38 protein-coding genes and 1 pseudogene (1 of these 39 cut by a window edge) are annotated in these 55,704 nt (G+C 70.7%); 16 read left to right on the forward strand and 23 right to left on the reverse strand.

Going from position 1 to position 55,704, the window contains the following annotated elements:
- Positions 1-603 carry the 5' portion of a serine/threonine protein kinase gene (locus tag E4P42_RS01325; protein ID WP_135122541.1) on the reverse strand. It extends 663 nt beyond the left edge of the window, so 603 of the gene's 1,266 nt are visible here — the first part of the coding sequence; the start codon lies at positions 601-603; its stop codon lies off the left edge, out of view.
- 9 nt (positions 604-612) lie between these two features.
- Entirely contained in the window at positions 613-2,109 is a 1,497-nt protein-coding gene (locus E4P42_RS01330) for a S8 family peptidase (protein ID WP_135122542.1), read from the reverse strand.
- 395 nt (positions 2,110-2,504) lie between these two features.
- Between E4P42_RS01330 and E4P42_RS01335 the strand changes: the two genes are divergently transcribed.
- The 7 genes from E4P42_RS01335 to E4P42_RS01365 are packed head-to-tail and all read left to right on the forward strand — an operon-like array spanning position 2,505 to position 17,586.
- Positions 2,505-3,875: a hemopexin repeat-containing protein gene (locus E4P42_RS01335; protein ID WP_135122543.1), complete on the forward strand. Its 1,371-nt coding sequence runs from the start codon at positions 2,505-2,507 to the stop codon at positions 3,873-3,875.
- 9 nt (positions 3,876-3,884) lie between these two features.
- Positions 3,885-4,427 carry a peptidoglycan DD-metalloendopeptidase family protein gene (locus tag E4P42_RS01340; RefSeq protein ID WP_135122544.1) on the forward strand — a complete coding sequence of 181 codons (543 nt, stop codon included), beginning with the start codon at positions 3,885-3,887 and terminating at the stop codon, positions 4,425-4,427.
- Between the two features lie 45 nt (positions 4,428-4,472).
- Positions 4,473-7,418: a DUF6603 domain-containing protein gene (locus E4P42_RS01345; protein ID WP_135122545.1), complete on the forward strand. Its 2,946-nt coding sequence runs from the start codon at positions 4,473-4,475 to the stop codon at positions 7,416-7,418.
- A complete protein-coding gene (locus E4P42_RS01350) occupies positions 7,415-10,216 on the forward strand; it encodes a hypothetical protein (RefSeq protein WP_135122546.1) in 2,802 nt (933 codons plus the stop codon). Before E4P42_RS01345 ends, E4P42_RS01350 begins: the two co-directional genes overlap by 4 nt.
- A complete protein-coding gene (locus E4P42_RS01355) occupies positions 10,216-14,463 on the forward strand; it encodes a hypothetical protein (protein WP_135122547.1) in 4,248 nt (1,415 codons plus the stop codon). The genes E4P42_RS01350 and E4P42_RS01355 overlap by 1 nt, the downstream gene beginning before the upstream one ends.
- Positions 14,464-14,477: 14 nt before the next feature.
- The gene (locus E4P42_RS01360; RefSeq protein WP_135122548.1) at positions 14,478-16,157 is read left to right on the forward strand and encodes a hypothetical protein; all 1,680 of its coding nucleotides are present in this window, start codon (positions 14,478-14,480) and stop codon (positions 16,155-16,157) included.
- Between the two features lies 1 nt (position 16,158).
- Positions 16,159-17,586 carry a hypothetical protein gene (locus E4P42_RS01365; RefSeq protein WP_135122549.1) on the forward strand — a complete coding sequence of 476 codons (1,428 nt, stop codon included), beginning with the start codon at positions 16,159-16,161 and terminating at the stop codon, positions 17,584-17,586.
- A gap of 22 nt (positions 17,587-17,608) precedes the next feature.
- Here the strand turns inward: E4P42_RS01365 and E4P42_RS01370 are convergent, their stop codons facing one another.
- From E4P42_RS01370 to E4P42_RS01410, 9 genes are all read right to left on the reverse strand, one after another.
- A complete protein-coding gene (locus E4P42_RS01370; RefSeq protein ID WP_135122550.1) occupies positions 17,609-19,972 on the reverse strand; it encodes a lysylphosphatidylglycerol synthase transmembrane domain-containing protein in 2,364 nt (787 codons plus the stop codon).
- Between the two features lie 2 nt (positions 19,973-19,974).
- Positions 19,975-21,792, reverse strand: coding sequence for a sulfatase-like hydrolase/transferase (locus E4P42_RS01375; protein ID WP_135122551.1), 1,818 nt, complete (start codon positions 21,790-21,792; stop codon positions 19,975-19,977).
- Positions 21,785-22,240, reverse strand: coding sequence for an SRPBCC family protein (locus tag E4P42_RS01380; RefSeq protein ID WP_135122552.1), 456 nt, complete (start codon positions 22,238-22,240; stop codon positions 21,785-21,787). The genes E4P42_RS01375 and E4P42_RS01380 overlap by 8 nt, the downstream gene beginning before the upstream one ends.
- Before the next feature lie 52 nt (positions 22,241-22,292).
- Positions 22,293-23,996 (reverse strand): exodeoxyribonuclease V subunit alpha, encoded by a 1,704-nt coding sequence (recD, locus tag E4P42_RS01385; protein ID WP_209305665.1) that lies wholly within the window; start codon positions 23,994-23,996, stop codon positions 22,293-22,295.
- Positions 23,993-24,886: an NYN domain-containing protein gene (locus tag E4P42_RS01390; RefSeq protein ID WP_135122553.1), complete on the reverse strand. Its 894-nt coding sequence runs from the start codon at positions 24,884-24,886 to the stop codon at positions 23,993-23,995. Before E4P42_RS01390 ends, recD begins: the two co-directional genes overlap by 4 nt.
- Positions 24,887-24,899: 13 nt before the next feature.
- Positions 24,900-25,223, reverse strand: a complete 324-nt coding sequence (locus E4P42_RS01395) for an STAS domain-containing protein (protein WP_135122554.1) — start codon at positions 25,221-25,223, stop codon at positions 24,900-24,902.
- Positions 25,224-25,421: 198 nt separating this feature from the next.
- Positions 25,422-28,724, reverse strand: coding sequence for an exodeoxyribonuclease V subunit beta (recB, locus tag E4P42_RS01400; protein WP_135122555.1), 3,303 nt, complete (start codon positions 28,722-28,724; stop codon positions 25,422-25,424).
- Entirely contained in the window at positions 28,724-31,987 is a 3,264-nt protein-coding gene (gene recC / locus E4P42_RS01405) for an exodeoxyribonuclease V subunit gamma (protein ID WP_135122556.1), read from the reverse strand. Before recC ends, recB begins: the two co-directional genes overlap by 1 nt.
- Before the next feature lie 73 nt (positions 31,988-32,060).
- Complete coding sequence (locus E4P42_RS01410; protein WP_135122557.1) at positions 32,061-32,327, reverse strand: helix-turn-helix transcriptional regulator; 267 nt, start codon at positions 32,325-32,327, stop codon at positions 32,061-32,063.
- A 94-nt stretch (positions 32,328-32,421) separates the two neighbouring features.
- Here E4P42_RS01410 and map point away from each other — a divergent pair, with 94 nt between their 5' ends.
- Positions 32,422-33,192, forward strand: coding sequence for a type I methionyl aminopeptidase (map, locus tag E4P42_RS01415; RefSeq protein WP_135122558.1), 771 nt, complete (start codon positions 32,422-32,424; stop codon positions 33,190-33,192).
- 3 nt (positions 33,193-33,195) lie between these two features.
- Here the strand turns inward: map and E4P42_RS01420 are convergent, their stop codons facing one another.
- Together E4P42_RS01420 and E4P42_RS01425 are read right to left on the reverse strand one after the other, a co-directional pair.
- The gene (locus E4P42_RS01420; RefSeq protein WP_135122559.1) at positions 33,196-34,434 is read right to left on the reverse strand and encodes an MFS transporter; all 1,239 of its coding nucleotides are present in this window, start codon (positions 34,432-34,434) and stop codon (positions 33,196-33,198) included.
- A complete protein-coding gene (locus E4P42_RS01425) occupies positions 34,431-34,913 on the reverse strand; it encodes a MarR family winged helix-turn-helix transcriptional regulator (RefSeq protein ID WP_135122560.1) in 483 nt (160 codons plus the stop codon). Before E4P42_RS01425 ends, E4P42_RS01420 begins: the two co-directional genes overlap by 4 nt.
- Before the next feature lie 81 nt (positions 34,914-34,994).
- On the opposite strand from E4P42_RS01425, the gene E4P42_RS01430 reads away from it, so the two are divergent.
- From E4P42_RS01430 to E4P42_RS01455, 6 genes are all read left to right on the forward strand, one after another.
- Positions 34,995-36,137 carry an NAD(P)/FAD-dependent oxidoreductase gene (locus tag E4P42_RS01430; RefSeq protein WP_135122561.1) on the forward strand — a complete coding sequence of 381 codons (1,143 nt, stop codon included), beginning with the start codon at positions 34,995-34,997 and terminating at the stop codon, positions 36,135-36,137.
- Between the two features lie 87 nt (positions 36,138-36,224).
- Positions 36,225-36,536 carry a protein UsfY gene (gene usfY / locus E4P42_RS01435; protein WP_135122562.1) on the forward strand — a complete coding sequence of 104 codons (312 nt, stop codon included), beginning with the start codon at positions 36,225-36,227 and terminating at the stop codon, positions 36,534-36,536.
- A 194-nt stretch (positions 36,537-36,730) separates the two neighbouring features.
- Positions 36,731-38,239, forward strand: coding sequence for a sodium:solute symporter (locus E4P42_RS01440; RefSeq protein ID WP_209305666.1), 1,509 nt, complete (start codon positions 36,731-36,733; stop codon positions 38,237-38,239).
- Positions 38,236-38,565, forward strand: a complete 330-nt coding sequence (locus E4P42_RS01445) for a hypothetical protein (RefSeq protein WP_135122563.1) — start codon at positions 38,236-38,238, stop codon at positions 38,563-38,565. Before E4P42_RS01440 ends, E4P42_RS01445 begins: the two co-directional genes overlap by 4 nt.
- Positions 38,566-38,576: 11 nt before the next feature.
- Positions 38,577-39,881, forward strand: coding sequence for an LLM class flavin-dependent oxidoreductase (locus tag E4P42_RS01450; protein ID WP_135122600.1), 1,305 nt, complete (start codon positions 38,577-38,579; stop codon positions 39,879-39,881).
- A gap of 27 nt (positions 39,882-39,908) precedes the next feature.
- Positions 39,909-41,192, forward strand: a complete 1,284-nt coding sequence (locus E4P42_RS01455) for an LLM class flavin-dependent oxidoreductase (RefSeq protein WP_135122601.1) — start codon at positions 39,909-39,911, stop codon at positions 41,190-41,192.
- A 135-nt stretch (positions 41,193-41,327) separates the two neighbouring features.
- Here E4P42_RS01455 and E4P42_RS01460 read toward each other — a convergent pair whose 3' ends face one another.
- A complete protein-coding gene (locus E4P42_RS01460; RefSeq protein WP_135122564.1) occupies positions 41,328-41,918 on the reverse strand; it encodes a TetR/AcrR family transcriptional regulator in 591 nt (196 codons plus the stop codon).
- Between the two features lie 3 nt (positions 41,919-41,921).
- Positions 41,922-42,620, reverse strand: coding sequence for a crotonase/enoyl-CoA hydratase family protein (locus E4P42_RS01465; protein WP_135122565.1), 699 nt, complete (start codon positions 42,618-42,620; stop codon positions 41,922-41,924).
- Between the two features lie 197 nt (positions 42,621-42,817).
- On the opposite strand from E4P42_RS01465, the gene E4P42_RS01470 reads away from it, so the two are divergent.
- Together E4P42_RS01470 and E4P42_RS01475 are read left to right on the forward strand one after the other, a co-directional pair.
- Positions 42,818-45,433, forward strand: coding sequence for a LuxR family transcriptional regulator (locus tag E4P42_RS01470; RefSeq protein WP_135122566.1), 2,616 nt, complete (start codon positions 42,818-42,820; stop codon positions 45,431-45,433).
- 63 nt (positions 45,434-45,496) lie between these two features.
- Positions 45,497-48,145: a BTAD domain-containing putative transcriptional regulator gene (locus tag E4P42_RS01475; protein WP_135122567.1), complete on the forward strand. Its 2,649-nt coding sequence runs from the start codon at positions 45,497-45,499 to the stop codon at positions 48,143-48,145.
- Here E4P42_RS01475 and E4P42_RS01480 read toward each other — a convergent pair.
- The 8 genes and pseudogenes from E4P42_RS01480 to E4P42_RS26875 all read right to left on the reverse strand — a co-directional run.
- Entirely contained in the window at positions 48,118-48,666 is a 549-nt protein-coding gene (locus E4P42_RS01480; RefSeq protein ID WP_135122568.1) for a phage tail protein, read from the reverse strand. The two genes, E4P42_RS01475 and E4P42_RS01480, sit on opposite strands and share 28 nt — an antisense overlap.
- Positions 48,666-50,627 carry a putative baseplate assembly protein gene (locus tag E4P42_RS01485; protein WP_135122569.1) on the reverse strand — a complete coding sequence of 654 codons (1,962 nt, stop codon included), beginning with the start codon at positions 50,625-50,627 and terminating at the stop codon, positions 48,666-48,668. Before E4P42_RS01485 ends, E4P42_RS01480 begins: the two co-directional genes overlap by 1 nt.
- A 1-nt stretch (position 50,628) precedes the next feature.
- Entirely contained in the window at positions 50,629-51,069 is a 441-nt protein-coding gene (locus tag E4P42_RS01490) for a GPW/gp25 family protein (RefSeq protein ID WP_135122570.1), read from the reverse strand.
- A gap of 29 nt (positions 51,070-51,098) precedes the next feature.
- A complete protein-coding gene (locus E4P42_RS01495) occupies positions 51,099-51,386 on the reverse strand; it encodes a PAAR domain-containing protein (protein ID WP_135122571.1) in 288 nt (95 codons plus the stop codon).
- Between the two features lie 14 nt (positions 51,387-51,400).
- Entirely contained in the window at positions 51,401-53,095 is a 1,695-nt protein-coding gene (locus E4P42_RS01500) for a VgrG-related protein (protein ID WP_135122572.1), read from the reverse strand.
- 6 nt (positions 53,096-53,101) lie between these two features.
- A complete protein-coding gene (locus tag E4P42_RS01505; protein WP_135122573.1) occupies positions 53,102-53,866 on the reverse strand; it encodes a LysM peptidoglycan-binding domain-containing protein in 765 nt (254 codons plus the stop codon).
- Positions 53,863-54,318, reverse strand: coding sequence for a phage tail protein (locus E4P42_RS01510; protein WP_135122574.1), 456 nt, complete (start codon positions 54,316-54,318; stop codon positions 53,863-53,865). The genes E4P42_RS01505 and E4P42_RS01510 overlap by 4 nt, the downstream gene beginning before the upstream one ends.
- A 13-nt stretch (positions 54,319-54,331) precedes the next feature.
- Positions 54,332-55,704, reverse strand: a pseudogene (locus tag E4P42_RS26875) (hypothetical protein); the annotation flags it as partial.

The following is a 55,704-nucleotide window of genomic DNA, read 5'->3' on the forward strand; positions in this document are numbered from 1 at the left end:
CCACAGGCCGGAGAAGACGTTCCCCACGCCCTGGGCATCCGAGTCGGTTGTGGGTGCCATGGTGGCGCCGTGGCCGAGGGCCGTTGCGGTCGGCGCAGTGAGCAACGATGACTCCCCGGCGTCCTCGTCGGACTGAGGGGCGGTCGTGACCAGACCCTTCGCCATGGTGTGGAAACGGTCGAGCTCGACGGAATCCTGAGGCTTGTCGTCGAGCAGCTGCCCCATCGTCTCGAGGTCACCGCGCTGGTCCGGGAACGCGGGCGCGATCGCGGCGACCAGTTCCGTGCCGGTCGACGGCACCGGCGGCGCGGTCGCCGGGTCGTCGTCGGGGAAAAGCAACGACGGCCAGATGATTCCCGCAGCGGCGCTCGACGACCGGGCAGGGCCGAGTTGGTCGGCGAGCATCGTGAACATGGCCTCGTACAGGCTGCGTGCGGAGGCGACTCCGTTGTTCCAGCCGTGCGAGAACACGAACAGATCGGCGATGGCACCGTTGGCCACGGCGGCGGGCAGTCCGCCGTCACCGTGTCCGGTCTGGGTGTCGAGGCCGCCGCTCGCATCGAAATGCAGCTCGTAGTAGGGCAGTCCGTTGATGGTGGCCATGATTCCTCGCTAAGTGCTGGTGAGTGCGCGCATCAGATTGACGAGGCCGGCGCCCTGGTAGAACGGGTGCCGGCCGAGATCGGTGGCGGTGTCGACGAAGATCTGCCTGACCCGGTCGGGATGACCGATGAACTCGGAGCGGGCGGACAGGAACGCGGCGATGGCGCCGGACACGTGCGCCGCGGCCATCGAGGTTCCGCTGTCCTCGATATAGCGCGCAGTCTCCGCTGATCCGGGCGGGTTCTGCAGGGGCGGCACCCCGTCGGCCATCTGCCCGGTGGCGGCCGACGTGATCCGTTCGCCAGGCGCCACCACGTCCGGCTTCATCCGGCCGTCCAGTGTCGGCCCCTTGGAGGAGTCGAAGGTGACGCCGTAGGTGTGGGGACGATAGCGGTGGACCGACCCGACGGTGATGGCGCCGGCCGCGTTACCCGGGTCGGTGATCGTGGACAGCTGACCGTAGACATTGCTCACCGCGCCCGCCACCGTCGCCCCGACCCCGCCGCCGACCGTGCCGGCGCCGAGGTTCCCTGCGCTGACCACCGCGGCCACGCCCGTCCCGACGAGCAGATCGAGTTCCCGGCACAGCGGGCTCTGTCCGGCACCGTAATCCCTTGGCAGCCAACCGCATCCCAACGACAGGTTCACACCGTGGATGATCAGGTCACGGCCACCGCTGTTGGTGTTCCGCACGTACTCCAGGGCATCGATCACCACGCTCGACACCGTCTTGCCCTTGTCGTCGAGGACCCGCAGGCTCACCAGGTTCGCCCGGGGCGCCACCCCGCACAGCGAGATACCCGCAGGCAGCGTTCGTGACACCCAGCGCGGCAGGTCCTGCGCCGTGGGTTCGTTGGTGGCGATGCGCACGGCCGCTCCGTCGGACGGGGATTCGCCCGCGATGATGCCGGCGACGTGCGTTCCGTGGCCGTAGGGGTCGGTCAACGGAGCGCCTGTCGCATTGCTGTTCGAAGCCAGGGTGAAGTCGCGATGCAGTGTCTTGACGGCGTCCGCGGTCAGGGTGCCGTGCGTGGCGAAGTGCGGGTGTGTCCCGTCGATCCCGGAATCGAGAACAGCCCACACGATGTTGCCACCGTCGCAGCGAAAGGTCCGCGAGGCGGCGTCGGCCTGCATCGTGGTGAGCGAGCGGTCCAGCTGGGCTTCGATGACGAAGTCGGGCCAGACGTGATAGATCAGCTCGACCGCCTGGCGTCGGGTCGACGAAGTGGGAGTCACGCCGCCCTCGACCAACGCCCTGACTTCGTCCGGGTTCAGGGCGCACCGCATGTAGTGGCGGCCAACCTGCACCGGGCGCTCCTCGAGCTCGGGGAAGATCCGCTCGAAGTAGGCGATGAATCGACGGCGCGTCGAGGCGAGGTCGGTGCCGGCGCCTGCCCGCAGTTCAACGAGCACCAGTGTCCTGCCGTTGTCCTCGTCGGAGAGCAGGGTCTCCTTCGCGTCGTCCGGGATCTCCGTCAACGGCTGCAGAAGGAGCGGACTGACCATCTGGCCGCGGGGCCCTCGACCTCGTGGCAGTCCGCTTGTCATGACCGGTCCCCCCGATCGATCGCCCGGTGACGTGTGGAGCATCGTGTGCGGTCCACTATGCGAATTGACGCTAACTCCTGCAGCCTCCGTTGGGTGGGTTATTCGCGACGAATCCACTGCCATTCAACGCGCTGGGTCCGGTGATCGGACGGAATGGGTTCAGCTGCCCCGCAACGGAATGCGGCCGTACCGCAGCGTTGGGGCGGCCCGGCAACGTAGATAAGCGAGCTAGCTAAAATCGGCGATATTTGCAATACCAATTATCCCTTTCGCGAAGTCATGACATCGGCTCTAATTATCGGTGGCGCGGCGGTGCGCCCGCCACGAGCCATTGACGCGACTGGGGGTGTGCGGTGGCCAAGGCCTACTTCATCGGGGGCGGATCGTATTCGAGGTACGACACCGCCGCGGACAAGATCGACGCCGGGTACCCCAAACCGATTGCCAACGGTTGGGCCGGGATCGATCGAACGGCTTTCGCCGGTGGCTGGGACAGTGCGGTGGATCTGGGCACCGGGAAGCTCTATGTGTTCCTCGGCGGCGAGTATCTTCGGATCGATCAGGCGACCAATTCGGTGGACTCCGGATATCCCCGGCCGATCGCGGGCAACTGGCCGGGGATGGCGGAGGCCGGGTTCGGTGACACCATCCAGGCAGCGCTCAACTGGGGCAACGGCAAGGCCTACTTCTTCCGCGGCGACGCCTACGTGCAGTACGACATCGCCTCGGACTCGGTCGACGCGGGCTACCCCGCGTCGATCGCCGCCGACTGGCCGGGTTTCGCGGAGACGGGTTTCGGGGACAACATCGACGCGGCGATCCTGTGGGACAACGGCAACGCGTACTTCTTCAAGGGCGACCAGTACGTGCGGTACGTGGTCGGCAGCGGTGTGGCAGAGGGTTATCCGCTGCGCACGGGCGATTACTGGCCGGGATTCGATGCCGCAGGCCTGGCCGGCCACATCGACACGGCGTGGCTCAAGCTCACCGGCGGGGGCGGGGGCAGCAGTGGCGGCGGCGGAGGACATACCGCGGTCACCGGGCTGGTGCCCGGCGATCACGTGTGGTTCTGGAACGGCAATATCTCCAAGGCGCAGGACATCCCGCGCTTCGACTGGTTCGACGGGCTCAACGGGATCCGCCTCAATCCGCACGATCCGACCGACTACGGCGGGCACGGCAAGGAGATCCACAACTTCGTCGTGCACGCCAACGGGATGATCCGGCGCGGTCAACCCCACATGATGGGCTTCGCGGGCACCTTCGCCTGGCTGGACAACAATCCGGGCAACATCACCGGTGTCCACAACGGGACGAACTGGGGCCAGTACCCGAACAAGTTCAACTGGCACAGCTTCCTCGTGTTCCCCACCGAAGAGGCGGGCCGTGACGCGATCCGCCGGGTGCTTCTGGAAGGCGGATACCCGGCGAAGACCAAGGGCGCCAAACAGTGGCCCGCGGGCCGATACCGCGACCTCGGCATCACCGAGGCGTTCCACCGGTGGGCGCCCGCCGGTGACGGCAACAACAAGCCCGATATCTACGGCGCGAAAGCCGCTCAGGCCGCCGGTGTTTCGGAGGCCACCGCGATCGGCACGCTCAGCCCGGAGCAGATGAGCGCCGTGCAGGATGCGGTCAAAGACATGGAGGGCTGGGTTCCCGGTGACGAGTGGCATCGCGACGACCCGCGGGTACCCGCGCAAGTTCGCGCGGCCCTGGCGTAGGAGGCGACGATGGGTGCTCCGTTCGCGTTGGACATGAACGGTGTCTTCGATGTGGGCGGGTTCACCGCCGCGCTAGGCGGCCCGGGTGAGGGTGGCCACGCCGCACAGCACGAGTGGTACAACCACTTCGGAATGGACCTCGGCGCGGACCCCGGCACCGTCGTGTTCGCGGCGTTCGACGCCCACATCACGAGGTTCAATCCGCACAATCCGGCCCAGGACGGTACGGAGATGAACCGGTCCTACGGTGCCCAGCTGTTCATGCGCGCCCACAACGATCAGATGGGCGCGTTCTACACCCACATCAGCGATACCCCACCCGGACTCGCAATCGGATCCCACGTGTCCCGGGGCGACGTGCTCGGCACGGTGTACGAGTTCGGCGGCATCTCGCCCCATGTCCACATGGCGTTCGTCGAGATCGTCGGTGCATTGGTCCCCGCCAATTACCGCGGCGTCGACAGCCTCTACACGCTGATGCAGAACATCTCGGTCCGCGACTCCGTCACCGTGAACTTCTCCCAGGACGGCTCCCAACCCTGGGTGAGTTGACGGCGCGCGAACGGAATTTCGGTGGCGATGTAGAAGGGGCGACGGGTGGCCGACAGCAACGGCATGGCACTTCTGCGGTTGCTGCGGCGCACCTTGACCGACCTGCTCACCGAGGCCCTCACCGAACTCCGACAGACGGCGGGTCTGCCGGGACTCGGTCCGGCCGGACCGGAATGGACGGGTTGCGGTTTCGAGGACCGCCTGCTCGCTCCGATCGCGGCCGGTGCGGGCACGGCCGACCCGGTGACCGCGCGGGTCATCGCCGCCCTGGGCAGCCTCGCTCGGGTCGGCGGACCGCAGGTGCGGGCTGCCGGACTGTTCGGGTGGGCGCCGGATCCGGCGTCGCCCCCCGAAGACCGGGGAATCGCCTGCGCGCTTCGTCTGGCGCCCACCGGGGGCGACTTCGCGGTCGCACTCGCCGTCACGGATGTCGGTTTCCGGCCGGTCATCGACGTGGTGGCCAGCGGGGACGCCGCGCAGTCGGTGGCGCTGCCGATCGACGGCGCATGGTCCATCCTCGCGGACGGACGCGCGGGCACCCTCCTCGAGATCCGCCTCCCGGACTCGGGCGCCGCCACCGTGGTACGCGGATCCGACGGCGCCCACGTCCGCATTTCGTTATCGCACAGCGGGTCCGGACCCGGGCCCGGGCCCGGCGTCGATCTCGGCCACACCGCGGTCACCGCAACGGTGTCGGTGTCGGGCGGTCTCCCGGCTCTCGCCGGCGGCCTGCAGATCAGCGGTGGTGAGGTGCGCATCGCGCCGGGTGAGCTGTCGTCGTTGCTGCCCGCGCCGGCGCCAACGCCGCTCGACGTGGGCCTGTCGTTGTCGGGCGTCGATGGCATCGCCATCGCCGGCAGCTCCACCCTCGCGGTGCGGCTTCCGACCGGCGCCTCGGTGCCCGGCGTCACCACCGGACCGCTGGATGTCGAGCTGATGCCGGCACCTGACGACGTCAGCGTGCGTGTCCGGGTCCGGTGTGCGATCGCCCTGGACCTCCCCACCGCTCCCATCCGTCTCGACATCGACGGCAACGGTTTCGAGGTCCCGTTCCGGCTGGGCGGCGGATCGCTCGGCTTCGATCCGAGCGGACTGCGGAGCAATGTCCCGACCGGGGCAGGGGTCGCACTGTCGCTGCCCGTGGTCAGCGGTGCGGGCCAGCTGTCGCGGTCCGGTGACGGTTACCGCGGCATGCTGGCCGTGCAGATGCCTCCGCTGGCGGTCAGCGCACTGGGCGCCCTCGACATCCGCACCGGCGCGTTCGTGGTGGTGCTCGGGGCGGTGTTCCCGCCGCCGGGCGTGCAGATCGGCCTGGGATTCGCGATCACCGGCGTGGGCGGGATCGTCGGCGTCGGCCGGCGTATCGACAGGGATGCGCTCACCCGCGCGGTCCAGGACGGCACCGCCGCCTCGCTGCTGTTCCCGACCAACCCGGACGCCGCCGCCCGTGACGTCGTTCCGATGCTGGACCGCCTCTTCCCACCGTCGCCGGAGTCGGTGATCGTCGGGCCGATGTTCCAGATCAGTTGGGGCGGGCGCCTGCTCACCGGCTCGGTGGCGCTGATCGCGGAGCTGCCGGATCCGGTTCGGCTGTCCGTGCTGGGAAAGGTTCTGCTCGCGATACCCGACCCTGCACTCCCGCTGATCAAGTTGCAGATGACGTTCTTCGGCCAGATCGATCCGGCGGTGCCGAGCCTGTCGATCCTGGCCAGCCTCACCGACTCCACGATGGCGGGCATTCCGATCACCGGTGACATGTTCGTGCTCGTGCAGGGCGGTCCCGACGCCAACGTCGTCGTCTCGGCCGGCGGCTTCCATCCGCGGTTCACCCGGCCGCCCGGCGTCCCTCCACTCAACCGCATCGCGATGACGCTGTCCTCGGGTCCGTTCCTCCAACTGCGCTGCAGCGCTTACGTCGCGGTCACGTCCAACACGTTGCAGTTCGGTGCCCTCGCCGAACTGGTGGCCGAGGTCGCCGGATGCGGACTGCGGGGGCATCTCGGCTTCGACGTGCTGATCCAGTTCTCCCCGTTCCGTTTCGTCGCCGAGATCTCGGCCGCGGTCGCGGTCGAGGTGTTCGGCGAGACGCTGGTCGGGATCGCGCTGCGGCTGACGCTGGAAGGACCGGGAGGCTGGCGGGCGGTCGGCCGTGGTCGGGTCGACCTGTTCCTGTTCAGCGCCTCCTTCGACTTCGACGAGGTGTGGGGCGGATCGGCCCCGCAGGCGCCGGCGGCCCCCGACATCGGCGCAATACTGGCCGACGCGCTGGCCGAACCCGCCGCCTGGCGCGCATATGCGCCGGACCCGGCCGGCCTGCCGGTCCAGCTCACGGCCGCCGCGGGAGCGGCGCTCGCCGACGGGGCGGTGCTGCACCCGCACGGATCACTCTCGGTGCGGCAGAGTCTCATTCCGCTGGGCATCGACATCGACCGCTGCAACCGCATCCCGATCCCGCCGCAACGTTGGGACATCGCCAACCCCGTGCTCGGGGACGGTCGGCCCGCCCCGGCCGCCGGTGAGGAGCGTGAACAGTTCGCCCCCGCGGCGTTCGTCACCATGCCCGACGACGCTCAACTCAGCCGGCCCGCGTTCGAATACTTCCGCGCCGGAATGAGATTCGTCGCCGGTGAGGTGACGACCGGCGAGGAACGCGGCGCCGAGTTCGAGTACGAGACCAAGGTCATCTCGCGGCGGTTCCGACTCGGCAGCCGGATCGCCGTCACCGTCGGAAACCTGGTCGAGGCGGTCGAATCGGTGTCGGGCGCCGCCTTCGACGACCCGCGCTGGTGGCGCACCGCGAGGACCGCGGTGACGGTCACCGACACGCCCGCCTACGCCGTGGTTGACGCCTGGTCGTTCAGCGAGGCCTCCGACGTCGCCCCGGTGTCGCGCAACACGACCGAACTGCACCAGGCGGTCACCGCCGCGCGGCTCGCCGATCCTCGCCGCCGCGTCGAGGTGGCCGAGGCATGGGAGGTGGCGGGACTGTGACCACCATCAGGTTCTCCTCGTGGGCGCAGACCGCGGTCGGCCGGGCCGTCGTCACCGAAGACGCCCCGGGCGGGCTGCCCGCCGCCGGGTTCACTCCGGGCATCGACGTCATCGCCCCCGACGGCACCGCCACGACGCTGCGCATCCCGGCGCCGATGTCGATGCTCGGTCCCGAGAGCGTCGCCGGCCTCGACGGCCGGGCGGTGGTGCGCACCGATCCGCCCGCGGGGGCCGCCGACGTCGAGGACAACTACCTGGTGTCGGTGGATCTGCGGCCCGTTGAGCTGCCGTGGATGTTCACCCCGGCCAAGCCGAGGGACGGACGACTACGGCCGTGGATCGTGCTCGTCGTCGTCGAGACGGTCTCCAGCACACTGGTCACCGGTGACCCGGTGCCGACGCTCAGCGTCGACGTCGGTCAACTACCCGATTTGGCCGATTCGTGGGGCTGGGCGCACGTGCAACGCGCCGACGATCCGGCCGAGCAGGTGGCAAGGCTGCTGTGTCCGCGCCGGCTGCGGGAGTCCACCCGGTACCGCGCCTGCATCGTGCCCGCGTTCGGGTACCTACCGGCCATGCGGTCGTATTCTCCTGCGTGGCTGGCCGACCAGATCACGCCGGTCAACCTGCCGGTCTACTACTCATGGGAATTCGGCACCGGTCTGAGCGGAGACTTCGAGCATCTCGTGCGCCGGCTGGGCCCGGCCCCGAAGGAGCGCACCGCGACGCTCGGAACGGTGTCGGTCGACGTGCACCGACCGTGGGTCAGCGACGCGCCCTTAGCGGGTGCGCCGCAGCCGGCGCCCTACCCCGTGCCGGGTGCGCTGGGTCAGCTCGACCTGGACGGGCCGCCCGCATCCGTACTCGACCAGTCGGTGACCGCTGACTTCACCACGCGGATCACCGCACAGTGCAACGCCGCCGCCGGTTTGCTCGACGAGCAGCAGGGTGACGCCCCTGTCGCGGTCGCCCCGCCGATCTACGGCGGCCGCCACGTCCTCGCCGAGGAAATCGGGCCCGCCGCCCCCGGCGCGGAGTGGCTCTCGACGCTGAACACCGCGATACCGACGCGGATCGCCGCGGGACTGGGCGCCGAGTATGTCCGCCTCAACCAGGAATCGCTGATGGCGCGGGCCTGGGAGCAGGCCGGAGCCATCCGCGAGGCGAACCGCCGGCGCGCGCTCGGCCAACTCGTCGAGGGTGTCACCACCGCCCTACACGACAAGCACATCGCCAATCTCGCGCTCGGAGAGGCGATGTCCGTCGCCGCACCGGCCGCATCCCGAGTCCGGCCGTGGGGTGCGCCGGGGCCGCCGCTGGCGACGGCGATCGAGGTCAGCGTGATGCCGACCGGCGCGGCGTCCACCGCCTTCGCCCGAATCATGCGCGCCGGAGGAACCATCGCCCGGGCGACGTCGACACGGTCGGTGTCCATCATCGAACGAGCCATCTCCGGTGCGGTGCCGGTGCCGGCGATGCGCCCGACACCGCCGTTCACCGTGTCCGAAACGCGGGCCGAGACCGCCCCCGTGACGAAGGCCGCGCTGATCGCCCAGCACGCGGTCATCGCGGCGACCGAACTGCGGCGCCTGCAGGCAATCTCCGACGTCGCCCGCCTCAGCGGACTCGCCGCCGAGGCGGACACGCTCACCTCGACGCTGGCCGGCGCGGGTATCGACGCCGCCGTGATCCGCCGCCGCGGTGGGGTGACGCTGCGCACGATGATCGCCCCGCACCTCAATGAGGTGACCGCCGGGATGGCCGGCGCGAAGGTGCATCTCACCCGGACGAACCGGGTGGGTGCGGCGGTCACCGACATCGGTGTGCAACTCGACGTCGACGCGCTGCGGGACACGCTGCTCACCGCCCTGACGCCCGGAGACCGCATCGCCCGCGCGGTGGCCGCCCGGATCAGTCTGCCGGAACGGATGGGGCCGGCCGTCTCTCTCAGCCCGGTGCTCGACCATCCGACGTTCCCTGCGCCGATGGCGCTGGCGCTGCGGGATTTCGCGCCGGACTGGTTCCTGCCAGGGATCGCGGACTTCCCCGCCGAGTCGGTGACGCTACTCGGGGTCAACAACGCCTTCATCGAGTCGTTCATGGTCGGGCTGGCGCACGAGTTCAACCGCGAACTGCTGTGGCGGGAGTATCCGACAGACATGCGCGGCACCGCTTTTCGGCGCTTCTGGCCCACACCCGGCGACGGGGCGGACATCGCGGGGATCCACGAGTGGACCGGACCCCTGGGCAGCCACCTGACGGTGGGGCAGGACACGATCGCGGTGCTGCTGGTGCGCGGCACGGTGGTGCGCCGGTTCCCGGCCATGGTGGTGGCCGCGGCGCCCGCACTCAGCGGCGTGGCCGGCGATCAACCGGTCGCCAACGACGACACCTCCTCCTGGCGGGCGCCGCTGTTCGCGCTCCCCATCGACGAGCAGACCATGGCGTACGCGTTCCAGATCCCGCCCGCCGAGCTGCGCGCGCTGCCCACCCCGGCGCAAGCCGGCTGGTTCTTCGCGTTCCAGGAGAACTCCACGCGGATGCGGTTCGGATTCGACCTCGGTGACGGGGCCGGCGCCGATCCGCCGTACACGACATGGGACGACCTGACGTGGACCCGGGTACTGACAGCGCACCCCGACGGGGCCCGGATGTTCGCCCGGGCCGACGCCGCGCTCGCCGCGCCCGAGCAACCCGGTGACAGGCAATGGAACCGGGACTCGACCGACATCGCCAGAATCGCCCTGCAGAAACCATTTCGGATGTTGATCCACGCCTCCGAACTCGTGGGCCGCTGATGGCCGCGCACACCGGCGTCGCGGCACAACGCCGGGCCATCCGCGCAGCCCGCCTGGAACGGGAGGCCGCCTGGCGCGAGGTCTACAACAGCACAGCGCACGCCGACGACATCCACGAGCGCACCCGCACGATGCGCGACGACTACGCGGCCTCCGTGTTCGGGCAGCCCTTCGTCGAGGCACGCACGCAAGCCGAGAACCGCAGATCCAATGCCCGCGACCGCGCGGAGGCGGCCGAGCGGCGGGTGGAGGAGGTCGACGCTGCCTGGGACGCGGAGACCGCCGCCGACCCGCTGTGGCCCGACCGCGGTGACCTGCCGCTGGTCTTGCTGCCGGTACGCCTGGAGACGCTGTACCGGCCGGCAGAATCCGGCGGCGCGGAGCTGTGGATCCGGGTGTACCCCGACGACATTCACATCGACAGCCACGAGACCGCGCTCACCGCCGCCGAACGAGCCCTGGCACAACGGTATCTGGAGGTGGTCGGGGCACCCGGAGTCACCGACGACGCACGCGCCACCGCCTGGGCCGAGGTGGTGGCCGGCGTCGGCGCGGACCGCGGGCTGTGGGCGGTGGAGTGTCTGAGGTCGGGCGCCGACGGCGGAGCGAAGGATGCGACGTGGAGCCGCGCGCCGATGGCGCGGATGATGCCGGACCACTTCACGTTCTCGGGATACCGCAGCGGCCGGTTGATGTGGCGCGTCGACGGCGCCCCCGTACCGGCGCAACTGCCCGCCGGCTTCGCCCCGCCGGGAATCGACCAGGACGACGGCGAGGTCACATCCGGTCGCGTCCGCTGGCAGCGGGCCAGCCGGTGGCTGGTCGACTTCGACACCGCCGTCGACGCCGGGATGGCGGTCCGGGTACCGCTCCACGACCCGGACCTCCACTACGACCTGGTGACAGTGGTCGGTACGGGCTCCGCCGACCCCGACACCGCCGCCCGCGAGATGGGCGCCCTGCTCACCGCGCACAGCTACACCACCGGGCTGTCGGTACTGCCCGCCGGAACACCGACGAACAACACTCCCGCCAGCAGATCGGGGTGGCACTCCCGGCCCGCACCGCGCAGCCCCGATGATGTCGCCGCCGCGCGCACCGCCGCGGCGGCCGAATCGGCATCGCAACGCATCGCTCATGCGCTCGGCATCGACCCCGCGGCGACTTCGGCGGCGGTGGAGGGCGGCGCCGGAGACCACGACGACCTCGCCGCCACCGCGCAGCGCTTCATGGCCGGCCTACTGGGCAACCTCTCGGTGGACTGGATGCCGTTGGGCTCGGATCTGACCGGAGTGTCGACCGACCTGAGTTTCCTCGCCGAACACTTCACCTCATACGTGCGCAGCCGCGGACCGCTACCCGTCCTGCGGATCGGGAGACAGCCGTACGGCCTTCTGCCCATCACGCCGACCGACCTCTGGCGTGGCGACGACGTCCACGAAGCGATCGTGTACATCGCGTCGTCGATACTGTCGTACTTCAAGGAGAACGTGCACCGGGCGCAGCGGGTGGGCGCAGGACCGGATCAGGATGCGGCGATCCTCGACCTGCTCAGCCGTCGCCCGGCGTCCACCCGGATCCGCTACATCGCGGACCTGAAGATCGACTCCTTCTCGCGGATGTTCATGGTGCACCCCCCGGCAACCTTCGGAATGGCCATGGCCGACATGAACATTCCGTTCTCGGCGCGCGGTCCCGTCGGTATGGCGCCGCCCGGCTTCGACTTCGCGGCGGCGGTGCAGCCGACCCCGGAACTGCTCGAATTGGTGAACAGCCGACCGCTGCATGCGTATGCGGAGGTGGTGCACGAGACGCAGGCGTTCGTGGCGGGCCTGCCACCCGAAGGGCAGGGGGAATGGCCGCCGGAGTTGATCGCCAAGATGCAGGCGGTGAATGCCTCGGCGGCGCAGCTGGATCCGTCGACCAGCGGCCTGTTCTACCAGCTCGGCTTCCCGCTGTTCCGCACCCTGTGGTGGCTGTCGCTGCTGTACCGGTTCCCGTCGGGGATGCCTGAGGACCACGCCGCCCGGCCGGCGGCGCTGGCGCTGCAGCAGGCGACCGTCGCCGCGCTGGAGCTCGAAGCGATCGCCGGGCAGCGTCTGGCCGATCTCGAGCGGGCGCTGTGCGAAAGCCTGGACACCGTGACGCACCGCGTCGACGCATGGGCCACCTCGATGGCCACCGCGCGGCTGGCCCGTATCCGCGACGACAACCCGACCGGGCTCCGCGCCGGCGCGTACGGCTGGGTCACCGACCTGCAACCGCTGCCGCCCGGCCGCCGGTCTGCCCGCGACGGCTACCTCGTCGCCCCGTCGTTGCACCACGCCACCACCGCGGCCGTGCTGCGGGCGGGATGCCTGGCCCACTCGGATCCGTCGGCCTTCGCGGTGAACCTGACCTCGACGCGGGTGCGCACGGCACTGCGCACCCTGGAAGGCATCGAGCGGGGACAGACACTGGACTATCTGTTGGGTTATCGCTTCGAGCGGGGACTGCACGACCGGCAACTCGATCACCTCATTCCGGCATTCCGCCGGCACTACCCGGTGACGCCCCGCGCCGATACGGATGTCGATGCCACCGCCACCGCCGCCGTGGCCGCCCGCCACGTCGTCGACGGTCTGGCCCTCAGCCGCGACCGGGCCCTGTTCGATGCAGGCAATCCCACCGTCGCGGTCGGCGCCGACCTGATCGCGGTGACCGAGTTGATCGACGACGTGGCCGACACCTTCGACGCCGTCGGCGATCTCCTTCTCGCCGAGAGCGTGCACCAGATCGTCGGAGGCAACCCGCTGCGCGCCGGTCTGGCCGCCGATATGGGCACCACCGGTCTGCTGCCCGCCGACTACCAGGTCATCTCCACTCCGCGCAGCGCCGACACCGTCTCCTACGCGGTGGGCGCCGCGCTCACCGACGAACTCGACCCGGCGAGCCGATGGGACGGCGGCAACGGGCTGGCCCGACTGGAACCCGCCCTGGAGAACTGGTGCCGGATTCGGCTCGGCGCGCCCGACCGGTGGGTGTTCGGGTGCCTCCGCGCCGACGGCTCCGCCACGACGGTGTCGTTGGCCGATCTGCGGGCCGGCGCGTGGGAGGTCATCCGAACCGCCGACTCGGGTGCCGGTTCGACGTTCGCGCGCCGGCTGCTGGCCGCCGCCGGCGCCACCGCATTCATCGACGACAGCGGCCTCGACGACCTCGTCACGCTGGCGGAGGCACTGCGGTCGGTGATCGCGTCGAGCGCCCCCCTGGCAGGGTCACACTTCGATCCGGTCGCCGACCCATGGGCCGCGGCCGATCTCGACGAGATGGCCGGCCGGCTCGCCGGATGGTCGAGCGCGGTCCGCGACGCCCTCTCCCGCTGCACCGGGGATCCGGGCGGCGCCGTGGCGGAGCTGATCGGGTGCGGCGTGGCGGTGCCTGCCGACATCGATCTCACCGACACCGCGCATCTCACTCAGGTCGCACCGCGCATCGCCGCGTCGGTCGCCGAACTCACCCTGCCCGACCAGGTGCCGGCACCGCCGTCCGGTGTCGCTCGCGACTCGACGAACACACTGGAGTGGATCAGCACGGTCACCGCGGCGGTCACCGACATCACCGGAGGGGGGATCCGCGTGCTGCCGCGACTGTCGTTGTCCAGCAATGGCCTCAGTGCGCTGTGGGACGCCGAGCACCGGCCCGCCGGTGCTGACGGTGACCGGCTGGCCGACTGGCTGCGCGACGTCGGCCGGGTACGGCCGGCGGTCAGGGCGTTCGGTGACACCCTGGCGGCCGCCGAGATGACCGGCGGCGCCCGCGCGGCCGGCTTCGACGTCACGCAGGCGCCGGCCACTGTGCGCCCGCCCTGGATCGCGGTGAGCCAGGGCACCGCCCGCGCGTGCACGGTGCTGTCCCGCGACGACGACTCGCCCGTCGCCCAGCCCGCCACGGTGACCGGCTTCGTGTGCGACTCCTGGTCCGAGGCGCTGCCCCGGACCGGTCACCGCCCGGGCACCGCGGACGAGGTGGCCGGCATCGCCTTCCACACCGCACGTCCCGATGCCCGGGCACCTCAGGCGGTTCTCGTCGCGGTACCGCCGGACCGCGGCCGCGGGTGGCACGCCGAGGACGTGCACGCCGCGGTGGAGGAAGCCCACGAACTCGCCCGGGTGCGCGGTATGGACCTCACCGATCTCCCCGAGCTGCGCGGCACCATGCCGCCCACCATCGAGGGCGGCGACTTCACCCTGAACCTGCCGGGCTGACCGAGGGAGCACGAATGTCCGTCAGATTCGAACCGCTGCCGCGCGATCCGAGCCTCGACGACGGAGTGGCCGCCCGTGTGCACGACCCGCTGTGGTTGCTGTGCCGGCAGTGGCAGTTCGGCGAATTCCGCGGCGAGGACGCCGGATCGATCGCGATGGTCGATGTCGAGGTCGACACCCACCGGGTCGACCGGTTCCGGGTCGGCGGGACCGGTGACTGGCAGGCATACGACCCGTCGACCGCACCGCTGGAGCGCATGGTCGAGCAGGAACGGACCGACCCGTCGTCGGATCCCCGGCTCCGCACCGAAGGCGGCGTCCGGCTCGCCCGCCAGCTGACCGACGCCGGCCTCGATCCCACTCCGTGGCGCCACCGCTACGCCTTCGAGGAACCGGTACCCGAACGGGCCGCGCGCGGCGTCAATCGTCTGCTGCGGAGCCGGATCGGCGACGGAACTCGCATCGCCGCCGGTCTGCGCAGACTGCTCGATCCGGCGGCGTCCGCGGGGGAGCTCAACGCCCTCGCCGTGGCCCCCGACCGGCATGCCGCCGCACAGGCCATCGCCACGGACTGGTTGAGCTGGTGGGACGCCCGGGTACCCGCGGTCACCGCGGGTGAGCACCGGATGCCGGCGACATGGGATGACCACCGGCTCGAGCACGCGTTCTCGCTGTGCGCCACGGGGCTGCTCGACGTCGAGTTGCGGGCCACCGAGTACGACGGGGGACGCCTGGACTGGTGGTCCATGGACGTCGTCGCACCCGACGCGCCACAACCCGGATGGGCACCCGATCGCCTGCCGCTGAGCGGCATTCCCGCGCCTGCAAGCTTCGGTGGAATGCCATCGGCACGGTTCTGGGAGATGGAGGACGCGACGATCGACCTCGGCGCCATCGACGCCGCGCCGCACGACCTCGGCCGGCTGCTGATGGTCACCTATGCGACGGTGTACGGCAACGACTGGTATGTGGTGCCGGTGCGGCTGCCGGTCGGTACGCTCTGCCGGGTCGCGACATTCACCGTCACCGATGTCTTCGGCTTCTCTGAACCGGTGGGGCCTGCCGCTGCGGACAGCCCCGAGTTCAACGTGTTCGGGCTCTCGGATCCGCGCCTGCCCGGCGGCGCCAGCCCCTGGTTCCTGCTGGCGCCGGCGCTGCCGGCAGTGCTGGAGAGCGCGCCCGTCGAGCACGTGCTCATCGCGCGCGACGAGATGGCAAACCTGGCCTGGGCGGTCGAGCAACACATCGAGGACGACGCCGGCCTACCGTACGACCGTTACAACGCGATGATCCGACCGCCGGCACCGGTCGCGGGCGCGATGCGCGCTTATCAGGTCGACTCGTTCGTCCCGGAATTCTGGTATCCGCTCGCCCCCGAGCACGTCGACGAGGGGCGGGAAGCGGTGCGGCTCCGCCTCATTCCGATGGCCCGCCGGGTGGCCACCGCGGACGGCGCACCCGCCGAGGTGAGCATCGCGCGGCCGCTCGGCCACATCCTCGAAGCCGCGCGTGGAGCCGGATCCTTCTGGCTGCACGAGGAGGAGGTCCCGCGAGCCGGTGTGGACATGGTGCGCACCCATCAACGTGCCCGGTGGCATGACGGGTCCGTGCACACGTGGGCTGCGCGACGCAAAGGCACGGGCGCCGGGGAGTCGGCCAGCGGTCTGCGCTTCGACACTGTGACGGGGCGCTGACATGGCGATGGGGGCCTCCACCTGGTTTCTCAGCCCGCAGAGCCTGGTGGCGCGGGTCGACGTCGTCGACGGCAATGCGACGTGGACCGGCCCCGGCGATCTCGCCGAGGTGTTTCCGGCGCTGCTGTGCTTCGGGGTGAACCGCGACCGGCTCGTTCAGTTCGCCGACCACTTCGTCGGCAGGGTCTCCGCGGTACAGCAGACGGCGGTGAACGAAGCGGTCTTCCGGGTCGACGTCCGATCGTGGCGGGAGGGCATGCAGACCGACTACAGGCGGAACGTCCGGCTCGATCTGGCGACCGGCAAGGTCATCGAATATCCGGCCATCTTCGACACGTCGCGGAAAACGGAGGGTTGGCGCGAATATCAGATCCGCGACCACAGCACCTGGAGTGTGTTCAACGCGGTCACGCGCCAGCTCATCGTCGAGCACAACTGGAGTGACGCCGTATTCGCGCTACCGAACGGACAACGCGTGGGGTTGCCTGCCGACGGCTCGACGATGGGCGTCGACCGCGGGAAGCTGTTCGTCAAGACCACCGAGTCGGCTTCGGCGTACCGCGTGTTCGATCTCGACAACCTGACCACCGACGGCAAGGTCAAAGGGCAGTACGGCGGCATCGAGAACCCCACCGGCTTCGAGCCGATGTTCACACTCGTCACCGACCCCGACGCGTGGGGGGAGCGTGGCCCGGCCGGTGACATCGACCGGAAGATGCTGATGGCGGTCAACGTCGCCGCACACAACGCCGGCGCGAACGCCGACTTACTGCTGCGGATCCTGCACGCCGAGAGCGGCATACGCACCGGTGCCTACCACCCGTCGGGCCGGTACGGCTTGCTGCAGCTGACCGCCGAACAGCTCGCCGCCGCCGGCTGGGCCGACTCCCCGGACGCCTATCTCGATGCGGGGGCGGCGCAGCTGCCGGTGATCGCCGCACACCTGCGGAGAATCGGTGTGCCCGAGGAGACCGACGAAGCCGGACTGTGGCTGTGCCACCTTCTCGGACGGGTGTACACCGCTGAGGATCTGGCGACGCCGGTGGCCACCGCGAACGGCGTCCGGCCCGACATCTGGGCGACCCATGCGGTCGCGGACATGGACGGGGACGGGGTTCTCACCGTCGAGGATCTGCACCGGTATCTGCGGTCGCTACGTCGCGACCCCCGGCTCGTCGACGTGCAATATCGAATCGGCCGGATGTCGGCCGTGGTGCCCGACTGGCAGGATCTCACCGAGATCAACGAGGGTGACGACATGGGCGTGGTGCGCCCCAGCGCGGAGTCGCTCGGCCTGCTGGTCGGCGTCGTCGCACTGCAGAACCACCCGGGGTTCCACCATGAGCGGGTGGTGTCGATCGACCCGGCTCCGGGAACGCTGCAACGGCTGGTGGATCCCGTCACGGTGCAGGTCAACTTCGAAGGGTGACTTCGCCGGCCGGGGACGGCGGCTAGATCATCTCCCGCCGCGTGATCCACCGCATGACCTGCCAGCCGACGAACACCGGCAGCCAGCACGTCAGCACGCGGTAGAGCAGCACCGCCGGGATCGCCACCGCCGCAGGCACGCCGAACGCCGCCAGGCCACCGATCAGCGCCGCCTCCACCGCGCCGACCCCGCCCGGTGTCGGCGCCGCCGACGCCAGCGTGCCGCCCACCATCGTCACCACGGTCACCGTGACGAACGACGTGTCCCCGCCGAACGCCTCGATGCTCGCCCACAGCGCGAACGCCGCACCGAGAGTCGTTGCCGCACAGCCCAGCACGATCAGCATCATCCGCTGCGGCTCCCCGGCCAGCTCGCGCAGGTCGCCCAGCACCTCCATCAGCCGCGGCCACACCGTCGCCAGTACCCAGCGCCGCAGCTTCGGCACCACCACGAACGCGGCGGCCACCGCCAGCAGCACCGCGCCGATCACGTACAGCACGATCCGCGGCGGCACGAACTGCTCGAGGTTCGCCGACGCCCCGGCGACCGCGCTGAACAGGATCAGCAGCGAGATGTGCGTGACCACCTGCACCGACTGCTGCAGCGCCACCGCGGTGGTCGCGCGCACCGCACCCAGCCCACTCTTCTGCAGGAACCGCGTGCTCAGCGCCAGCCCGCCGACCCCGGCCGGGGTGGTGGTCGCCGCGAACGTCCCGGCCACCTGCATCAGCGCCAGATGCCGGAAGCTGACCAGCCCGTCGGCGCACGCCCACAGCGCGGCCGCCGCGCCGACGTACTTGAGCATCGACACCCCGAGCCCGGCCAGCGCCCACCACAGGTTGACGTTGCGCAGCTCGTCGGAGAACGTCGGCACCGCGGCCAGGAACGGATATGCGACGTAGACCAGCGCGCCGATCAGCCCCAGCTGGATGATCTGGTTGCGGGTGAAGCGGGTGATGTTCTGGGTGCTGATGTTGTCGGCGCCGGTGCGGCGCATCACCTCGTCGCGGGTGTCCGCCGCAACGGCGCGGGCGTCGGGGATCGACTTCCAGACCCGCGGCGTCACCGCGTGTTTGGTGAGCCGGCGCGACGCGGTGAGGATCGTGGCGTCGTCGAACGCGGAGATCGCCGCGGCAACGGCGGCTTCGGCGTCGTACGCCGCTCCCGTCGTCATCAGCAGCTGCGCGACGTCGGACTGCAGCTGGGTCTCGGTGGCGCCGAACTCGGCGTAGGCGAAGCCGCCGAAGCGGGCCCCGCCGTCGCAGAGGGTCATCTCCCCGGCCTGCAGATCGCCGTGCGAGATGCCGTGATCATGCAGGCGTCGCAACGCCTCCCACACGTGCGTCAGCCCGTCGGGCGACGCCTCCACCGGTGTGCCGCACACCGGTGAGTGCGCGTAGAGCGCCCACCCGCGCGCCAGCGGCGCCACCACCACCGACTTCGTGTTCGACAGCCCGAGATCGCCGATCGCGATCGCCATCAGCGCCCGGTGTTCGACCGCCCGCCGGAGCGACGCCTGCAGCGGCGCCGTCTCGGTGGACCGCAGCCGCAGTTTGCGCCACAGTTGGCGCATCGCGCCGCCGCTGCGCTGGTTGGGTCCGTACATGTGCACGGTGACCGGCTCTGCGTCGGTGTCCGCGGTGAGCAGCAGCGGGCCGCCACCTGCCGGGCGCACCACCCGCAGCGCGGTCACGGTGTACCCGCGCCGTGCCAGCGCCCGCACCGCGCCCTCCAGCGGCACCTCGAGGGCAGGGGTGCCGACGAGCAGGACCACCAGCGCGCCGACGAACCAGCCGACGGCCAGCCCGAGCAGTGACCGCGCCGGCACCACCGCGCTGACCACCAGGTGGATCGGCACGAACGCCAGCAGCAGCGCCCACCACCAGCGCCGCCACCGCGCCGGCACCCACGGGCCCGACACGGTGAGCACCGCGGCGAGCATGGCGATCCACCGCGGGTCGTCGAGGATCTGCGACAGCAGCGAGTCGAGCCGGTCGTTGAGGTCGAAATGCCACTGCGGGGCGGCGATTCCGTTGCCGGTGATCGACAGCGACAGCATGGCGATGAACGCCGCGGCGGCGAACGCGCCGAGCAGCCGCCATTGGCGCACCACCACGAGCCCGACCAGGATCACGAACGGCAGCGCCAGGATCGAGATGCCGTAGGCCAGGTACACCAGGTTCGACTGGGTCGGGGTGAGGACGCCGACGATCTCGGAGATGGACCGCTCGAGCGCATTCCACTCGTAGCGGGTCACCAGCGAACTGGTGATGACGACCGCGAGCAGGAGCGTCGCCAGCGCGAGGCGCAGGATGTCGTTGGTGCGTCGCGTCAGCGGCAGCAGCAGGCTGCCCGATACGGCGATCTCGCGCCCGTCGACTCGCATACTCAGCCCGCGTCGTCGGCCCCCAGGCGTCCGAACGCCCGGCGCAGGAAGCTCGGCCGGGCGACCGGACGGCGCGTGACGTACGGCCATGGCGCGTTGCGTTCGGGTATCGACTCGGCCCTGGCGTGTTTGAGATGCGTGCGCAGGGTCCGCCGGACCTCGTGCAGTGTGGGGTCGGTCCATCGGTTGACCGCCTCGGTCGGGTCGTCGGTGAGGTCGTAGAGCTCCCACTGGTCGTCGAGCGGGCTGGCGCGGTAGGCGTCGCCGCCGAGTCCGTTGGCGGCAAGGTGGCGCACGCCGGGTTCGGTCCAGGTGGCCGGATCGTCGAACGTGCGCACCAGCTTCCACAGGTGACCGGCGCCGCCCGGGGCGTCGGCCTCGTCGACGCGCGCGACCAGACCCTCGAAGTTCGACGCGACGTGCGCGGGGATCCGGATCTTCAGCGGCGCGGGCGGATCGGTGTCCCGGCCGAGCTTGCGCGCCAGCCCCGATGCGCCGGTGTCGCCTTCGAGGATGTTGTCGCGGGTCATCAGGTACACGCAGCGACGGTCGTCGGCCGCGGCGCCGTCGACCACCGGCATGAGGTCGCGGCCGGGCAGCGGATGCACCTCGGTGAACGTTTCCGACAGCGTGGCCGCGGTCGCGGAGACGTCGACACCGGCGGCGGCGAGCAGCGTCGGCACCAGATCGACGTGCGAGGTGGGGGCACTGACCGTGCGCGGCTGCGTGGCCCGGATGCCGATGCGGGCGATGACGAACGGCACCCGGGTGGCCTCGTCGTAGAGGTTGAACCACTTCTGGTGCAGCCCGCCGTGGGCGCCGAGCAGGTCGCCGTGGTCGGAGGTGCGCACCAGCACCGCGTCGGCCGAGCCGCCGTCGGTGACGACGCGGCGCACCCGATCGATCGGGGTGTCGACCTCGGCGTGCAGCCGGTAGTACAGGTCGCGGTAGCGCTGGGCGTTGCGTTCGTAGGTGCGCTCCATCATCGCGGCGGGCCCGTACCCGGAGTAGTAGGCCTCGCGGAATGCGATCTGCGCGGCCGGTTTGGTCGACAGGTCCTCGTCGGCGGTCGGGGCGGGCGGGACGTGCGGCGGATCGAGCGGCGACGCCGCGATCGGGCTGCGGCGCGCCCACGCCGGGAACAGCGAGATGTCGTGTGGGTTGACGAAGCTGGCCACCAGCAGGAAGGGCCGCAGCGCGGCGGGGTCACCGGCGCGGCGGCGGGCGTAGCGGTCCTCGAGCCAGGCGACGACGCGGTCGGCGATCAGCGGGTCGCGGCGCAACCCGCTGTTGGCCATCAGGGCGCCGTGCGGTTCGGGCCCGACCCAGCCCGAGAACCCGTACGGCGCCAGGGGATCGGCGTCGAGGTACTGCCGGACCGCGGCGGGGTCGACGACGCCGTCGTCGTCGTTGGTGGCCAGCGGTTTGCCGGTGGCGGGGTCGGTGAGGTCGGCGTGGGAGATGTGCCACTTGCCGTCGTAGTGGGTGTCATAGCCGGCCGCGCGCAGCCAGTTGCCCAGCGTCGGCACCTCACCGCGGCGCAGCCAGCGCATCCGGGAGTCCTCGTAGGTCTTACCGAGGCCGTCGGTCTGGGTGACGCCGTGCAGGTCCGGGTACTGGCCGGTGAAGATCGTCGGCCGGCTGGGCACGCACGCCAGCGACCCGGTGTAGTGGCGGGTGAAGGTGACGCCGTGCTCGTCGAACCATCGGCGGCCGTGCAGGATCCGGGACCGCCACGCCGCCACCTCGGGTGCCTCGTACGGCGGCGTGGCGCGTTCCTCGTCGGTCATGATGATGACGATGTCGGGGCGGTCAGACATGTGTGCTCTCCCATTGCTGCGCCAGGCCGGCGAGCATCGAATCCGACGAGTGGGCGAGCACCCGGCACACCACCCGGGCGGCCAGCGTGCGCAGCGGACCCGCACCCAGATCCACGGTGCTGGTCAGCGTGACGTCGGTGCCTGCGCCTGCGTTCGCGGGCTGCAGCGTCCAGCGGTTGCTGACGTGGCGCAGTTGCCGCGGCAGGCCTGCGATGTCGTAGGCCAGCGCCCGCGACGGGGTGAACTCGGTGATCGACTCGACCAGCGTCAGCCGCCCGACCTGCACCCGCCGCGTGGTGCCGAGCGGTCCGTCGGGATCGGTGCGCAACACGCAGGAGTGGTCGACGCCGGGCGCCCACCCGGCGATCGCGCCGAAGTCCGCGAGCACATCCCACACCGCCAGCGGAGCGGCGGCAATCGTCCGCCGTCGACTGATCTCGGCCACCACAGGGCCACCCTACGGTGCTGAGCGGGCGTCGGGCAGTAAGCGCGCGACAACGTCACGTGGCGGACAGGCGCTGCGCCAGGCCGGACGCCCTCACCACGCGGCGCCCGATCGCGGCCCGCACCGCCTGCTCGGAGCCGACGATGCGGACTCTGCGCTTGGCGCGGGTGACCGCGGTGTAGAGCAGTTCGCGGGTGAGCAGCCGGGACTCCTGGTCGGGCAGCAGCACCGTGACCTCGTCGGCCTGGCTGCCCTGGCTCTTGTGGATCGTCATCGCGTGCATGGTCTCGACGTCGGCGAGCCGGCTGGGGGAGAACTCGACCGGCCCGGCGCCCGCGCCGATCACCGCGGCCAGACCGTCGGGGCGCACGACCGCCACGCCCGTGTCGCCGTTGTACAGGCCCAGCCCGTAGTCGTTGGCGGTGACGAGCACCGGCCGCCCGGCGTACCAGTCCGACCACAGCGGTTCGCCCGTCGCGTCGGTCAGCCACCGTTCGACCTGGCGGTTCCAGTGCTGCACGCCGTAGGGGCCGCGGCGGTGCGCGCACAGCAGGCGGTGGTCGTCGAGGGTGGCCAGCGCGGTCCTCACGTCCCCGAGCACAGCCGCCTCGCGCAGCCGCAATGCCTGCGGCGCAAGCACTTTGCGCAGCGCCTCGCCGGGAGTGTCGGTGTCGAGCCACTCGATGTGATCGCCGCCGTCGCGCAACAACGCGACCACCCGCTCGGATTCCCCATCGCGGATTGCTTCGGCCAGCGCGCCGATCGGCGCCCCGAATCGGTGAGAGGTGACCAGCCGCGCGATCCGCACGCCGGGGCGCACGCCGAGGCCGTCGACCAGGTCGGCCAGCACCGCACCGGCCTCGACCGACGCCAACTGGTCGGCGTCGCCGACCAGCAGCAGCCGGCTGTCGGGCCGCACCGCCTCGAGCAGCCGGGCCATCAGCGTCAGCGACACCATCGACGTCTCGTCGACGACGATCACGTCGTGCGGCAGCCGGTTCTCCCGGTGGTGACGGAACCGCGACGAGCTGCCCGGCCGGCGGCCCAGCAGCCGGTGCAGCGTCGAGGCGGTCAGCTCCGGCAGCCGGTCGCGGTCGGCGGGCTCCAACTTCTCGATCTGGTCGGTGACCGCTTCGAGCAGCCGCGCCGCGGCCTTACCGGTCGGCGCGGCCAGCGCGATGCGCAGCGGCGGGCGGCCGTTGAGCGCGGCCTGTTCGGCCAGCAGCGCCAGCAGCTTCGCGACGGTGGTCGTCTTGCCGGTGCCCGGCCCGCCGGTCAGCACCGTGAGCGATTGCGACAGCGCCACTTCGGCCGCGGCGCGCTGTTCCTCGTAGCCGTCCCCGAACAACCGCTGCAGGCTGTCGGTGGCGGCGGGCAGCGTCGACGAGAGCAGCGCGAGCACGTCGTCGCAGACCTGTTGTTCCTCCCGCCAGTAGCGGTCGAGGTAGAGCAGGTCGCCCAGGAACCGCAGCACCGGCGGACTGCCGGCCAGCGTGCTGGCCCGCACCGCGGCCAGCCAGTCGCCCGCGTCGGGCCACGGTAGGTCCGGCTGCCCGACCTGTCCCGCGATCGAGTGCAGGTCCACGCACACCGATCCGCTGCGCAGCGCCCGCACCGCGAACGCGACGGCCAACGCGACGCGGTCGTCGGACTCGCCGGCCAGCGTGGCCAGCCGGCGCGCGACGTGGACGTCGGCCCGGTCGAACACCTCGGCGGCGGTGAACACGTCGAGCGCGTCGGTGTCCAGCCGGGCGCTCAACTGCTGTTCCCGTCGTTGAGCCGCACCTTCCGGGCGGTCGAGCTCTCGTCGAGCTCGACGATGTCGGCGCGGGAGCGCAGGAAGTCGCTGAACGACTTGAAGCCCAGCGATTTCTCCGAGAACGACGGATCCATGCGCTTCATCTGCGCCTTGACCACCGAGTTGTGCAGCCAGTCGGCGTCGTCCTTCTCCAGCCCGATCTGCAGCGCGCGCCGCAGCAGACCGGTGGCGGCCGCCTGCGGGTCGGGCTCGTCGGGGGTGCGCTGTCTGGTGCGGCGCTTGCGGGTGGACGACGACGGCGGCGTATCGGGTTCGGGCACCGGCACGCCGGGCAGCGCGTCGTAGCTGACGAACTCATCGCACGCGGCGGCCAGCGACCGGCTCGACGAGCCGGCCACCCCGATGCCCACCACGTAGCGGCCCAGCCGTTTACAGCGCTGCGCCAGCGCGATGTAGTCGGAGTCACCGCCGACGATCACCACGTGGGTGAGGTCGGGCAGCCGGAACATGTCCTCGACGGCGTCGACGGCCAGCCGGATGTCGGCGCCGTTCTTGCCGTAGGCCGCCGCCGGGAACAGCTGCACCAGGTCGACGGCGCGCGCCACCAGCTGGTTGCGGTAGTTGGCATTGACCTCGGCCGACCAGTCCGCATACGCCCGCGTCAGCACCAGGGTGCCGTAGGACGAGGCGAAGTCGATCACCGCGCCGATGTCGACGGCGGCGCGAGTGAGCTTCTCGGCGAAGTCGTCGATGTTCTTCGATTTGTCCCGCTGAAACGAGTTCCGGCCGTTGACCTGGTCGTACCGCGAGATCACGATGTTGTCGAAGTCCAGGTAGACCGCGACGCGGGTGGTTCCCGGTTCCGTCGTCACCGCTTCAGTGTGGCCTATCGGCCGCCGAGAATCAGGCAGCGGCGAGCGGCAACGTCCGATGGGGATCGCAAATCTCGACGACCCGGCGCACCGTGGGGTTGCTCACCAGCTCCCAATCGACGCCGGCGCGGACGCACCGCTCGCCGATGGTGCACAGGATCGAGAACCCCGCGGTGGACAGGAAGTCGACGCCGGTCATGTCCAGGACCAGACGCCGTGAGTTGGCGCCCCGCCGAAACACGTAAGCGGCCAGGTCAGCGGCGTTTGCGGCGTCGATGGACCCGCTCACCGTGAGGCGCACCTCGTACGGGTCGAGCCACTCGGTGGAAAAGGTCAGATGATCGATGGAAGGCATGTTGCACTTGCTCCGAAACTGCGCCGAATGCGGCGCTGTCTGAGAAATTCGTGGGCGGCGTCAGCAATGTTGTCTGCGACGGATCCGCGGCTGGTTGATCAACCTGTCCTCACCCTACTCGGAACACCCCCGCGCAGCGCAATCCCCACGGCCGGATTCTCACCGAACAGCCACTCTTGCGGGCGGCTGACCAGGCATTCAGGCGGCGGCTGCACCCGCGTCGAGCAGGTCGGAGATCGCCACGGTCAGCGACGCCGGTGGTCGCCAGCCGAACACGCCCGCGGGATGCCCGTCGACCACGGGTGTCGCCGGACCGCACATGCCGCGGACGAACAGGTACGCCACCCCGCCGAGGTGATCCTCGGGCCGGTATCCGGGCTGCCGCCACCGCAGGAACCGGTGCAGCACAACGCAGTACAGCAACGCCTGCAGCGGATAATCCGAGTGCAGCATCGCCTCGACCAGGCGGGGACGGAGGTAATCCGCTGCGGTGAGCGGCTTCTCGGGTTCGCCGAGCCAGTTCGTCTTGTAGTCGACGACCAGGTATCGGCCGTTCACCCGCAGCACGGCGTCGATCGAGCCGGTGAGGTACCCCCTGAGGGATTGAACGCCCAGCGAGCGGTCGGTGAGGCGGTCGGCGTAGACGGCCATCGGGTCGTCGGCCGGCAGGTGTTGTTCCAGCAGCCGGCCCACGTCGGCCAGTGTGATCGCCGGTGCGGCGCCGCGGACGTCGCCACCGGCCAGCGGGAACTCGAAGTCCAACTCTCGCAACCGGTCCTGTAGACCGATCTGCCGCAGGGTGAGGCCGGGCGCGAGCGGGCCGAGCGGCGTGTCGTGCATCGGCAGCAGCGCCTCGGCCAGTGCGTCGGCGGCGACGTCGACCGGCCACCACACCGCGTGCTCGTCGATGCGGCGTTCGAGTTCGACGGCGAAGTCCGGCGCGAACGGATCGGCGTGTTCGAGCACCGCGTGCACCAGCGAACCGAACTTCGCGCCCGTCGGCAGCGCGGCCATCGGAGACGGCACATCGGCGACTTCCGGCCCGGTGTCGGCCGCCTCGCTGACCGGCACGTCGGCCACCTCGTCGTCGAGTTCGGCGACCTCGGATTCGCTGGCCACCCCGGTGCCGGCCTCGGCGGCGCGGATCAGCCCGGAATACGACGTGCGCCGCCAGGTGGTGTCGATCTTGCGGTGGAAGTGGCGCACCGCGAGCGTTCCCGGCGGTGCGGCCGGCGGCAGCGCTGCCGCCTCTTCCAGCACGGATTCCTCCAGTACCGGCCCGCCGGCGGTCTCCCATGCACGTAGTGCCGTCATCGCGTCGGCGTCGTCGATCTTGGGCGGGTCGCAGCGGTCCGGGACCACCACCTCACCGGGCTGCCGGCCGCGCAGCAGCCGCGACAGCCCGCCGTTGGGTTCGTCGTAGGACGGCGCCCACCAGGCGACCACCTGGGACTGCGCCCGGGTCAGCGCGACGTAGGTGAGGCGGACGTCGTCGCTGGCGGCCTCGCGCCGGCCCAGCCGCTCGACCTCGGCGTGGTCGGGGCTGTCCTCCCCGCCGATGTGCAGGCAGCGGGTGCGGCCGTCGTGGAACAGCACGACGTCGCGGGTCTGGATGTTGCGGTTGAACGCGAACGGGAGGTACACCACCGGGTACTGCAGGCCCTTGCTGACCCACACGGTCATGATCTGCACGGCTGCGGCGTCGCTGTCGAGGCGGCGGTTGCGTTCGGTGGCGCCGCCGCGCTCCTCGCGCTGGGTGCGCAGCCAGTCGCGCAGCGCGGGCAGGCCGAACCGTTCCCGGTGCGCGGTGTCGTGCAGCGCCTGTGTCAGGTGCGCGAGGTCGGTCATGTGCCGCTCGCCGTCGTGCCACGACAGCACCCGCCGGCCCATCCCGGTCAGGTTGGCCGCCTCGAACACCGCGGCGACGCCGCGGTCGCGGGCGTGGTCGGCCCATTCGCGCAGCCGGTCGGCGATCTCGTCGGTCAACGTGTCACCCTGGGTGGCAAGTTCTTCGGCGGTGCGGCCGAAGAACATCGTGAGCGCCGCGGCGCGCACCAGTCCGGAACGGTGCGGCTGGTCGAACGCCTCGAGCAGGCACAGCCAGTCGTCGCCGGCGGGGGAGTTGAACACGTCCGAATCGCCGGTGTAGACGGCCGGGACGCCCGCGGCGGTCAGCGCGTCGAAGCAGGCGCGGGCGTCCTTGTGCGTCTCGACGATCACGGCGACGTCCTCGGCTTGAATCGGCTTGTCGCAGAACGTCGCTCCGCTGTTCAGCAGCCGGCCGATGTCGGCGGCGAGGTCGCGGCTGATGTGGCTGCGCAGCTTGTCGATCGGGATGACGCGGTCGCCGCGCACCCGGAACGGGTCGCGGGGCACCACCCGCAGCCGGAACGGGTCGTTGCGCGGCGCGCCCGCCAGCCGGTGGCCCTGGTGCCGGGCCTCGACGGGGCGGACGACGATCTGCGGGTCGCCCAGCTGGGCGTCGCGCAGCACCGCTTGCAGCCGGTCGACGAGCACGCCGTCGCTGCGCCAGTTCGTCGCCAGGGTCTTGCGCTGCCCGGCGGTGCTCGCCGCGTGCAGATAGGTGACGATGTCACCGCCACGGAACGCGTAGATCGCCTGCTTCGGGTCGCCGATCAGGATCAGCGTGGAGCGGCCGGTGAACGCCCGGTCGAGCACCTGCCACTGCACCGGGTCGGTGTCCTGGAACTCGTCGACCATCACGATCGACCACCGGCGGTGCATGCGGGCCCTGGCGGCCGAGGTCTCGTCGGCCAGCGCGTTGGCCAGCCGGGACAACAGGTCGTCGTAGTGCAGGATGCCGAGTTTGCGCTTGCGCGTTTCGAGTTCGGCGCACACGGCCTTGGCGAAGTCGACCCGCACCGCGGCCTGCGTGCCGGGCGGCGGATTCTGCGGCCGCAACTCGGTGCCCGCGTTGCGCACCACCTCGCGGGCCAGTTCGAGCGCCTGGGTGCGGGTCATGGCGGGGTCGTCGCGCTGCTGGCCGAAGTGGGCGAGGTAGAGGTCGTCGACGATCTCGGCGGTCAGGTCGTCGAGGCTTTCCACCAGCTGCACGCCGGCGTCCGTATCCCCCGCCACGCCCAGCGATTTGAGCACCAGCTGGCAGAACTGGTGGGTGGTCGCGATCGTGGCGGCGTCGAAACCGGCCAGCGCGTCCCGTAGGCGCCGGCGCCGGTCGCGGCATTCGTCGTCGGTGCCGGCGATCAGATGCGCGACGAGCTGGTTGTCGCCGACGGTCGACGGGTCGTCGAAGGCGGCCAGCGCGTCGACGATCTGGCAGCGCACCCGTTCACGCAGCTCCTGGCTGGCGGCGCGGCCGAACGTGACCAGCAGCATCTGGTCGAGCGTGGCGACGCCCTCGGCGATGTAGCGGGTCACCAACCCGGCGAGCGCGAACGTCTTGCCGGTGCCCGCGCTGGCCTCGAGCACCGTGGTGGTGCGCGGTGCGGGCAGCGGGCCGAGCAGATCGAAACTCTCCATCAGTCGACGTCCCTCTCCGCGTCGAGCATCGGCAGCCACAGCCGCCTGGCGTAGTCCGGCAGTCCGGCGTCGACCAGCCGCTCCAGTGGGAAGCCCGGCCCCCACACCCGCACGTGCGCGGGTTCGGCGTCCTCGCCGGGATACCGGCTGGTCTTCCACCGCCAGCCCGCCTCGCGCATCGCCACGCCACGCTGGTACTCGGTCTCGGCCCACGCATAGGACGTCTTGAGTGGCAACGGGATCGGCTCGCGGCGGCCCGCGTCGTACATCGCCACCAGGTCGCGCATCAGCGAAGGCGGGTCGACGGGTTCGGCGAGCATCCGCCTCCGCGGCGGGCCACCCCGTTTCGGCCGGCCGATGCAGACCGCGGCCCACCCCTTGCCGGGATACTGGGCGGCCAGCGCGATCAGCCGGATCCACGAGTCGAGCAGGTGGCGGCCGTCGAGCTTGGAATAGGTGACCGTGACCATCCGGTCGCCGTACACCCCGGGCACGGTGCCGGTGACGCGGCGCCCGTCGCCGAGATGCACGTCGACGTCATAGGCCTGCGGCGTACGGGTGCGGTGTGCCTGCGCGGCGGCGGCCAGGGCCGCGGCCTGCTCGCGCAGTTCCTGCGCCTTGCGCCAGCCCAGCCGGCCCGGGGGCAGCGACCCGCGCCGCCACTCGGCCTGCTGCGCCTGCTCGGGCTCCATGCCGCGCAGCATGTCGTCGAGCATCCGGTCACCGATCTGCCACTCGGCCAGCGCGTCGATCTCGACGGGCATCGCATCCTCGATCGCGTCGACCTCCCACGGCAGCGTGTAGTCCAGCGCGCGGAAGAACCCCTTCACCGGGTCCTTGAAGAAGCCGATCAGATCGTCGAGTGCGACGTCGTCGGGCGGCGGGGCGGGCAGCGGTTCGGCGAGCAGGCGGGGGCGTTCGGCGCGGCCGCCTGCGGCGACGGTCGCGGCGGTCAGCGCGGTCGAGTCGAATGTGAACGGCTCGGCCGGCGGCATGCCGAGTTCACCGGGGGTGACGTTGCGGATGTCGAACGGCTGCAACGGATGTTCGACGAGGATGCGGTCGCGGACCTTGTCTTCGGTGGTGGCGTCGAGGGCGTCGAGCAGTTCGACCAACGGCACGGCAGGAGGTTTACGGTGCCCGGAGTACTCGTTGGCGCCGGTGTAGGTGATGACGAGCTTGTCGGTGGCCGCGCCGATCGCGTCGAGCAGCAGCTGCCGGTCCTCGGAGCGGATGTCGCGTTCGCCGGTCATCGGGTTGCGGGCCAGCGCGTCGTCGCCGTCGACCACCCCCAGGCGGGGGAACACGCCGTCGTCGAGGCCGATCAGGCACACCACCCGGTGCGGCACCGACCGCATCGGCACCATGGTGCACACGGTCAGCGTGCCGGTGCGGAAGTTGGCGCGGGTGGGCCGGCCGGCGAGGTGCCGGTCGAGCAGCGCTTTGACGTCAGCGAGCCGCAGCGTGATGTGTCTGCGGGCCCCGGCCTTGGCGAGGACATCGCCGAACTCACGGTCGAGCTGGCCGGTCTGCCAGGCGTCGTCGTCGGCCACGGCGGTCAGCTCGGTGATGCCGGTGCGCAGCGCGGCCAGCCACGCCTCCAGTGACTGTGGGCCGCGCAGCGTTTCGATGCACGCGTGCAGGTGGTCGACGTAGTCGGCGAGGCGGCCCGCGAGTTCGACGCGGTTGCTGCCGACGTCGTCGAGCGGCAGCGTGGTGTCCAGCCAGGCGTGCGAGTCGTCGGACATCGCGACGCCTGCGAGTACGCGGTCGATGCCGAAGCGCCAGGTGTTCTGCACGAAGTCGACGCCGTAGGGGTGGCGGTGCGCGCGGTCGAAGCCCCAGCGGATGTTGGCCTCGCGCACCCAGTCGCCGATCGCGTCGAGGTCGTCGTCGCTGAAGCGGAACCGGGCCCGCACGGGTGCGGCCTCGGCGAGGTTGAGCACCTCGCTGGCGGTGGCGCGGCCGCCGGCCAGCGCGAGCAGTTGGCGCGCGACGCCGAGCAGCGGATTGGTCTGGGTGAGTGCGCGGTCGGCGAGTGTGACCCGCAGCCGGTGCGCGGGGTGCGCGCCGTGCACCACGTCGCCCAGCCCGAAGCCCGCGACGATGAGCGGGGCGTAGGTCTCGATGTCCGGGCACATGACGAGGATGTCGCGGGGTTCGAGTGTCGGATCGTCGGCGAGCAGGCCGAGCAGCACTTCGCGCAGCACGTCGATCTGGCGGGCCCGGCCGTGGGCGCTGTGCACCTGCACCGACCGGTCGAGGGGATCGTGGTGGCGGCCCGCGGGGCGGACCCGATCGGCCGCGATGTCGTCCTGCAGCCAGCCGAGCAGGGTGGCGGGATGGGTTGCGGTCCCTGCGGATTCACTCAAGTATTCGTCGGTGGCCGGGTCCGTCGGCAGGGCGCGCTGGAGCTCGCGCAGATCGCGGCCGAGGGTGGCGAGCAGCGGGTGGCCGACGTCGCGGTGGCTGGTGTCGTGGGTGCGCGCGACGGCGCCGCGGTGGGTCTGCAGCGTGCGCCACAACGGGTCGCTGGGGTGCGGCAGCCACAGGTGCAGGTCGTGGTGGGTGGCCAGGGCGTCGAGCAGCTCGATCTCGGTGGCCGGCAGGCGGGTGTGGCCGAACAGCGACAGCCGCTCGGGCAGGTCGGCGGGCGACGCGCGCAGGCGGGTGAGGACGTCGGCGTGCCGGACGTGCGGCGGGTCGGCGTCGACGCGGTCGACGAGGTGGCGCCACAGGTGCGGCTGCCACTGCAGGTCGTCGTCGAGGCCGCCGGTGGTGCCGTCGAGCCAGTCGACGAGCAGTTGCGGGCGCTGGCGGGCGTAGGAGGCGAACAGGCCGGCGAGGCGGCGGGCGACGGCGTAGCGGCGGCTGCGCCGCAGCTCCTTCTCCCCGCCGGTCTCGTGGTGGCCGAGGTGGGTGGCCAGCGTGGTGGCCCAGGGTTCGTCGAGGTGGCTGTCGATGACTTCCAGCAGCGGCCAGACCAGGGCGTCAGGCGCCCACGGGTCGGTGTCGGCGGTGCCGGTGAGGTCGGCGATCAGTGAGCGCGGGTTGCGAAACGTGATGCCGGCGCAGACACCGTCGTGGCCGGCGCCGCGGCCGAGGAGGTGGGAGAGCCGCTGGCTGAGCCACCGCTCGACGCCCTTGGCCGGGACGATGACGAGGTCCTCGGCGAACGGATCGGCCGGCGGGCGGGACAGCAGGGCGCCGAGACCGTCGGCGAGCAGGTCCGTGCGCTCCGCCCGGTGCAGATGGAGAGGCATTGCCCCAAACGATAGAGCCCGGGACCGACGATGCGGTCCGATGCCGGGCATTCGACGATCGCCGTCGCGGCGGCTATCCCGCGCTCTGCAGGTGCCTCTGCGGCAGGCAGATCCGCGCGAGGTCCTCCAGCGGGATGTCCAGGACCGCCGCCAGTGCGGCGACCGTGGTGAACGCCGGTGTGGCCAGCCGTCCCGTCTCGATCTTGCGGAGCGTCTCCGGCGAGATCGACGCGGCGTGCGCGACGTCGGCCAGCGTCCGGTCGCCCCGCGCCTCCCGCAGATGAGCGCCGAGACGCTTCCCGGCGGCCAGCTGCTGCGGTGTCAACGGGGATCGCACCATGCCGGCCAGCCTACGCCACCGGGGTATGAAAATACCGCCTCGCCGGTGTACGGTGGTATTTCTATACCGACACGGATGGAGACGGAGGATGCGCGTGGTCGAGTTGAAGACGCCTCGCGAAATCGAGGCGATGCGCATCACCGGCGCCTTCATCGCCGGCCTGCTCGACGATCTGCAGTCCCGCGCGCAGGTGGGCGTGAACCTGCTCGACCTCGAGCACCGCGCCCGGCAACTGATCGAGGAGCGCGGTGCCGACTCCTGCTACTGGGACTACGCTCCCTCCTTCGGCCGCGGCCCATTCCGCAACGTCATCTGCCTGTCGGTCAACGACGCAGTGCTGCACGGTCTTCCGCACGACTACGGGTTGCATGACGGCGACCTGCTCAGCATGGACATCGCGGTTTCGATCGACGGCTGGGTCGCGGACTCGGCGCGCAGCCTCATCGTCGGCACGCCGCGCCCCGAGGACCAGCGCCTCATCGAAGCCACCGAACGCGCGCTCGAGGCGGGCATCGCCGCCGCGCAACCCGGCAACAAGCTCGGCGACATCTCGGCGGCGATCAGCGCCGTCGCCAAGGACTACGGCTACCCCGTCAACACCGAATTCGGTGGGCACGGGCTGGGCCGCACCATGCACGAGGATCCGCACGTCGCCAACCACGGGCGCGCGGGTCGCGGCCTGACACTGCGTCCCGGGCTCACCCTCGCGCTCGAGCCCTGGTTCGCCGCCACCACCGACAAGATCGTCTACGACCCCGACGGGTGGACCATCCGCTCGGCCGACGGCTCCCGCACCGCCCACAGCGAACACACCATCGCGGTCACCGACGGGGCACCGCTGGTGCTCACCCGCCGCGCCGCCTGAGATTCACCCGACCGGCAGCGGACCCGTCAGCGTCCGCGGCCGGCACATCACCGCGACCACGACGACCGACAGCGCCGCCACCGCGAAGCCGACATAGACGTTCACCGCGTCGGCCGCCCCGCCGAGCACCGCGGCCGCGATCGGCCGCGACCCGAGGAAACCGACGAGCCACAGCGCCATGATCCGGCCGCGCAGCTCCGCCGGCGCCCGCTCCTGCACCACCGTGCTCAATCCCGTCATCGCCCAGCCGAACCCCAGGCCGGCCAACGCGAACCCGGTCAGCGCCACCGGCGTCGACATCGCCACCGTCAGCACACCGCACCCGGCGGCCAGCAGCCACAACCCGATCGATGACACCCAGCCCGCCGCGATCCGCCCGGCCAGCAGCGCCAGCACCGCCATACCGGCCGCGGCGCCGATCCCGAACAGCGCCGACAGCGCCCCGACCAGTCGGGTGTCGCTGCCCAGCGCGTCGGCCATCGACGGCGTCAACGTGATCGACGGGTCCGCCGCGAAGCCGACCGTCGTCACCGCGACCAACGCCAGCAGCAGCGGCTTGTCCCGCCACACGTACTTCACCGCCGCCCGCACCCGGTAGTCGGCGCCCTCGCGCCGCGGCGGGGGAGCGGGGAACGTCACCACGAGCAGGAACAGCGCGAAGATCAGGTGCAGGCCCGCGCTGACCGCGAAGCCGGTCGCCGCCCCGAGGTGCGCGGCCAGGTAGGCGCCGATCGCCGGGCCGAGGATCCGGCCGACGGTCATCGGAATGCTGTTGAGCGCCATGGCAGTCGACAGTTCGCCGTCGCGGATCAGGTTCGGCACGATCGACTGCATCGCCGGCCCGCCGACCACGAATCCGATACCGACCAGCAGCGTGCCCACCAGCACGGCCAGCGCGGCCTGGGCCTGGGAGATCGCCAACCACACCGCGACCAGCGTCGAGCCGGCCAGGCACAGCAGCCGTCCCATCAGGATCTGCCGGGCGGGGTTGCCGGTGTCGGCCCATTTGCCGCTGACCGGACTGAAGATCAGCTGTGGCGCGAACTGGATGACGCCGACCAGGCCGACCATCAGCGCCGAACGGGTCGCGTCGTACATGACGATCGCCGCGACGATGCCGTGCGTCCACACCGCGACGACCGAGAACATCTTGCCCCAGAACAGCGCACCGAAGACGGGGTCGAACATGAGCCCGAGCGCGCCACGCACCCGCGCCGGTGCGGCGGTGGCCTCGGCCGTCATACGCGCGCCCCCGCCTCGAAGTCGACGGCCAACCGGCCCAGCAGGTCGACCAGCGCGTCGACGTCGGCGTCCGCCCAGTCGGCCACCACGTCGGCGACCAGTTGCCGGCGCCGCGCCGTGACGGCGGCGAGCGCCTCCCGCCCCGCGGGGGTCAGCACCAGCACACAGCGGCGCTGATCGTCGGCGGCGAGGGTCTTGGTCACCAGCCCGGCCGCGACGACGGATCCGACGGTGCGGCTGGCCGTCGAGTGCTCGACGGCCAGGTACTCGGCGACATCGCCGATGGATGCCCCGCGTCCCTGCGCCTCACACTGCTCGACGGCGCGCAGCACCCGCAGCGTCGACACCGACGGCACCTGCGCGCTGCCGTCGAGGATGCGCCGGCGCCATTCCGGACGCTGCCGCGCGAGGTGGATCCGCGTCAGCAGTTCGTCGAGGTGTTCGTAGCGGGGATGCGGCACCATATATGCATAGCACATACATATATTCGGGCCGAAATGCGAATGTGACGATTCGCGCAGCGCGCGCATACCGCGCGGGTCGCAGTGGTACTCCTCGGCATGGCGGCGTCAGGGTTGATCGCGGTCGGCAGCGGCCCGGCCGGCCTGAGTGCGGCCGCCGCCTTCCGCAGGCACCATCCCGACCTGCCCGTGCAGATCCTCACCGCCGATCCGGCGATGCCGTACGCGAAGCCGCCGCTGAGCAAGGACTTCCTGTGCGGCCGCGACCTCCGCGTCGACCTGCACCCGCGGGACTGGTTCGCCCGCCGCCGTCTCGAGCTGGTCCGCGGCATCACGGTCGAGCACCTCGACCCGGCCCGCCGGGAGGTGGTCACCCGCGGCGGCCGGCGTTACCCGTACTGGCACATCGTGCTGGCCCCGGGTGCCGCGCCGGTGCCCCTCGACGTCCCGGGTGCGCGGCACGCGCTGCACCTGCGGTCCTTCGCCGATGCGGTCGCGATCCGGATGAGCGCGCTACAGGCGGGGTCGGCGGTGGTGATCGGCGGCGGGTTGATCGGCTGCGAGGCGGCGGCGTGTCTGGCCGGCAACGGCATCACGACGACGATGGTGGCCGGCGAGCCCGTCCCGCTGTCGCGCCGCTTCGGCTTGGACGCAGGGGAGCGGATCGCAAAACTGTTGTCGGACTGCGGGGTCCGGTTCGTCGGGCCGGCCCGGGTGACGGAGGTGCGCGAGAACGGCGTGACGCTGCAGACGGGTGAGTCGCTCGACGGCGACCTCGTCGTCGCCGCGACCGGCGTCCGGCCCGACGCGCGGTTGGCCGAGGCCGCCGGCATCCACACGCAGGGTGGCCGCATCGTCGTCGACGAACACATGCACACCTCGGCGCCCAACGTGTTCGCCGCGGGTGACGTCGTGCTCGCCCACAACGTCACCGCCGGGCGGGCCATCGCCACCGAACACTGGCGCGACGCCGCGGATCAGGGCGAGATCGCCGGCGACTCGGCGGCCGGATACCCGCAGGCGTGGGCGAAGGTGCCCGGCTTCTTCTGCGCCATCGGCGACGCCCGGCTCAAGTACCGCGGCTGGGGTGTGCCGCACGAACACTGCCGCATCGTCGACCACCGCGACGGGTTCACGGTCTGGTACGAGGCCGGGGGAGAGGTGGTCGGCGTGCTCAGCCTCAACGCCGACGACGACTACCGCCTCGGCGACGAACTGGTCCGCACGCACGCCCCGGCCTGACCGAGGTGTGACGGCCGCGTTCGACCCGGTGTGATGGCGGTCACATCGGAGTACCGTGAGGGCATCTCTCGATGAGGAGGCGATCCGATGAAGGGTGCCCATCACGATCCGGCGGACCATTCCCGGACCTATCAACCGCACGCCGGTGAATCGATGATCGACACGCTGTGGTTCCCGGGCCTGATCCTGATCGCGCTCGGGGTCCTCGGGCTGGCGGCGATCGTGGCGTCGGCGGCCTATGGACACTCGCAGTACGTGTTGCCGCTGGCGCTGGTGACCGGCGCGGTGGTGACCGCGGGCGGCGGGCTGATCGCGCTGGAGCACCGCCGCGTGCTGCGCATCGAGAAGCTCTGGCAGACGGAGCATTCCGAGGCGCCGAGCCACCGCCACGCGGTCTGACGGCCTGCCGGCGCGGCGCCGGCCGCGTATCTACAAGGTCTTGAGCCCTCCGGCGAGACCTCGATTCACGGAGATTCGAATACTCCTGCGGCATCCACGGGTGATGCCAGACTGCCGTTCTGCCGTAAGCGCACTTACCCGTGCGCGTGCTCAATGGCGAGCTCTGCTTCTTCCGCATGTCCCCAGGAGGCTGCGTGTTTCACCCGTCCAACCTCTCACCCGGTATCGGCTTCGCGCTGATGCTGGGTCTCGGCGCGTTCATGTTCGTCGTCGCCTTCACCGTCCGCTCAATGGTCAAGAACACCCATGACTTCGTGATCGCCGACCGGCGCATCGGTTTCGGCTTCGGCGTGGGTTCGGTGATCGCGGTGTGGACCTGGTCGATGGCCGTCATGATGTCGTCCGCGCAGGCCTTCACCTTCGGCATCTCGGGGCTGATCTGGTTCGTCGTCCCCAACGGCCTGGCCGTGATGGTGATGGTGCCGTTCGCGCTCAAGCTGCGCCGCCAGATGCCGGCCGGCTACACGATCGTCGAGTTCATCCGCGAACGCTTCCAGAACAAGCCCGCCACCACGGTGATGCTCGTCGCGATGCTGCTCGGACTGCTCGCCGAGATCTTCATCAATCTGTTCGGCGTCGTACTCGTCACCGGTGTGGTGTTCGGGATCAAACCGACCGTGGTCCTGATCGTCACGCTCGCCACCGTCACCGTGTACTCGTACTTCGGCGGCCTGTGGACCTCGGCGATCACCGCCACCTTCAACACGCTGCTCATCACGGTCCCCGCCGCGATCGTCGTGCTCTACGTGTTGCAGAAGGTCGGCGGGCCCGACGCCGTCTTCCAGCGCGTCGACGCCGCAGGGCCGAACACGCTCAACGCCTTCGACGGCTCGGCCGCCGCGGGCTTCGGCATCTCGCTGGCGCTGGGCCTGCTCGCGTCGACCATGGCCGATCAGACGTTCTGGCAGAAGGCGTGGGCCCTCAAGCCCGCCACGATGGGCCGGACCTTCGTGTGGGCGGGCCTGTGGTTCTACCCGATCCCGATCGCGATGGGTCTGCTCGGCCTGGTCGCGCTGGCCTACGGGGTCAACGCCTCCGATCTCGGCGACGCCGGGCCGGGCGGCGTCGGTCCGTACGTCGTGAGCAACCTCGGGCTGCCGGTCATCCTGGTGGCGCTCTACGTGCTCATCATCCTCAACGCCTGCTATTCGACGATCGACGGCGCGTTCTCGGCGCTGTCCTCGGTGGTGGCCGTCGACATCCTCAAGCGCGCCAAACCCGACATCGCGCCCAAGGCGCTGTTCCGGTACACCAAGGCGTCGATCATCGTCGCCGGTGTCATCGGCGGGATCGTGGTCAGCTCGGGCATCGACTACGTCGAGCTGGTCAACACCGTCTACTTCATCAAGGCCGCGTTGATCATTCCGCTCGGCCTGGCGATCTTCTGGAAACGCATGACCTCGACCGCCTTCGTCACCAGCCTCGTGCTGGCGATCGCGGTCGGCTACCCCGTCCGTGAGTTCGTCGGCGAACTCCCCGGCATCATCACCCTGGAGGCGATTTCACTCGTGGCCGCCGTCGGCATCAGCCTGCTGTCCAAGCAATCATTCGATTACGCGTCACTTCGGTCGCGTGGCGGAGCCTTGTCCGAGGACAAGCGGAAAGCCGCGGCGCTGGACGCAGATCTGGACCCGGTCGGATGATCGCGTTCTGGATCGCCGTCACCGTCGGCACCGTGGTCGGCGTCGCCTACGTCGCGCTGGGCATCCAGGCGTTCTTCCGGGTGCGCCGCGACGTGCTCGCGCTGGCCGCCTCGGGGGAGACCGCGGACCTGGACGTCGCGGCTCTCGAGGCCAGCGACGCGGGATCGTTCAGCTGGAAGGCGCTCGGCGCCGTCGTCGTGTCGACGTCGGTGATCGCACTGCTCGGGGTGAGCCCGGTGTTCTGGTATCTGCCCGCCATCCTCGCGATCGGCTCGGCCCTCGCCGTCATCGCGGCCTTCCTCATCGACCGCAGGAGCGCAGTGTGACCACGAAGAAGATGCACCTGCTGGGTTTCGTCCAGCACGGCGTGATGAACCACGCCTCCACCATGTGGGCGCATCCGCGCGACAAGGTCGGCTACCACTGGTCGCGACCGGAGTTCTGGCGGGACCTCGGCCGCACCATGGAGCGCGGTCTGTTCGACGCCATGTTCATCGCCGACGAGCTCGCGCCCTACACCACCTACAAGGGCAGCTCCGACCCGGTGGTGAAGTACGCCGGCCAGTGCCCGGTGCACGAGCCGGCCAGCCTGGTGCCGATCATCGGGGCGTTCACCGAACACCTCGGCATCGGCATCACGCTGTCGACGTCGTTCGTGCCGCCGTACATGATGGCGCGGCACCTCTCGACGCTCGACCACCTGACGGGTGGCCGCGTCGGCTGGAACATCGTCACCTCGTACTCGAAGAGCGAGTTCCAGGCGATGGGCAAGGAGAACCTCACGCCGCGCGACAAGCGCTACGAGGTGGTCGAGGAGTACATGCAGCTGCTCTACCAGCTGTGGGACTCCTGGGACGACGACGCGATCGTCTACGACCGCGAGAACGGGGTGTTCGCCGACCCGGCCAAGGTCCGCGAGATCGACTTCCAGGGCGAGTTCTTCCGGTCGAAGGGTCGTCACTTCGTCGCGCCGTCGCCGCAGCGCCGACCGGTGCTCTGGCAGGCCGGTTCCTCGGATCAGGGCCGCGAATTCGCCTCCAAGCATGCCGAATCGGTGTTCGGCATCTTCCCGACGCCCAAGAGCATGCGCGCCTACGCCGACGACATCCGCACTCGCGCCGACAACCACGGCCGCGATCCGGAGTCGGTGAAGCTGATCTACGGCCTGCAGACCGTCATCGACCGGGACAAGTCCCGCGCCAACGACCGCTACGCGGAATTCGTCGAGAAGGTGCAGGTCGAGAGCGCGCTCGGAATCCTGTCCGGCCACACGGGTTTCGACTTCTCGACGCTGGGTCTGGACGACAATGTCGTCGACGCCGATGTCCAGGGCATCCGGGGGCTGTTCGATGCGATCCTCGAGGCCAAGGACGGCGCACCGGTGACCGTGCGGGAGGCCGCACAGATCTACGGCGTGTCGATGGGTGCGCCGGTCGCGGTCGGCACTCCGTCGGATGTGGCCGATCAGATGGAGCAGTACATCGACGAAGGCGATTGCAACGGCTTCATGATGCTGGCCACCGACACGCCGGGCTGCTTCAACGACATGACCGAGCTGCTCGTACCGGAACTACAGCGCCGCGGCCGGTTCCGCACCCGCTATCCCGGCACCACGCTGCGCGAGAGTCTGCAGGAGTACTGATTGCGCAAGGCTCACTTTCTGGCGTTCATGCAGCACGGGGTCAGCAGTCACTCCGTCGGCATGTGGCGGCACCCGCTGGACAAGGTCGGCTGGGACTACGCCTCGCCGCCGTACTGGCAGCACCTGGCGCGGACCCTGGAGCGGGGCCTGTTCGACGCCGTGTTCCTGGCCGACGAACTGGCGCCGTACAACTCGTTCGAGGACAGCAGCGACAACACCATCCGCTACGCCGTGCAGGCGCCGACCCATGAGCCGGCGGCGCTGACGCCGATCATCACCGGCGCGACCTCACATCTGGGCGTCGGCATCACGCTGTCGACGGCGTTCGAGCACCCGTACTCGATGGCGCGACGGCTCTCGACGTTCGACCACCTCTCCGGTGGGCGGATCGCGTGGAACATCGTCGGGTCATACTCGCCGTCGGAGTTCGCCGCGTATGGCCAGGAAATGCCGGACCGCTCGATCCGCTACGAGCGCATCGCCGAGTACGTCGACCTGTGCTGCCGGCTATGGGATTCGTGGCAACCGGATGCGATCGTCGCCGACCGGGAGACCGGGATCTACGCGCACCCGGAGAAAGTCCGCGAGGTCGTCTTCGAGGGCAAGCACTTCCGCTGCCGCGCACGGCACTTCGTTGCGCCGTCGCCGCAGGGGCGGCCCGTGCTGTGGCAGGCCGGCGCCAGCGAGGAGGGCCGCCGATTCGCGGCGTCGACCGCCGAGGCGATCTTCGCGATCCAGCCGACCGTCGCGTCGATGCGCGCGTACTCCGACGACATCCGCGGCCGGGTCGCCGCGGCGGGCCGCAACCCGGACACCGTGAAGTTGTACTACGGCGCCCAGGTCATCGTCGGCGCCACGGAGGCGGAGGCCGAGGAGAAGGCCGACCTCCTGCGGTCGCTGCTGCGGCCCGAGGCGTCGTTGGCGATGCTGTCCGGACAGCTCGGCGTGGATTTCTCGCGTTTCGACCCGTCGGCGCCGCTCGAGTCGATTCCGGTACCGGGGATTCAAGGCGTCAAGGACGCGCTGGTCGCCACGGGCGCCGGGGAGGCGGTGACGGTGGCCGAGGCCGCCGACATCTACTCGTTCCGGTTCTCCATGCCTCAGGTGATCGGGACACCGGCGACCGTCGCCGACCAGCTCGAGGTGTTCCTCGACGATGGCGGCGCCGACGGCTTCATGCTGCTCGCGACGTATACGCCGGGCTGCTTCGAGGAGTTCGTCGACTCGGTCGTCCCGGAGCTGCAGCGGCGCGGCCGGTACCGCACCCGCTACCCGGGTGCGACGTTGCGGGACAACATCGCCGGCGACTGACGTGCCACGGCCACGACGGCGGCGGTGAGACGCGTCGGCGCTGAACGGTCGGCCCCGCCCGCGAGTGAGTAGCCATGGTCGCGATTCGGCGGCCGCGACGACCGTGAGCGCTATCTCGCGGCCAGGGCGAGGAGGCTACGGCCGGAAGCCCGCCAGCAGCGAGCGCACACCCAACTGCCACCGCCGCTCGACCGACCGCGGTGACGTCCCCAGCCAGCAGCCGGCCTCCTGCACGGCCAGCCCTTTGGCCAACGCCAGCAGCACGTGCGCGATGTCGACAGCGTCCCCGGCCAGCGCGCCGTCGTCGAGGCAGCGCTGGATGCGGCCGAGGAAGATGTCGCGCACCGACTCGCCGGCCGCCAGCTCCTCGGGCCCCGGGTCGAAGTCGGCGAACGGCCGCGAGAACATCACCTGCGCCAGCCGCGACGACTCCAGGCAGAACCGGCGGAACACCGGGACCAACGCCTCCACGTCGGCGATCGGGTCGTCGGTCACCGGCACCTCGGCCAGCGCCGCGTCGAGCAGCCGGAAGCCCTCGAAGAAGATCGCCCGCACCAGCCCGGCCTTGTCGTCGAACAGCTCGTACACCGCCGGCACCGACGTCCCGGCCCGCTCGGCGACCCGGCGGGTGGTCAGCCGCGAGATGCCCTCCTCGTTGAGCGTCGCGACGGCGACCTCCAGCAGCCGGTCCCGCAGCTCGGGGGTGCGCTGCTTGGCCCTCGGCACGGGCTAGCCGCCGAACTCCGTTGCCAGCCCGTCGATTCCGGCGCGGATCGCCTTCAGGGCCTCGTCGCGGGCTTTGAGCTTGCTGGCCACATGGGCGTTGAGGTGCAGGGCGGCCGCCGCCTCGGCCGCGACCTCCTGCGCGCGGGTCAGCACAGCGTCCTGTTCGACGACCTCGTCGAGCCAGCCGCCGGCGATCGCCGCGTCACCGACGAATGTCGCCGCCATCGAGATACCCCGCTGAAACGCCGCCCGCGTCAGGCGCATCCGCATGATCTCGATCGCCGCGATCGGCAGCGTCATCCCGATCGCCACCTCGTTGGCCTGGCAGCGGGCCCGCGGCGAGCCGATCCGGTGATCGCCCGACAGCAGCAGGAATGAGCCCATCGCGATCGCCGGACCCGTCGCGGCCATCACGACCGGCTTGGGAAACGTCAGGCAGCGCAACGACAACTCGAACCCGCCGGCCAGCATGCCGAGTGCGGCCTGCGCGTCACCCGAGGCGAACACCGCGAGGTCGAACCCACCGCTGAACAGCTTCTGGTTCCCGGCCAGCACCACGCACTTCGACTCGTCCTTCTCGGCGCGGTCGAACGCCTCGTTGAGATTGGCCTGCATGGCCGGCGACAGCACGTTGGCCTTGCCGTCGTCCATCGTGATGGTCGCGACCGAGTCGGTCAGGTCGTAGGTCACCGTGCTGCTCATCGACTCTCCTTCGAGTGGGGCACTCAGTCGAGAGCGATGTTACGTAACAGCGTTACGAAAGCCAAGGCCCTCCGCGTCGGCGGAAACCCGGCACAGCTAAGAACCGGGAATTCACGCAGCTCTTGTGTCGTCAATGACCTGCGCGAACGATTGCGGATCGGCCATCGCCGACACCGCGGAAACCTAGACTTCCGCTCATGAGCAACCATTGGCAGTTGCTCGAGCGCGCCGCGGAACACGATCGTATTCGCTGTGCGCTCAACGGTGCCGAGCATCGGGGGGTGGTCCTGTTCGGTCCCGCCGGCGTAGGCAAGACGACGCTCGCCCGTACCGCGACCGCGGGCATGGCATCTGTGCACTGGGCTGCCTGCACGGAATCCTCGCGCAGCATTCCGCTCGGCGCCTTCGCGCCCTGGGTCAAACCGACTTCGGCGCGCGATCCGATCGCTCTGCTCACCTCGGCACGCGAGTCGCTCGAACACGACGGCGCGGTCCTCGCCATCGACGATGCGCATCTGCTCGACCAGCTCTCGGCGACACTGCTGCACCAGCTTGCCATGGAAAGCAAGCCGAAGATCATTGCCATGATCCGCAGCGGCGAACCGGTACCGGACGCCGTCACCTCGCTGTGGAAGGACGGGCTGCTCGAGCGAATCGAGCTCGGACCGTTCACCAGGTCGCAGTGTGCATCGCTGGTCGAGGCAGTCCTCGGCGGGACGCTCGAAGGCCTGTCCGCCGACATGATGTGGGCAGCCTCCAACGGCAACCCGCTGTATCTGCGCCACCTGGTCGAGGGCGCGCTGGCCGGCGGAACCCTCACGCGGGTCGACGGTGTCTGGCAGCTGCGCGGCCACCCGGCGGTGTCCTCCGGGATGGCCGACCTACTCGAAGCGCGGCTGGAACACGCAGGCAACCGGGCGGTTTCGGCGCTCAACATCCTGGCGCTGTGTGAACCGCTCGACCTCGACACGCTGTGCGGATTGGCCGGGACCGACGCGGTCGACGACGCCGAGAAGCAGGGCCTCATCCGGCTGGTTCGCAGCGGCGATCAGCTCAATGCCTGGATCGCCCATCCACTGTTCGGCGATGTCATCCAGCACCGCATCGGAACAGCGTCGGTACGGCGGTTGCGCGGCAAGATCGTCGACGTGTTGAAGGAGCGCTCGCTCGACTCGGCCGTCGGACGGATCCGCCTTGCCGAGTTGTATCTGGGCAGTGACCGGGTTGCGGACACCGACTTACTGGTCACCGCCGCCAAAGATGCGCTGTCTCTGACGAACCTGCCGCTCGGCGAGGAGTTCGCCCGTCGCGCGTACGACCGCGACGGCGATCTACGTGCCTGCGGTCTGCTGGCGCGAGCGCTGCTGTGGCAGGGCAGGGCCGCCGAGGCCGAGGAGGTGCTGGGCCGATTCGACCCCGCCGATCTCGGCGAATCGGATCTGGTGCTGTGGGGCATTCCTCGACTGTCCACGCTGTTCTGGGCGATCGGGGACGTGGAGCGGGCACACGGGCTGCTCACCCTTCTGCGCGAGCGCGTGACCAGGCCGGGACTGCGGACGATCGTCGAGGCGGTCGCCGCAGCAATGGCGTTGCACGAGAACAGGATCACCGACGGGTTGGCCGCCGCCGAGGCCGTGCTGCGTGATCCGCACGCGTCCGACCAAGCCGTGGACTTCGCGGCCTTCGGCGCCGGGCTGGCGCTGACCGCTACCGGCCGCGGCACCGCCTTCGAGCCGATCGCCGCACGCTGCCGCCGCGACCTGACGCCGACCGACGGCATGATCGGCTTCATGATCCGCTACGGCGTGGTGGCGGCCCGGGTGTCGGTGGGTGACCTCGACGGCGCGGACGAGGAGGTGAGGCACTGCACGGGGTTCTCGTCATCGGGGCAATTCGTCGGCTGGGCGATCACCAAGATCATGGCGGGGTGTGTCGACGTCTACCGCGGCCGGTTCCCGGCGGCGGTGTCCGAACTCGAGCAGGCGCTCGCCGCGCTCAACGCGGAGAACTCCATGCCGTGGCGGCTGGTGGGGCGGCTACTGCTGACGCGGGCCTACGCCGCTTTGGGGGACGCTGCGAGCGCCGAACGGGTCCTCACAGACGCGAAGGAGCATCTCGGCCCGCACATGGCGGTGCACGAGCCGCAGGTGCTCATCGCGCGCGCGTGGGTGGCCGTCGCCCGCGGATCGATCCGCGGCGCCATCGATCTGGCCCGCGCGGCGGCCGGTCTCGCCCATCGATCTGGACAGTTCGCCGTGGAGGCCGAGGCCCTGCATCACGCGGCTCGCCTCGGCGACCGCACCGTGGCGGCCCGGTTGGCTGTGCTGGCGCAGCTCGTCGACGGCGCCGTGGTCGACCTGCAGGCCCGGCACGCCGCCGCGGCCGCGCTGGCCGACGCCGAGGAGCTGTGCGCGGTGAGCCGTGACTTCGAGGGCGCCGGCTACCTGCTGTGGGCGGCGGACGCCGCCGCGCAGGCCGCCGTCGTCTACGACCACGTCGGGCAGCACCGGCCCGGGTCCGAATCCGCCGCCCGTGCACTGACCCTCGCGGCGCACTGCGGCGGCGCGAGCACCCCGGCGATCAGAACCGCGGTGCACCCGCTGCCGCTCAGCCTGCGGGAGCAGGAGGTGGCGGCCCTGGTGGCGGAGGGCCTGTCGAACCGGGAAGCCGCCGAGCGTCTGACGGTGTCGGTACGCACCGTCGAGAACCACATCTACCGGGCGTGCGTGAAACTCGACGTCTCCGACCGCGAGGCGCTGGCCGCGGCGTTCCGGCGGCAGCCCGCTCGGGTGGAGCGCGGCGAAGTCGAGTAGTGGGCTACTCATGCCGCGCACCGGACGGCCGCCGACAATGCCTCCAAGGGAGGGTGGAGCGGGATGAACACCGGGGTGCGCAGCGACGTCGTGGTGTTCAAAGAGAAGCTGCGGGCACCGGAGGCCGGCGGGCTGGCGCGGGCCCGGCTCGAGAAGTCGTTACTCGACGGCAAGTCGCGGGTTCTGGATCTGGTGGTCGCGCCCGCAGGTTCGGGGAAGACCACGCTGCTGTCCCGGGTCGCGCACGCCGGCGCGGATCCGGTCGGCTGGTACCGGGTCACCGACGACGACGTCTCCGAGCGGCGATTCGTCGCACACCTGGCCGCCGCGCTGCGGCCCATCTGCGGTCCCGTCGAGGGCCACTCGGTCGACGCCGTGCTGACCGCGCTCGACGACTGGTCGGGTCCGCACGGGATGGTGATCCTCGACGACCTGCACGAGATCGCCGAGACTTCGGCCGAACGGGCGCTGCAGCGGTTCGTGACGCTGCGCCCGCGCCGGTTGCAGGTGGTGCTGGGCTCCCGGCGCGTCCCTGACATCAACATCTCCCGGCTTCGGGTGTCCGGACCGCTGCTCGAGATCGGCAACGACGATCTGCGCTTCCGGACCTGGGAGGTCGAGGAACTGTTCGCCAAGGTGCACGGCCGGCCGCTGCGACCGGAAGCCGCCGCGGCGCTGACCCGCCGCACCGGCGGATGGGCCGCCGGTCTGCAGTTGTTCCACCTCGCCACCACCGCCCGCAGCGCCGCCGAACGCCATCAGGCGGTGTCCGAACTCGGGGGTCGCTCCAAGCTGATCCGGTCGTATCTGACCCGCAACGTCCTGCGCGGACTGCCCGAGGACCGCCGCGTCTTCCTGCTGCGCACCTGTGCCCTGGGCCGGCTGTCGGGCCAGGCCTGCGACGCGCTGCTCAACATCGGCGCGAGCCACCGCATCCTCGAGGATCTCGAACGCGCGCAGCTGTTCACCTCCACCGACGACGACGGTGTGCACTTCCGCTACCACGAGGTGCTGCAGAGTCACCTCGAGTTGGCACTGGTCGAGGAGTACGGCCCCGACGGCGCGCGTCGCTGGTATGCCCGCAGCGGCGTGGTGCTCGAATCGCTGGGTGACCTGCGGGCCGCCACCCGGGCGTTCGCGAAAGCCGAGGACTGGGTCGCCGTCTCCCGGCTGCTCCGCCAGGCCGGCGGCCACGGTCTCGGTGAGGATCTGTTGCCGCCCGCGACGTTTCGGCGCGACGCCTGGCTCGGCCTGGCCAACGCCCGCCGGCTGGTGCGCGACGGCGCGCTGCAGGCCGCCTGGGAGGCGTACCGCTTCACGCAGAGCTGTTATGACGAACCGCGTTTCAGCGCGATCTGCGCCGCCGAAGCGCAGGCGGTCGCGGCCTGGCTGCCGACCGCCCGCGGATCCGGCGGCCGGCACTGGAGTCGGATCTTGCGTGACGGATTGCGCGCGGCTCCCGATGTCTGCGTCCGGGGTCCGGCGGACGCCGAGGCCGGGGTCCGCCTCGCGCGCGGTCTGGCGGCGCTGGTGGCCGGAGAACGGGCGGGTGCCAGGGAGTCGATCGCGTCGGTGCGGGGCGACGAGAGCGCGGGCCCGGCGGTGTCGATCGCCGCCGAATTGGCGTGGCAGGTGCTCGACGTGCTGGGCGGGGAGGTGGCCGGCGATGCGGCGCACGCCTTCGAAGACCAAGACGTCGCGGTCCTCGCCGAGGTCAACGGGCTACCGTGGCTCGCCCGCCTGGCGCATGGCCTGCAGCAGGTCGCGCTGGCCCGGCCCGAGGACGCGACGTGGCGGCTCAACTGCTGCGGCGATCTGATCGCCGCGTGCGACGCACGGGGCGACGTGTGGGGCGCGGCCCTGCTGAGTCTGGCGGTGGGTCTGCGCAAGAGAAGCTTCGGGATGCCCTCGCCACCCGAACTGGCGGACGCCGCCACGCGCCTGACCGAACTGGACGCTCCGATGCTCGCCCGCTGGTGTGAGGCACGGTGCACTGCGGAACCGAAGGCTGCGGCGGCGGTTCGCATCCGGTGCTTCGGGGAGTTCCACGTCGACATCGACGGTGTCCGGGCCGACGTGACCCGGCTGCGCCCGCAGGCCCGCAATGTGCTGCAGCTGCTGGCCCTCGCGCCGGGAGTGGACCATCACCGCGAGTTCCTCGAGGACGTGCTGTGGCCGGGCGTCTCGCACACCGCTGCGTGCCATCGACTGCAGGTGGCGGTGTCCAGTGTCCGCAGCCTGCTCGAGGACGGCGCGGTCACCGTGCAGCGCCGTGGGGAGGCCTACCGGCTGGCGCTGCCGCCGCATTCGACGGTCGATGTCGCGGACTTCCGCGCAGCGCTGGCGGCGGCGGCCACCGCGTCGGCGAAAGGCGACGTCGACGGGCGGATGGCGGCACGCCGTCGGGCGTTGGCACTGTACGGCGGTGACCTGCTGCCCGGCGTGCACGCCGAGCCCGTCGACGGTGAACGTCAGCGGCTACGGCGTGCTGCCGCGTCTGCGGCGGCGAGCCTGGCGGCGGACCACCGTGCGCGCGGCGACGGTGGGGAGGCGCTCGCCGCGGCGCAACTGTCGGTGGACCTCGATCCGTACCAGGACGGCCCGTGGCTGCTCATGGCCGAACTGCACGAATCGGGCGGCGACACCAGCGCCGCCGAATTGACCCGGCGCGAACACGCCCGACTTCAGGCGGAACTGACTGCGGGACTGTGAGCTTCGCGGGCCACCGCCTCCACCCTGTGCGGCAGGTGTGCGGGTTTGACCGATCCCACGATGGCGTCCAGCCGGCGCAGGTCGACGTCGTCGGGGGCGTCGGTGATCACCCGGACGAGAAGCACGTGCTCCGCGCCGGGCCGGGCAGGTCCGGCCGCGCCGGGGTCGACGATCTCCACCTCCTGATCGGTGACGGCGTTGACGGCGGCGCGGATGCTGCGCACCGTGCCGCGCCACGGCAGCAGCGCGGTGGCCGACAGCAGCAGTTCGCGGCGGCGATGGATGTCGAGGTGGCCGTCGAAGGTCACGCCGACCCACCCGGCCAACCAGTCCAGCATGTCTTCCGGGGTGGTGCCCGGGTCCAGATAGGCGGTGAACCCGTCGAGGATCGCGAACACCGGTGCCAACAGATCATCGAACACCTCGCACAAGATCTGCGTCGTCGCGTCGTCCCGGTAGACGCCGGGCATGGTGTCCAGCAGGGGGTACGGAGACACCGGATCGCTGCTACGTTCGCGCATCACCGGCTCCACTGCACCTTGTGCCGGTGCGAGAACACCAGCGCGTCGGGCTCGAGCACCAGCGTCTCCACCGGATCGTCGCGGCTGCCGGTGAGGGGATCGGCCGGATACAGCTCCAGCTCCACCTCTTCGGCCATGTCCACCCCGGGAATCCAGGCCAGCGCGGCGGCGAGCTCATGCCGCTGCACCGGGCGGCCGATCGGCCAGCCCGTGCCCGACTGCCCGCCGAGGAGCGGGTGCAGCACCCGGTTGAGCGCACGCTGCACGTCGGCGCTCAGCGTGGCCCGCTGGTACCCGGGCAGCGGGCTCAGCGTCGCCACGACGGTCAACCCCTGATAGGTCGGTTCGCGGACCCGGATGCGGGTGCCGGCCAGTTTCCGGTCGGCGAGGTAGGCCTCGATGCGCGCCCGGGTGTCGGGCGGCAGGTCGAGATCCTCACGGCGTACCGCGCACAGGTCGTCGCTCGAGACGTTCGGCACCACCAGCAGCCGGATGAGGCCAGCCTGAGCAGGTTCGGTGGGCGTCAGGCAGTGCACCCGGGCGATTCCGGGCGCCGCCTCGCGGGCCAGTTCCTCGAAGTCCTCGGCGGTCACGGCCCGTCCGCGCGACCGGATCAGCAGGGGACCGCGAATCTTGGCGTCGTCGATGGTCTCGGTCGGGGCCCCACCGGCTGCGGCCCGCCGGTTCTCGACCCGCGACACATAGGGGACGCTGGTCTTGAGGACGTGGATGGCACCTCGGCGGACGTTGCCGGCCGCACCGCCGCCGGTGCGGTAGGCCATCATTCGTAGCGCCGCCCCCTTCGGCGGCACCTTGCCGTACTGGGTGAGTGAGCCGTCCGCCTCGCGGACCGCGGGCCCGAACACCACCGCGCCGTCCACGGCGTCGATGTGAAAATGCGGGCTGTTCTTCGTCGAGTCGGCGAAGGTCTCAACGGCCTGCCAGTCGGTGCTGTCTCCGTTGCTGGTCACCGATAAGGCGGTACCGGTCCACGGCAGCACGGGGTGGTGTTTGAGCGGGAGCCGTTGCGCCGCGGCGCCATCGGACACACCGAGGGCCTCGTCGCGGATCACCCTGCCGTGCACGATCGGCACGGTGCCGCCGATGGTGGCGGCCGTGATCGAGTTGATCAGCGGCGATTCGCTGTAGGTGTCCTGACCGGGTGTCGGCGCGAGAAGTTTGCACCGCAACCAGCCGCGGCGGGTGTTCGGCAGGGATTCCGGCGCGGCCAGCGCGTGGGACCGAGGAATGTGCAGGACGACGTCGCCGGGCTGGTTGAACGCCTTGGTCTCGTCCCGGTCGACCTCGCAGGGCTGCCAACCGCCGGGTTCGGTCCACGCCTCCCACACATACGGCGGGTCGGTCGGATCGACGCCGACGCCGGAGACCTGACAGACGATTCGCAGCAACACCGCACAACTCGGTACGGCCCGATTGAGGCCGATGAGCAGCGCGTCGCCCGGGGTGGGCAGCGACGAGAAACAGGGGAATCCGGCTCCCGGAGCCGGGTTCTCGCGGTCCACCGGGATGCCGCCCGCGGACACCGTCGCCACCTGACCGGACTCCAGCGTGCACGGGATGATGTCGAGTTGCTCGGTCGTGGAGAACACCACCGGCTCTTCGACGTCGGTGCGGTCCGTGCTGATCTCGATGCCGTCGCGCACCTTGACGGTCTGCGGCTGGGGTGCCGACAGCCAGAACGTCGCCTCGCCGTGGGCGGCGCCGGGCGGGCGCAGTTCCAGCCCCAGCAGTTCGAGGAACTTGAGGTAGTGGCGGTCGGGCACCCGGTTGAGCCGGTAGATCAACTGGTCGAGCATCATCGCGACGGTCTCGACCAGGGTGATGCCCGGGTCGGAGATGTTGTGCTCGGACCATTCCGGACACCGGCGCTGGATGTGGCGGCGGGCGTCGTCCACGAGGTCCTGAAAAGCTCGGTCGTCGAGTCGCGGGATGGGCAGCATGTCAACCACCTTTGAGCGCCGGATGTGTCGACGAGGTAACCGGTGTCGGCTCGTCGGGGATGGCGTAGAACGGGAAGACCAAGTTGCGGTCGTCGTTGTCGCCGCGGATGCGGTACTGCACGTCGACGTAGAACGTGCCGTAGTCGGCCTGGCTGTAGCCCACCCGCACGTTGGTGACGTCGATGCGTGGCTCCCACTGCTCGAGTGCCGCTCGCACGTCGTTGGCGATCGCGGCGGCCGTGGCCGCATTGGTCAGCGAGAACAGGTGATCGTGGATGCGGCAGCCGAATTCCGGGCGCATCGGACGTTCGCCCGGAGTGGTGCGCAGGATCAGCTCGATGGCCTGCTCGATGTCCCGGCTGCCGGTGGCCAGCGCGACCGACCCGGTGGCGTCGATCTTGACCGGGAAGTTCCAGCCGGCGCCGACGAAGTCGATGGACATGGTGTTCCTCGCGGGACTTGCGGTGGGCATCAGGGGCCGCCGATCAGGACGTCGACGGCGCCGGGTGGCAGCACCGGAGCCGAGCAGCCGGCGAGGTCGCCGACTCGCAGGGCGGGTTTGCCGCCGATGAGCACGGTGGGGCATCCGGGCCCGGCCATCGGGCTCGGCGGGTGGGAGGCCGGCGGTGGCATCGAGCAGGTGTGGAGGTCGCCGAGAACGGCGGCGGGCTTGCCGCCGATCAGCACGCTCGGCACTCCCGGCCCGGTGATGATCCCGGGATGGCCGGTGGGGTCGCCGACGCGGGCGGCTGCAGGCATGGCCGGTCCTCCTCTCAGTTGATCCGCACCGGTGTGCCTTTGATGACGGTCTGGCCGGCGGCGGCGATGCTGATCTCGCGGCCTTTGAGCTCGAGCTTGCCGCCCGAGGCGTCGACGACCACACCGCGCGATCCCGTAATGACGACGGTGCCGTCGCTGTGGATCTCGACCTGGCTGCCCGCGGCGTCGAGCGCGATGCGCAGCTTCCCGTCGCCGGTGGCGGTGGTGATGCCGTCGGAGCGTCCCTCGTCGTCGAGCAGGTCGATGCGGTGTCCGCGCCGTGATACCAGCGACCGGCGGTTGACTGCACCGGTGCCGCTGTCGATGACGGCCGGACCCTTGCTGTCGGGCGGATCCGCGCCGTTGTGTAGTCCGCCGAGCACATACGGGCGCTGCGGATCACCCTGTTCGAACGCCACCAGCACCTCGTCGCCGACCTCGGGGAGGACGAGCGTGCCGCGCTCCTTGCCGGCGCCGATCTGCACGGTGCGCGCCCAATCGCTGACGTAGTCGTCGGACAGCCACGGGAACGTCAGCCGGACGCGACCCTGACCGGCGGGGTCATTGGCGTCGGTGACCACGGCGATGACCACGCCGCGCGCGTCGCCGTCGCTGCCGCTGCCGCCGGCCAACCCGTAGAGGCTGCGTTCCTGGCGGCCGGTCACCGAGAACGCGGTGGTGTAGCCGCCGCTGTTGACGTCGTAGCGGTGCCGGGCGGTGGTGACCGTGTACTTGCCGTCAAAGGGAGTGCCTGCGTTCTCGATTCGGATCCCGACGTCGGCGCGCAGTTTCGGGTTGCCGCGTGCGACCGCGTCGAGTTCGGCGAACGAACTGCCGATCTCCTCGGCCAGCGCCCCGGCGGCGGAGTCGGCTTCGGACTGGGTGCGGTAAGCCACCTCGGAGGCGACATAGGTGGGGTCGCCGAACACCTTGGCCATATCGGCGGGGGTGAGAGTGGGCAGTTCGACGCTGGCGGTGGCCGCAGGCACGGTGCTCACGATCTTCCGTTTCTGCGCGACGTCCCAGCCGCGGACCTCGACGTCGGCCACCTGTTCGGCGGCGGTGACGACGCCGCGGAAGCGCAGCAGGTCACTGCCCAGCCGCAGTACCAGCGGGTTGACTTCCTCCTTAGGCGCCGACGGCGCGGTGCCGGCCGCCTGCCGCGCGGTGAAATCGAGTCTGTCGTCGCGCATCTTGAGCTCGAAGCCGATCCGTCGGGCGACCCGGTCGAGGAACTCCCAGTCGGTCTGCCCGCACTGCCCGAGATGGTCGAAGACGGTCGGTGTCGACTGCACCTGCCCCGGGGTCAGACCCGCCCGCTGCGCCACCTGTGTCACCGCGTCCGAGGCGGTGATCTGCGTGTAGGAGGTGGTGTGCCGGCCGCGGAACAGGCGGTGGGTGGGATCGAAGCCGCGGATGACGGTGAAGCTGCCGGTGGTGTCGAATGCCGCTTCCAGCGCGGTCACCTCACCGGAGAACAACGGTTCGGGCGTCTGCGCGGCATCGGTGGCGACCGCGATGGTGACTTTCGCGCCCATCTTGACGGCCGACTTGTCGACCACGATCCGGCCCGGATCGCGGAAGCGGAGCATGAACGCGTCGGGCAGGCGCAGGCTGAAGTCGACGTAGGCGGAGGTCAGCAGCGCGGCCACGTCGGCGGCCAGGGGCTGGCCGCCGATCGTGACGAGAAACGTTGCGGTGCTCGCCATCCCGTGTCACCTCGCCAGCGTCTCGGGGGACGGCAGCATGATCGGGGTGCCTGCGGCCACCCGCATCGGGTCGTCGATGCCGTTGTACTCGGCGAGTGCCCGCCACAGGGTGGGGTCGCCGTACTCCTGATAGGCGACCAGGGCCAGGGTGTCGCCGGCGATCACGGTGTGCGCCCTGTCGACGGCGTAGACGCCGGAGGTCGGATTCTGCTTGCTCTGTTCGGCCGGCATCTCCTCGAGGTTCACCGAACAGACCGCGCGGGTGGGCACCCCGTTGGAGGCGAACCGCGTGTACTTCGCATTGACCTGGGTGACGAACGCGGGGAAGCTCGTGACGTTGCCCCACTTGAACACCACCAGCGGCGGCATCGGCTTCTTGGCGGTGCGGGACTTCTCCACCGGCACACAGCAACTGAACAGCTTCTCGACGGCGTCGACCACGCTGTCGGTGTGCTTGAGGGTGGCGTCGAAGAACATCTCCAGGGTGAGCTTGCACGGGTCGGCACCGCTGAATTCCGGGGGGCCGGCCTGTTTGGCGCCCTTGACCGGTTTGCGTTCCCACTTCGCCGACTTGCTGATCGACACCTCCTTCGGGTTGAACTGGAAGGTCACGCTGCCGATCGGGCTGCCGCACTTGCTGCCGCCGGGCGCGTCGGTCGCCTCGTACATCTCGATCGAGGCGTGGTCGTAGGTCGGGCCGCCCGAACTGACCATCGTGCTCTCGGTGACCCCGGCCGGCTTGCCCGAGCTGGTGAGCGCGATCGCGGTCATCGGCCCGCTCCGCCCGGCAGGAATCCGTGGTGGGCGATCTCGAGGGTCTCGGTGAACACCTTCGGGGAGTCGAGGTTGAGGCTGGGCCCGGTCCAGCGCACCGGCACCACCCCGTTGAGCGACCAGGTGGCGATCGGCTTCCCGTCCGAGCGCATCGCCTTGATCACCGCCGTGGTCGGTTTCATACCGCCCAGCGCGGCGGAGATCCAGGAGATCAGCTTGTCGCTGTCCCGTCCGACGGGGCGGGACAGCTTGATGTTGCTGTACTTCATCCGGGTGGGCAGCTGCCACACCATGGTGTTGTTGCCGCCCTCTTCGCGCTGCTCCATCACGACCTCCAGACCGAGGCCCTCACAGGTGGAGAAGGTGCCGATGGACTCCTTATCCAGTTCCACCGCGAAACACACACCGACCCAGGGCTCGTCGTTGTCCTGGCCGCCTTCGCCGCTCATCGGTTCCTCCCGGTCATCTGCGGACGTCCATCAGCGCTCCGGCCCGTTCCCGGTCGAGCCACAACTCCGAGCGCAGGCGGGCCGCCAGAGGGTCGTAGAGCCGGTTGACCAGCTCGTCGATGTTCGGGCCGGCCGGTGCTGGGCTCGGGGCGGGCGGGACAGCGGCAGCGGAAGTGGGAGCGGCGTCCTGCGCGGCGGGGGGCGCGGCGGGGGCGTCGGATTCGCCCGTCTCCTCGGCCTCGCGCTGCACCTGTGCCGGGGCGAAGCTGACCTCGGTGTACCCGTCGTGCTGCGTGACGGTGGCCGGCGCCCCGGACGGCGCATCGTCGCCGGGAGTTGCCGGGGCGGCGGGTCGTGCGAATATGCGCTGCAGCGACATCGGTTTCGGGCTGTCGGCCACCAGCGCCGGGCTGGGTGCGGCGGTGTCGAAGAGCCGTGATGTGACCGTGTCGCGCGCGGGTAGCGGCGGCTGCACGACGAGCCGGCGGGCGGTCCGTTCCTCGGCGGGCGCCGGGCCCGCGAATGGGCTGCGCTGGATGGTGGCCACGGGGGGTGCGGTCGTGCGGTGTGGGAGCGTCGGTGGCCCAGAGGCGGTGCGCTGCAGCGCCGTCGACGCGGCGAGTGGTCTCGGGACGTGGGGGGAAGGAGCATCGCCGGCGACGGTGAGTTCACGGGCTGCGACGAGGCGTTCGACCACGCGCGACGGTGCCGAGGTGGGAAATGGTGGCTCGTGCGGCGGCGCGGCCGTCGAGCGCTGCACGGGCGCCGCGCCCTCTGCGGACGGCGCCGCGGTGTGGTCGGGCAGTCGCGGCGCGCTGCTGGGGGCGACACGCAACGGAGACGACGATTCCGGCACCGACCGAGGCGGTGTCAGCGTCCGATCACGTTGCAGTGCAGGGGGAGTGGGCGCAACGCGCGGTGGAGCCGGTGCAGCGTCCGGCGGGGCGGCGGCGCTCCGCTGCACCGGGCCCGTGACCTGCCGGCGGGTGGGCAGCGGCGCGGTCGGCGCTGCCGACGTCGGCATCCGCACGGGGTCATCCGGGGCGAACCACGTGATCGCCTCCGTCGTCGACCGTTGGACGTCGCGGAAAGCCGGCGACTGGACCGCGTCGTCGACGATGTCGATGTGGTGGGTCGGTGGATCCGTCGCAGCGTCGACGGCGATGGGCCGCGGCAGCGGCGTCCGCGCGTTCGATACGGCGCCCGGCGGCAACGGCGTCGACGGGGGCGTGAGGAAGGGAAGGCGCTGCACCGGGATGGCGGGAGGAGCCGCGGCCCGGCCGGTGTCGGGTGGCCGCGTCGGCGTGCGAGGCGGCGGTGCGACCTCGGTGCGCGGCGGGTCGGCGGTGGCGCGCTGGACGGCCGGCCTCGGCGGTGGGGAAGATC

Origin of the sequence: Mycobacterium sp. PS03-16, assembly GCF_004570325.1 — a bacterium.
Taxonomy (GTDB): Bacteria; Actinomycetota; Actinomycetes; order Mycobacteriales; family Mycobacteriaceae; genus Mycobacterium.

Coding starts and splice junctions, on each gene's coding strand:
- E4P42_RS01330 (WP_135122542.1), bottom strand. CDS start 2,109: ATGGTCAGTCCGCTCCTTCTGCAGCCGTTGACGGAGATCCCGGACGAC.
- E4P42_RS01340 (WP_135122544.1), top strand. CDS start 3,885: ATGGGTGCTCCGTTCGCGTTGGACATGAACGGTGTCTTCGATGTGGGC.
- E4P42_RS01355 (WP_135122547.1), top strand. CDS start 10,216: ATGGCCGCGCACACCGGCGTCGCGGCACAACGCCGGGCCATCCGCGCA.
- E4P42_RS01360 (WP_135122548.1), top strand. CDS start 14,478: ATGTCCGTCAGATTCGAACCGCTGCCGCGCGATCCGAGCCTCGACGAC.
- E4P42_RS01365 (WP_135122549.1), top strand. CDS start 16,159: ATGGCGATGGGGGCCTCCACCTGGTTTCTCAGCCCGCAGAGCCTGGTG.
- E4P42_RS01370 (WP_135122550.1), bottom strand. CDS start 19,972: ATGCGAGTCGACGGGCGCGAGATCGCCGTATCGGGCAGCCTGCTGCTG.
- E4P42_RS01375 (WP_135122551.1), bottom strand. CDS start 21,792: ATGTCTGACCGCCCCGACATCGTCATCATCATGACCGACGAGGAACGC.
- E4P42_RS01395 (WP_135122554.1), bottom strand. CDS start 25,223: ATGCCTTCCATCGATCATCTGACCTTTTCCACCGAGTGGCTCGACCCG.
- recB (WP_135122555.1), bottom strand. CDS start 28,724: ATGGAGAGTTTCGATCTGCTCGGCCCGCTGCCCGCACCGCGCACCACC.
- recC (WP_135122556.1), bottom strand. CDS start 31,987: ATGCCTCTCCATCTGCACCGGGCGGAGCGCACGGACCTGCTCGCCGAC.
- E4P42_RS01410 (WP_135122557.1), bottom strand. CDS start 32,327: ATGGTGCGATCCCCGTTGACACCGCAGCAGCTGGCCGCCGGGAAGCGT.
- E4P42_RS01420 (WP_135122559.1), bottom strand. CDS start 34,434: ATGACGGCCGAGGCCACCGCCGCACCGGCGCGGGTGCGTGGCGCGCTC.
- E4P42_RS01425 (WP_135122560.1), bottom strand. CDS start 34,913: ATGTGCTATGCATATATGGTGCCGCATCCCCGCTACGAACACCTCGAC.
- E4P42_RS01430 (WP_135122561.1), top strand. CDS start 34,995: ATGGCGGCGTCAGGGTTGATCGCGGTCGGCAGCGGCCCGGCCGGCCTG.
- usfY (WP_135122562.1), top strand. CDS start 36,225: ATGAAGGGTGCCCATCACGATCCGGCGGACCATTCCCGGACCTATCAA.
- E4P42_RS01445 (WP_135122563.1), top strand. CDS start 38,236: ATGATCGCGTTCTGGATCGCCGTCACCGTCGGCACCGTGGTCGGCGTC.
- E4P42_RS01450 (WP_135122600.1), top strand. CDS start 38,577: ATGCACCTGCTGGGTTTCGTCCAGCACGGCGTGATGAACCACGCCTCC.
- E4P42_RS01455 (WP_135122601.1), top strand. CDS start 39,909: ATGCAGCACGGGGTCAGCAGTCACTCCGTCGGCATGTGGCGGCACCCG.
- E4P42_RS01465 (WP_135122565.1), bottom strand. CDS start 42,620: ATGAGCAGCACGGTGACCTACGACCTGACCGACTCGGTCGCGACCATC.
- E4P42_RS01470 (WP_135122566.1), top strand. CDS start 42,818: ATGAGCAACCATTGGCAGTTGCTCGAGCGCGCCGCGGAACACGATCGT.
- E4P42_RS01475 (WP_135122567.1), top strand. CDS start 45,497: ATGAACACCGGGGTGCGCAGCGACGTCGTGGTGTTCAAAGAGAAGCTG.
- E4P42_RS01480 (WP_135122568.1), bottom strand. CDS start 48,666: ATGCGCGAACGTAGCAGCGATCCGGTGTCTCCGTACCCCCTGCTGGAC.
- E4P42_RS01485 (WP_135122569.1), bottom strand. CDS start 50,627: ATGCTGCCCATCCCGCGACTCGACGACCGAGCTTTTCAGGACCTCGTG.
- E4P42_RS01490 (WP_135122570.1), bottom strand. CDS start 51,069: ATGTCCATCGACTTCGTCGGCGCCGGCTGGAACTTCCCGGTCAAGATC.
- E4P42_RS01495 (WP_135122571.1), bottom strand. CDS start 51,386: ATGCCTGCAGCCGCCCGCGTCGGCGACCCCACCGGCCATCCCGGGATC.
- E4P42_RS01500 (WP_135122572.1), bottom strand. CDS start 53,095: ATGGCGAGCACCGCAACGTTTCTCGTCACGATCGGCGGCCAGCCCCTG.
- E4P42_RS01505 (WP_135122573.1), bottom strand. CDS start 53,866: ATGACCGCGATCGCGCTCACCAGCTCGGGCAAGCCGGCCGGGGTCACC.
- E4P42_RS01510 (WP_135122574.1), bottom strand. CDS start 54,318: ATGAGCGGCGAAGGCGGCCAGGACAACGACGAGCCCTGGGTCGGTGTG.